Below are 45,195 nucleotides of genomic sequence, written 5' to 3' on the forward strand. Positions count from 1 at the left end.
CTTTATTTACGGATTAGTTCTAAGTAATCCCGAGGCACAGGCGTAAAAAAAGGGACAGCCTGTCCCTTTTTTAAAATTCAAAGCGCACACCAAGTGCGCACCGGGTACTCAGGCCGATTTGCGTGCGGCTGGTCGCTTGGCTGCCGCAGGCTTGGCTGCTGGGCTGGACGCTTTTTTGGCGGCAGGTTTTACCGTGGTTTTTGCTGCGGTTTTGGCAGCAGGAGCCTTGCCGTTCATTGTCTGCACGTTCTTGTTGAGTTCATCAACGCGCGCAACCAGGGCGTCCACATCTTTGGCAGAGGGCACGCCGAGTTTGTTCAGCGCCTTGGCAACGCGTTCTTCGAAGATGTTCTCCAGCTTATCCCACTGATAGCCCGCCCTGGACTGGATGTCGGTCGCCATGTGGCTCATTTTGCTGGTGGCTTCAGAGATCTTTTCTTCGGCAACCGATTGCGTCTTGCGCTGGATCGACAGACCTTCCTTTACCAGGGCTTCAAACACCTTGCCGCCTTCTTCCTGCGCCTTGGAGAAAGCGCCCAGGCCGGCCAGCCAAATTTGCTGGGCTGACTCTTTGACAGCGCCCGACAATTGCGAGCCCGTTTTTTTGTCGCCACTCATTTTGTGCAGTTTCTTGACCATGATGGACTCCAGACAGATTAAGGTTGTGAAAGCTGGGTGCAATGAGTATGCTGCACACACCCAAAAATATAAGCCCTCCATGTGCCGGTGTTTAGGGGCTGGCTTCTAGAAAGTTGGTAGTGACCTTCTATGGAAAAGCACGGCGCGGGTGGCCCAAGCGCGGGTTTTTGCTGAATTTAGCGTGCTGCGGTTTATGCAGGAAGCAGTTTTTAGTTTGGCAGTTCAGTGGAAAGACACCATGACAATGCACTACCTGGTCACGGGAGCCACAGGCTTCATTGCTAAACGCCTGGTTAAAAAACTCCTGGGGCGAAAAGGCGACAAAGCTGAGAAAGGCGCCAAACCGCAGCTATCGGCCGAGGCCATCGCAATGCATCAGGTGATGCAGGCGATTCATTTCTGAAATTGCAGGGCTGGGTACTTGCCAGACCCCGCAGTTGGCGGTCTTTAGATCAGGAAGTCCTGTTTGGTGCGACCTGCCGCCAATTGAGCAGCGAGCCAGGTAGGCGCCTTGCCGCGGCCAGTCCAGGTTTTTCCGCTAGCGGGATCCTGGTACTTGGGCGCGACAACGATGCGTTTGTCACTCGATACCGGTTTATTGGACTTTTTGCTGGAAAATCCCAACTCTGAGCCAGTTAGACCGTGGGTTTTGATTAACTCTCTGGCCGCGACGATGGCTTGCGTTCGCTCACCCTTTCGCTCCTCATCCAGTTTTTTGCGCAGTTCGTTTACTTTGGCTTCGGCTTCATTAAACTGTCGTTGTAATTCGCTAAGATTCGACATGAGTAAATTTTCCTTATAAAAATTGAGGTGCTATTCGTTTGTAAAAGTGGAACTAAATTAATGCGAAATTGAGAAATTCCGAAGTCAGTATATTTGATTTGGCATCATTACTCACTTGTTTCACATGTCCCTGATAAAACTGCTGCATTTTATAATGTCTTTTACCTGACTCGCCCCCGGGTATTGAGCACAATAACAAACATCGCTATATATCTAAAGGGAATGTCATGATTTTCGTCACCGGTGGCGCCGGTTGTATCAGCACCAACTTTGTTCTGAATTGGCTCGCGCAGCACAACGAGCTGATTCAGAACCTTGGCAGGCTCACTTATGCAGGCAAACGCGACAGTCTGTAATCTTTGTAACAAAACTACGGACATAGCGTCTGCAGCCATACACTGTTCGGGTCTCTTTACATGGCGCGCCTGTATTGCAAGGCTTGCCCATGCTGATTCACAAAGGCCGGGCCACGTAGAATACGCAGCTTTGGATCCCAAAGGTAAGTAGAAAAAATGGAAGCAATTCAAAGCCCACTTTCCTCCACGGTGGAACAGATCGGCTTGCTGGACCTGCTGGTCACTCTGGCAGAAAACGTCAAACTGCTCATCATCGGGCCGCTGGCCGTGGGGTTGTGCGCGCTGGGCATCAGTTTTATGGTGCCGCAAACCTTTGATAGCGTGGCCGTGCTCCAGGCAGAGCAGGCCACGGCCAGCCTGATAACCACCGCCGCTGTGCTGGACCCGGTGATTACGACCCTGGGGCTGACCAAGGAGGACACGGTTGAAGACGCCCGCCGCACGTTGCGCGAGCACATCAAGGTCGCGGTGGGGCGTAACGACAAGCTGCTCACACTCACCGTCTCTGCCCGCACGTCTCAGCAGGCACAAGCTACGGCCAATGCCGTGCTCCAGCAAACTTATCTGCAAAGCAGTCCCAAGGGTAGCGTACGTAAGCGGCTTGAAGTGCAACTGATCGAAGCGCAAGGCCGTCTCCAAAATGCCGAAAATGCTGCGGCCGGCTTGCTCAAACGCCTGGATTCTCCCGCAGCCAACACCGCCACCGGCACCGAACTGGCGCGCGGCTACGCAGACCTGCTAAGCGCGGCCGGCGCTGCCCAAAATCAGGTCAGCGCGCTGGAGACCCAACTGGAAGGTCTGAGCGAGGCCCTGCTGGTCCAAGCGCCCACCCTGCCGCAAAAAGCCAGCCAACCCAAAAAAGCCTTGCTGGCCATTGGTGCCACGCTGGCAACGGGGCTGCTGCTGCTGCTGTTTGTTTTCATGCGGCAAGCGCTGCGCAACACTGCGGCAGATGCGCAGACCGCTGGTAAATTGGCGCGTATTCGCCGCTCGCTGGGCCTGAAATAAAGTCTTTCAAGACACGCAGCTGCGGGCCGGGCGCGCGGGGCTTCATGTTCGGGCGTATCCGTAACCAAAGTAAGCAGGCGTTTTAACGCTGATTTATAGATAACCCTATGACCATTCTCGTCACCGGCGCCGCCGGCTTTATTGGTGCCAACTTCGTGCTTGACTGGCTGGCGCAATCCGATGAGCCTGTCATCAACATCGACAAGCTCACCTACGCGGGCAATCTTGAAACCCTGGCCAGCCTGCAGGGCGATGCGCGGCACATCTTTGTGCAGGGCGACATTGGCGATACCGAGCTGGTGGCCAGCCTGCTGGCAAAGCACCAGCCCCGGGCCGTCATCAACTTTGCCGCCGAAAGCCATGTGGACCGCTCCATCCACAGCCCAGAAGACTTCATCCAGACCAACATCGTCGGCACCTTCCGCCTGTTAGAGGCCGTGCGCCACTACTGGGGCAGCCTGCCCGAGGGCGCCAAGGCCGGTTTCCGCTTCCTGCATGTCTCCACCGACGAAGTCTATGGTTCGCTCAGCGCCACCGACCCCGCCTTTACCGAAACCCATCGCTACGAGCCCAACAGCCCCTACAGCGCCAGCAAAGCCGCCAGCGATCACCTGGTGCGCGCCTACCACCACACCTACGGCCTGCCGGTACTCACCACCAACTGCAGCAACAACTACGGGCCCTACCACTTCCCGGAAAAGCTCATCCCCCTGATGATCGTCAACGCCCTGGCCGGCAAAGCGCTGCCGGTGTATGGTGACGGCATGCAGGTGCGTGACTGGCTGTATGTGAAAGACCACTGCAGCGCCATCCGCCGCGTGCTCCAAGCCGGGAAACTGGGCGAGACCTACAACGTCGGTGGCTGGAACGAAAAGCCCAATATCGAGATCGTCAAGACCGTCTGCGCCTTGCTTGATGAACTGCGCCCCAAAGCAGACGGCAGCAGCTACAGCACCCAAATCAGCTACGTCAAGGACCGCCCCGGCCACGACCGCCGCTACGCCATCGACGCCAGCAAGTTAGAGCGCGAGCTGGGCTGGAAGCCGGCCGAAACCTTCGAGTCCGGCATCCGCAAGACCGTGCAGTGGTACCTGGCCAACCCGGAATGGGTGGCCCATGTGCAAAGCGGTGCCTACCGGGAGTGGGTGCAAACGCAGTACGAGGCAAAGCCAGCAGGCTGAATTCGATGTAATATGCCAATGTGTTATTACATCAGGAGATTTGTATGACTGTTACTGCCAAACTTTTCATGAGCGGCCGCAGCCAGGCCATCCGTCTGCCGGCGAAATTGCGTCTGGATGCCAAGGAAGTTCGTATCGAGCAAGTTGGCAATGCCCTTTGGGTACAGCCAGAGCCTTCGCCGGATCAGAGCATGGCTGATTGGCTAAGGAGCTTCTATGAGGCTACTGAAGCCTTGCCCGATACCTTTCTCGCCGATCGGAATGACAGCCCGCCGCAAACGCGCGACTGGTCTTGATATCCGTTATGCGCCGGACGCTGGACACCAATATTTGCAGCTACGTACTGCGTCGCCGCCCCGCTTCCATGGTCGAGCGGTTCACCGAGTTAGACCGTGGGCAGCTCTGGCTGTCTGCCATCGTGGCGGCAGAATTGCGCTTTGGCGCAGCAAAGCTCGCTTCCGTCCGCTTTTCTGCCGCGGTCGAAGCGTGGCTGGCCGGGTTTGACGTGCGCCCGTGGCCCGCAGAGGCCACCCAACACTACGCCAAGATCCGTGCTGCGCTGGAGCGGGCCGGGCAGACTATCGGCGGCATGGATCTGCTGATTGCCGCACATGCCATGGCCGAGGACTCGGTATTGGTGACCAACAACGCGCGTGAATTTTTGCGCGTTCCCGGCTTGGCCGTGGAAGAGTGGGATTTAAACGCATGAAAATCCTCCTGCTCGGCAAAAACGGCCAGGTCGGCTGGGAACTGCAACGCAGCTTGGCCCCACTGGGCGAAGTGATCGCGCTGGATCGCCACAGCCAGGATTTGTGTGGTGATCTGACCAATCTGCAAGGGCTGGCCGCTACCGTGCGAACGCTGCGCCCCGACCTCATCGTCAATGCCGCCGCCCACACAGCGGTGGACAAAGCCGAGAGCGAGCCAGAGCTGGCCCGTACCCTCAATGCACTGGCTCCCGGCGTATTGGCGCACGAGGCGCAAAAGCTCGGCGCCTGGCTGGTGCACTACTCCACCGACTACGTGTTTGATGGCAGCGGCACCAAGCCGTGGGCGGAGGCCGACATGCCAGCCCCGCTCAGCGTTTACGGCCAGACCAAGCTAGAAGGCGAGCAGCTGATAGCGGCACACTGCAAAAAACACCTTATTTTTCGCACCAGCTGGGTCTATGCCGCACGCGGCGGCAATTTTGCCAAAACCATGCTGCGGCTGGCGCAAGAGCGCGAGCGCCTCACAGTCATCGACGACCAGTGGGGCGCGCCCACCGGCGCCGAGTTGCTGGCCGATGTAAGCGCCCATGCCATCCGCCAAGTCATGGGTCCGGTACAGCAGCGCCCCCAGGATGCCGGCTTGTATCATCTGGCCGCCAGTGGCGAAACGACCTGGCATGGGTATGCAAAACACGTGCTAGCCCAAGTACAGTGGGCGCAACAAGCTATTAAAATAGTAGCAAATGAAGTGGCCCCCGTGCCCACCAGTGCCTTTCCCACGCCAGCTCGGCGCCCGCATAACTCGCGGCTGAACACCGCCAAGCTGCAAGCCACCTTTGGCCTGACGTTGCCGCCCTGGCAGCAGGGCGTGGACCGCATGCTGGAGGAAGTGCTGGAAAGAGGAAGTGCCGGAAAGAGGGAGTAGCCCGAACGGATTTTTTGTTCCGTTCGCAGCACCACAAGATACGCAATTTGCTATCGTATTAATAGCTGCTAGTGCCCGTCCTTATTTGTCTAGAGCACTATTTCATTGTAAATCCGCAAGAGTTCGCCCAACATGCCGCCACTTTCCACCAGTTTGGTCGGGTTAGCCAGCAGGACGTAGGCCGACATTCCCCTTGGCCTCTCTCCACTCAGGAGAGGGCAGCAACCCGACATTCCCCGCTTGGGCCCCTCTCCCCTTGGGAGAGGGCAGGGGCGAGGGCTCCCCCCATCAACACGTGTTAGTATTCGCGTTCACTAAATGAACACCTCCGAATTTCCATCCCTTCAAGAAGAAAACCACCTCAAGGTCTTACGCCTTTTGGAAGTCAACCCGCACCTGAGCCAGCGCGAGCTGGCCGATGCGCTGGGGGTGAGCTTGGGCAAAACGAACTATTGCCTGAAGGCCTTGCTGGGCAAGGGTTTTATCAAGATGCAGAGTTTCAAGAAGAGCCAGAACAAGCTGGCTTACGCCTACCTGCTCACGCCCACGGGCGTCACTGAAAAAGCCGGTCTCACGGTCCGCTTTCTGGCGCGCAAGGTGGCCGAATACAAAAGCCTGACGCTTGAGATTGAAGCGCTGAAATCTGAAATGAGCAAAGCCCAGGCCACCCGGTTGGAAATGTAGCCATGAAAGCCATGTCATTGCCCAAGCCCTTGGTCGCTGATGTACGTCAGTTGATCGACGCCGCCCGTCTTAAATCTCTGGAATAGAAATGACCCAACGCAAAGGCATCATCCTCGCCGGCGGCTCCGGTACCCGCCTGCACCCGGCCACACTGGCCATGAGCAAGCAGCTGCTGCCGGTGTACGACAAGCCCATGATTTATTACCCGCTCAGCACCCTGATGCTGGCGGGCATGCGCGATGTGCTCATCATCAGCACTCCGCAAGACACGCCACGCTTCACCCAGTTGCTGGGCGACGGCAGCCAGTGGGGCATGAACCTGCAATACGCCGTGCAGCCCAGCCCCGACGGTTTGGCGCAAGCCTTCATCATTGGCGAGCAGTTTGTAGGCAACGCCCCCAGTGCGCTGGTGTTGGGCGACAACATCTTTCATGGTCACGATTTTGTCCAACTGCTGGCCGGTGCCGACGCGCAAACCACAGGCGCCACTGTGTTTGCCTACCATGTGCAAGACCCCGAGCGCTACGGCGTAGTGGCGTTTGATGCAGCGGGCAAAGCCAGCAGCATCGAGGAGAAGCCGCTTAAGCCCAAGAGCAACTACGCCGTTACTGGCCTGTACTTCTACGACAACCAGGTCGTTGACATCGCCAAGGCCGTCAAGCCCAGCGCCCGAGGCGAGCTGGAAATCACTGCCGTCAACCAAGCCTACCTGGAACGCGGCCAGCTCAATGTGCAGATCATGAAGCGCGGTTATGCCTGGCTGGATACCGGCACGCATGACAGTCTGCTGGAAGCGGGCCAGTTCATCGCCACACTGGAGCACCGCCAGGGCCTGAAGATCGCATGCCTTGAAGAAATCGCGTGGCGCAACGGCTTTATTACATCCGCGCAGCTTGAAAAGCTGGCGCAACCGCTGGCCAAGAATGGCTATGGCCAATACCTGCTGCGTCTGCTGAGCGAAGGAGCCCAGCCATGAAAGTCACTCCCACCGCTATACCCGAAGTGTTGATCATCGAACCCAAGGTGTTCGGTGACGCGCGCGGCTTCTTCTATGAGAGCTTCAACCAGAAAGCCTTCAACGAAGCCACCGGCCTGGCCCTGAACTTTGTGCAAGACAACCATAGCCGCAGCGCCAAGGGCGTGCTGCGCGGATTGCATTACCAAATCCAGCAGCCGCAGGGCAAGCTGGTGCGGGTGGTGCGCGGCGCCGTGTTTGATGTGGCGGTGGACATTCGCAAGGCTTCACCCACGTTTGGGAAATGGGTGGGCGTGGAGCTGAGCGAAGACAATCACAAGCAGCTGTGGATACCGCTGGGGTTTGCGCACGGGTTTTTGGTGACCAGTGAGTCTGCGGATTTTTTGTACAAGACTTCCGACTATTACGCGCCGCACTATGAGCGCTGCATTGCGTGGGACGATCCATCCATCGGCGTCCAGTGGCCTCTGGATGCCGCGCCACAGCTCTCCGCCAAAGACATGCTGGGTCAGCCTCTTACAAGTGCTGAGGTGTTTGCATGAACCTGTACAGTCTTGCTTCATGATTTATCCCGTTATTCTCTGCGGCGGCAGCGGAACTCGCCTTTGGCCTTTGCCGCGCAAAGCCTTCCCCAAGCAGTTCATCCCTCTGGTGGGTGGAGAATCGTTGCTGCAACTCACGCTGAAGCGTGTAGCACCCTTGCTTCTACCAGGCAGGCTTGTCGGCTCAGCCTTCGGCACGGCCCACTTTACCCAGCAAGTCCACTCAGTTTTGAAAGCGCACTCGTGACATCACTATCCGACATCAAACTCGCCATCGTCGGTCTAGGCTACGTAGGCCTGCCCCTTGCAGTTGAGTTTGGCAAACAACGCCCAGTCGTCGGGTTTGACATCAATCAAAAGCGCATTGATGAACTCAAAGCAGGCCATGATTTCACCCTTGAAACCGAGCCGGATGAACTGCAGGCCGCCAAACACCTGAGCTTCAGCACCAATCTGGATGACCTGCGTGCCTGCAACTGCTTCATCGTCACCGTGCCAACGCCGATTGACGAGCACAAGCGCCCAGATCTGACGCCACTCATCAAGGCCAGTGAAATGGTGGGCAAAGTGCTTAAGGCGGGCGACATCGTCATTTACGAGTCCACCGTTTACCCCGGCTGCACTGAAGAAGATTGCGTTCCCATCCTCGAAAAGTTTTCCGGCCTGAAATTCAACCAAGACTTCTTTGCGGGCTATAGCCCTGAGCGGATCAATCCCGGCGATAAAGAGCACCGTGTCACCACCATCAAAAAAGTCACCTCTGGCTCCACGCCAGAGATTGCTGACATTGTGGACGCCTTGTACAACGAAATCATCACCGCCGGCACCCACAAAGCCGGCAGCATCAAGGTGGCCGAGGCCGCCAAAGTGATTGAAAACACTCAGCGCGACGTCAACATCGCCCTCATCAACGAACTGGCGCTCATTTTCAACAAGATGGGTATTGACACCGAAGCCGTGCTGCAGGCCGCCGGCACCAAGTGGAACTTTCTGCCCTTTCGCCCCGGCCTAGTGGGCGGCCACTGCATCGGCGTGGACCCGTATTACCTCACCCACAAGGCAGAGTCCATTGGCTACCACCCCGAAATTATTTTGGCTGGCCGTCGCCTGAATGACAGCATGGGTGCCTACGTGGTCACCCAACTCGTCAAAGCCATGACCCGGCGCCGCCTGCAGGTTGACGGCGCGCGCATTCTCGTCATGGGCCTCACCTTCAAAGAAAACTGTCCCGACCTGCGTAACACCCGCGTGGTGGACATCGTCAAAGAGCTGGCCGACTACAACGTGCAGGCCGACGTGTTTGACCCTTGGGCCAGCGTAGAAGAAGCCCAGCATGAATACGGCATCACCCCCATTCAGCAGCCTGCCATGGGGGACTATGACGCGATCATCATCGCCGTAGCCCACCGCCAGTTCAAAGCCATGGGCCTGGCCGCCATCCGCGCCTTGGGCAAACCCGAGCATGTGCTCTACGACCTTAAATACCTTCTGCCCGCTTCTGACAGCGACCTGCGCCTATGACCGCCTACACCCAACTCCAAACCCATCTGCAAGCTGAGCCGAAGACCTGGCTGGTTACGGGCGTGGCTGGCTTCATTGGCAGCAACTTGCTGGAGGCCTTGCTCAAACTCAACCAGCGCGTGGTTGGGCTTGACAACTTTGCCACTGGCCACCAGCGGAACCTCGACGAGGTGCAAAACCTGGTACCCCCCGCGCAGTGGGCCAACTTCAACTTCATCAAGGGCGACATTCGTACGCTTGAAGACTGCCGGCGTGCCATGGTTTTTTTCCCTCTCCCCCTGGGAGAGGGCGGGGGTGAGGGCTCCCCGAATTGCAGCATCCCTGTCGATTACGTACTCCACCAAGCCGCCTTGGGTAGCGTCCCGCGCAGCGTAGAAGACCCCATCACCACCAACGCCGCCAACATCACCGGCTTCCTGAACATGCTTGTCGCCGCCCGCGATGCCAAGGTAAAACGCTTCGTCTACGCCGCCAGCAGCTCCACCTATGGAGACCACTCCGGTCTACCCAAGGTGGAAGACACAATCGGCAAACCCCTCAGCCCCTACGCCGTCACCAAATACGTCAACGAGCTGTACGCCGACGTGTTTGCCCGCTGCTACGGCTTCAACACCATCGGCCTGCGCTATTTCAACGTGTTTGGCCCCCGGCAAGACCCCAATGGTGCCTACGCGGCGGTCATTCCCAAGTGGTTCGGCACGCTGCTTCAGGGGCAGCAGGTATATATAAATGGTGATGGCGACACGAGTCGGGATTTTTGTTTCGTCGAAAACGCCATACAGGCAAATATCCTTGCCGCCGTAGTCCAGAATGAAGGTGCTATTAATCAAGTTTACAACGTAGCGGTGGGTGATCGAACGCCCCTCACGCAGCTGTTTGATCATATTCAGAGACTCGTCGTTACGTTAGAACCGAACACATCGGTACTCGATCCGATTTATCGGGATTTTCGTTCCGGCGACGTAAGACATTCGCAAGCAGATATTACCAAGGCGAAGGAATTTTTAAAGTACCAGCCCACTCATGCAATTCTTGATGGACTAAAAATTGCCGCACCTTGGTATGTCGCCCGCTATTTTCAAGCAGCAGATACCTTGGACCAGGTAACCACTCTAGCCAATGGTCAGGGCTCTGTAACGTGAAACGTGCGTTAGGGTTAATGGGGTTAACCGGCCTTAACATTATCGCGGTATTTGCGTATCAATGGTATGTGCTTACCACGGTCGGCCCCGGAGAATCTACCGATGCGCTGTTTGCCGGAATGATTATTCCACAGCTGATTTTGAACGTCGTAAGCGGGTCTCTGGCTTTCGTCCTGGTGCCGATGCTGTCGATCAGTGAAGACTATACATTCCGCCAAAGCATTTCAAATTTCGTATCGGCGTTGACATTGATTTTCGGGTTAATGCTAGCAGCACTGTTGCTGACCGCTACCTGGTGGGTTCCGTTGACAGTCCCCGGCTTCTCTTCCGGGGCCAAAGCACTGACTATTGTATTGGCAAGGATCCAATTGGCGGGGATGTTCTTTACCGGTGTAGGCGCTGTCATGATTGCAGGGTATCAGGCGCGGCATCGTTTCCAGTATCCAGTGCTGACTGCGGTGATCGCGTCATCGCTGACGCTGGTGTGGATCGTTATCACTTTGCCGCGTGGCGGAATCGTTGCGGCTGCTTGGGGCTTGGCGATCCGTCCGATCCTACAGTTTCTACTGCAACTCCCAATCGTTTTTCCACTTATGCGCCCTGATTGGTCGACGCCACAATTCAAAGAATCGCTAACCAAGTTGCGCCCGCTGATCTTCGGCACCATCTATTACAAGACAGACCAACTGGTCGATCGACTTCTGGTCTCAATGGCGCCGGCTGGCGTATTGTCTCTGCTGCATCTTGCGCAGCAGATATATTCGGCGGGCTATCAGGTGGTGGTCGCGGCATTAGCGATTCCAGTAGTGCCGGTTCTCGCTAAGGAGGCTGCTGAGGGCGATTTCGTCGGTTTTAGAGCGCGCTTGCTGCGCACTCTTAAAATTTTGAGCCTGATCGGCACAGGTACCTTCGTGATATTGCTGTTTCCAGGGAGATATGGAATTGATCTTATGTTCGGCCATGGTAATTTTTCTGGGGCGGATATTCGTCAGCTATGGCTGATTATGGTGGCGCTGGGCGGCTTCTGGATCAGCGGACTGACCGGGCAAATTCTATCGACCGGCTTTTATGCACTGGGAGATACCAGCACACCGACACGCATCGGTGTGATCGGCTTCACCATCGGCATCGGATTGAAAATTTCCGGCTTCTATTTGTTTGGCGTCATCGGCGTGGCCATTGCTACCGGGATTTACATGACTTTGAATTCGCTGGCGATGTATGTGTATTTAAACCGCAGCCTGTCGGCAAGAATAGGCCATGTGGCCGAATTGAGCTTCAAGTGAGAGTTGCTGCCTTAACGAGTGGGAAGAATATCCCCTCTGCGCGGTTCCGGATTCGTCAATATATTCCCTATCTTCAGTCACAGGGAATTGTCATTACCGATTATTGTCCGGTAATCAGTCAGGCCGCGCGACTTCCCGGAGCCCTAGGACGGATCCGCACGCGGTACCTGCCGCCAGTCATGGCTGCGCAAGCGGCACTGAACCTGGCGGCCCGAATCCCAGGCATCGTCGGAAGTTATCGCGCCGACGTCACTTGGTTGGAACGCAATTTCATTCCGAACCTTGATGATTTAGCTGGGCTGCTGAAACATCCAATCGTGCTCGATATCGACGATGCAATATGGCTGTATAGCCCCTTCGGCGAAAGCATCATAAAGCGTCTTGTTCGCCGAGCGGACATGGTTTTTGCAGGTAATAGTTTTATCGCCGACTGGTGTTCCAATTACTGCAAAGCGGTACAGATCATTCCAACTGCAATCGACTGCGACCGTTTTAAGCCCCGCATGGAAGCTAGATCGAGGACAGCTCCCTTTGTCGTAGGTTGGACCGGAACGTCGGGTAATTTTCGTTTTTTGAAAATGATAGAGCCAGCACTTGCCAAATTTCTGGCGGCCAATTCAGACGCACGCCTGCTCGTCGTTGCCGATCAGAAGCCGTGTCTGGCGTCGCTGCCCCAAAGTCAGCTTGTGTTCAAACCGTGGCAAGCCGAGACCGAACACTTGGTATTGCATGAAATGGACGTCGGAGTAATGCCGATTGACGATAGCGACATTTCTCGCGGGAAATGCAGTTTTAAGATGCTTCAATATATGGCTGCAGGTTTGCCAGTCATTGTTTCGCCTTATGGAATGAATCAACAAGTTTTGGCTGAAGGGAAGATTGGATTTCGTGCCGTAACTATCGACGATTGGTTCGATGCTCTAAATCTCTGTTTAATTTGCAGAAAAGACTTGCCTATCATGGGATCGCGCGGGAGAAATGCGGTCATCGTAAAATATTCAGTCGAGGTTGTTGCTAAATCGATTGTTAATGGTTTTGGAAAGGTTTGCTAACCTAATATGGGATTATTGTTATTTATAATATTTTTTGCAATCTTTGTATTGATAAATGCAAGCTCCATCTGCTTTAAAGAAAAAAAGGTGCTGTTTTATTCACCTTTATACTTTTTCTCATTGGCATGGTGTTTAAGTCTGTTGATTTATCAGTTCGGTGATGATTTCCTACGTGGACGGACCATTATAAGTATGGCTGTATTCTATTTTTCATTCTGCATACCAGCATTTATTTTTCTCATGAAAGCCGGCACATCCCTGACAATTCGGCAACTAATTGAGCCATTAAAAATGGAGGGTTTTGAGTACCGCCGTCTAGTGCTCTTATTGATCGGTTTGCAATTATTGTCGGTTTGTATTGCATTGACTTACCTGTATTATGCAATTAGTTTTTCTGGTTTCAGTTTTTCGGATTTATTGGACCAACCTGGAAGTCTAGCTACTGTCCGAGGTATCTTGGCTAATGAAGATTATAACGTTCCGTTAATTTTGAAGTTAACTTCTCAGGTGAAGTACGTTAACTACTTTGCGCCGATAATCATAACTACTATTTCAGTTTATAGCCTATTATCAAGAAAATATATTGGTGTTTCAATCGCGTTGGCAATTCTCTATTCTATCTGCTTTCTCGAACGGAGTGGGATTATAAGAACGATCCTGGTCTTTGGCGTTTTTTATAGTTTGTATTTTGTCAACAATCGGAAAAAGCTTTTGCAATTAATCGCGAGTGGAATGATATTAGTGGTTATTGCGACTGTAACGGTTCCATATTTGAGAGGTCAAGCAGATGAGGGGGGTGGTAATCTCTATGATTATGTTGTCGGAGGGCTGGGTGGTTTAGATGCATTTATTTCCGGATACAATGGGGAGATATCCATCTTGGAGACCCAGCAAATTTACATAACCGAAGCAGGATTCCAGTTTGGCGATGCACCCGTCGGATTTGAGACAATGACGGAGCTATACCGAATATGTAACGCCCTATTCCAATGCGGCTTTGAAATTCCTAACAATAAAGAATATATTTATTCTCCTATAATGACGAATATTTATACTGCGATCCGTGCGTTTTACCAAGACTATGGGGCCTTTGGAGCTCCATTGATCATCGCCGTAATCGGTATATTTGTCAGTTGGAGATACCTTTTGAATATACAGAGAGGAGGTATTTGGACCGCCTATTTCAATTCGTATCTCGCTTACCTGGCCACGTTCTCAGTACTGACATATAACTTTTCACTAAGAGAAATTATATTGGTCTGGATGATAATGACTATCTTGTCTTTTATTTTCCGTTCTCGGCCGTTATTTTTTGGGTATGAACCCAGGAATATGTAACCGTGGTATCCGATGAAGTTAAAAATTATCTCTTATCTCAAACGTTTCCTGGTTGGGTAAGTAAAAATGCTTAATGTTGGAGTTATATGTGCGGTCTAGTTGGTGGTTTTACTTGGGGTGACTCCCCCCGGTTTGCAAGCGCAAACATGCATCGCGCTCTTGATACGATTGAATCGAGGGGGCCGGACGGCAGAGGTGTATGGCAAGATGAACACGTGCTTTTCGGTCATCTCAGATTGGCGGTCATCGACTTGAGCGATAAGGCGGCGCAACCGATGAGCTCGGGTGACGGTCGCTTTATTATTGTGTTCAACGGTGAGATCTACAACTTTGCGGAGGTCAAAGCGGAGATTGGGGCGGGCTATGCTTGGCGGAGCGAGTCCGATACCGAGGTTATTCTCGCAGCCTATCGCCAATGGGGACCGGATTGCCTGCAGAAATTTCATGGAATGTTTGCGATTGCGATCTGGGACCGTTTCGAAAAATCCCTGTTTATCGCGCGTGACCGCGTAGGTGTCAAGCCGCTCTATTATCATGCAGCTGACGGAGTATTCGCATTCGCGTCGCGACCACGAGCTCTGTACGAACTTATCCCCGGTCTGTCGCGTGAATTTGACCGCCAGGCATTACGTTATTATTTGGAGTCTGGCTATATACCGGCACCATATTCCTGTCATCAGGCGATAAGAAAATTGGAGCCAGGGCATTACATGCTGATAAATGCGTCCGGTATCGAGAAACATTGTTACTGGTCGCTTAATTCGATCACCACAGATAATACGCTTGTGCAAAAGAGTGAAGCTGAACTAATCGATGAACTCGATGTAATCATCGACAAATCAATTCAATTGCGCATGGTCAGTAATGTTCCGCTAGGCGCTTTTCTATCAGGAGGGATTGACAGCTCATTGGTCGCGGCGTACATGAAGAAACATGCTACCGGGCCGGTAAAGACTTTCACCATTGGTTTCGAGGATGGCGAATTTGATGAAAGCAGACATGCTCAAGCGGTTGCCAACCATCTGGGCACAGAACATATTTGCGAGCAATTGTCTCCAAATGACTTATTGGCGCTAATGCCAAAATATCTGGCCGAATATGATGAGCCATTTTTTGATTATTCGGCATTTCCGGTCATGGCGGTTTCCCGTTTAGCGCGCAAACACGTCACGGTCAGCCTTTCTGGCGACGGTGGTGATGAGGCATTCGGTGGGTATCACTACTATCGAATTGCCCAAGCGCTTAGCATGTTGCAGCGTTGGCCCAAGGCATTGCGCAAAGGGATATCTAAGCTCGCGGGCAGCCTGCCCGGTCATAAGTTCAGTCTGTTGGGCAGTGCGCTCAGTGCAAATAGCAATACTGAGACGTTTGCCTTCATGCGGAGCGTTATCAAGGACTTCACGTTTGTCATGACGTCTGAATTACGTGCAGAGACAAAATCATTGGCCTCATTATTCGAAGAGCAGAGGGCTGCAATGCCGAAAAACCTGACTGCGGCGGAGGCGGCAATGCGCTTGGATATAGCCTATACCTTGCCTGACGATTATCTACAGAAAGTCGATATCGGCAGCATGGCATTTTCACTTGAGGCACGTGAACCACTGCTCGATCATACAATTTTGGAATGGGCTGCGAAATTACCTATTAAATGGAAGATTCGTGGAGGCGTCAATAAATATTTGCTTCGTCAGCTAGCTTATCGTTACGTTCCGAAAGAGATTCTCGATCGCCCAAAAATGGGCTTTGGTGTGCCAATGGCGCGCTGGCTTCGTGGTGAATTGCGAATTTGGGCCGAAGATTTACTAGCCGATGAATCGTCTATGGCTATATTAGGTCTGGATCGAGTTGCGGTCCTCGACCTTTGGCAAAAACATCAGTCCGGCGAGCGTCAGGCACATAGTTGTCTTTGGGCAATTTTAGTGTTATTGCAGTTTTATCGTAATTTCGCGTCTAATAATGAAAATTGTCATTAACGCATTGTCCGCTCGGCTTGGCGGCGGGCAGACCTACTTGAAGAATCTGCTGACCCATCTGCCTGAGCAGCCTGAGCTTGAGATACTGGTCTACGCGCCGCCCTCGCTACGGTTGCCTGACGATAGGCGCATCCACCGCGCTACTACCAACTGGCCGACAGAAAACCCGGTGCTACGAAGCTTGTGGGAGCGGTTTGGGCTGCCACGTATTCTCTTCAGGGAAAAGGTTGATGTGTTGTTTTGCCCCGGGGGAGTAGTTCTGTCGCGTGTACCCAACGGCTGCAAGGTGGTGACGATGTTTCGTAATATGATCCCATTCGACCCCGAGGCGCTTGCACGCATCCCGATTGGTCTGCAGAAGGTTCGCAACTTTATTCTCAAGCGGGTCATGCTGCGCAGTATGGCGAACGCGGATCTGACCATCTTTATCTCAGACCATGCGCGGCGTGTCATCCAAGCGCTCACGCGGGTGCCCAATCCGGTCACGATCCCGCACGGCATCAGCGCCGCATTCCGCACGCATGCACAGACACTGCAACGGCCCGGTTGGCTGCCAACGGGTGACTATTTGCTGTACGTATCCCGCTTCGATATATACAAGCACCAGTTGGAGGTGGCATCGGCCTTTGCTGCCCTGCCATCAGATCTAGCCAGGCGTTACAAACTGCTTCTTATCGGTGAGCTGGATGACGCGTTGGTGCGTCGGGTCACTGAGCTGGCCCGAACAAAAGGACTTGAGAGTCAAATAGTGGTTGTTGGGCCTATCGCCTACGCTGATCTGCCTGCTGCGTACCACCATGCCACGGTGAATCTGTTTGCATCTTCGTGCGAGAACTGCCCCAACATATTACTTGAAGCATTAGGTGCCGGTCGACCCGTTCTGTCGTCAGATGTGATGCCGATGCCCGAGTTTGGAGTTGATGCCGTGGATTATTTCACCCCCACCGACCCGACCAGTATCTGCGACGCGTTGGCTCGGGTCCTTCAAAACGAGACTCGCAGAATCGAACTCGCTGCGGCAGCAGCCCGGCGCAGCGCTGACTTCGACTGGGCCAACACATCGCGGACGACTTGGCGGCACATCACCGGATTAGTCACGAAATGAAGGTTCTAGTCTTGAGTCAGTATTTCTGGCCAGAAACGTTTCGCATTACAGAGGTTGCTCAGTCACTGCGCGACCTTGGCCACGAAGTAACAATTCTGACTGGCCAGCCGAACTACCCGCGGGGCGAGGTATTTGATGGCTACCGCGCTGCTGGTTTCGGGGCGCAGCAACATGAAGGGGGTTACAGCATTTATCGTGTCCCGCTAGTGCCGCGGGGGCGGGGAGGCGCAATTGGCTTAGTGGCCAACTATCTTTCGTTTGTGCTAAGTGCATGTGTGCTGGGGCCGTGGTTGCTGCGTAAACAGCGTTTCGACGTAGTTTTTGTATATGCCCCTTCGCCGATTACTCAGGCCATACCTGCAGTGTGGCTTGCCTTCATGAAGCGTGCGAAGTTGGTAACCTGGGTGCAAGACCTTTGGCCGCAAAGCCTGGAGGCAACCGGTTTTGTGCGTAACCGGCGCTTGCTGGCTATGGTGGCTGTGCTGGTGCGCTGGATTTACCGGCGTTGTGATTTGCTGCTGGTGCAGTCGCAGGCTTTCATTCCCCCGGTGAAGGCTATGGCCGGCACAACCCCGGTGCAATACCACCCTAACCCTGGCGAGCTGGCATTCAGCCAAGCACAGCCACTGGGACCACCAGCTTTGGTGCTGGAACCTGGTTTCAACGTGGTGTTCGCCGGAAACTTAGGCACGGTGCAGGCATTGGGCACCGTACTGGATGCGGCTGAGCTGTTGAAGCCGCACGCTGATGTGCGCGTGGTGCTTGTGGGCAGCGGCAGCCGGAGTGAATGGTTGCAGCAAGAGGTGGCTCGCCGCCAGTTGGGTAATGTGCAACTGCCGGGGCGGTTTGCGCCCGAGGCCATGCCGGGCATTTTGGCGCAGGCTTCAGCCCTGCTGGTGAGTTTGGCACGTAGCCCCATCATGAGCCAGACGGTGCCCAGCAAAGTGCAAGCCTACCTGGCCGCAGGTAAACCGATCATTGTATCGCTGGATGGCGAGGGCGCCCGGGTGCTTGAAGAATCAGGCGCTGGCGTGTCTTGCCCCGCCGAAGACGCTGCTGCGCTGGCCGAGGCAGTGCTGCGGCTTAGAGCTATTCCGTCTGATGCGCTACAACGCATGGGCGAGGCAGGTCATATTTATTACAGGCAGCATTTCGACCCGGCCATGCTCGCTACAAAGCTGGTGCAATACTTTTCACAGGTCTTGGCAGGGCGCAAGCCATAGAAAGAAATAATGAAAAACAGGAACCTGATTCAATGACTACAAACCAAAAAACCAGAGTACTGGTGCTGGGCGTATCCGGCATGCTGGGCAACGCAGTGTTGCGCATTTTCGCGCAGAGCGAAGGCTATTCGGTGGTGGGCTCGGCCCGCTCGGCGGGTGTGCTGCGCCTGCTGCCGCCCGAGCTGCGCGAGCATGTGATCTGTGGGGTGGATGTAGAAAACGCAGACAGCCTCATGCGGCTATTCACGCTGGCCCGCCCCGACGTGGTGATTAACTGTGTTGGCCTGGTCAAGCAACTTGCTGAAGCCGACGACCCCTTGGCCGCCATTCCCATCAATGCGCTGCTGCCTCACAGGCTGGCCCGGCTTTGTGATGTGGCGGGTGCCCGCCTGATTCACATGAGCACTGACTGCGTGTTTGCCGGTACCCGGGGCATGTACCGTGAGCAAGACGTGTCGGATGCGCAAGATTTGTATGGCCGGAGCAAATACCTGGGTGAGGTGGACTATCCGCATGCAGTCACGCTGCGCACCTCGATCATTGGCCATGAACTTAGTAGTGCGCACGGCTTGGTTGGCTGGTTTCTGGCGCAACATGGGCCTGTAAAAGGCTTCAAACGCGCCATATTTTCAGGTCTGCCAACGGTAGAGCTGGCCCGTGTCATGCGCGACTTCGTGATCCCAAACGCCGATTTGCGGGGGCTCTATCATGTGTCTGCCGAGCCGATCAACAAGTTTGAGTTGCTGAAGCTGGTGGCACAGGCCTACGGCAAGTCCATAGACATCACGCCGGATGACAAGCTGGTGATTGACCGGTCGCTGGACTCCAGCCGCTTCCGCGAGATGACGGGTTACCAGCCGGCTGCCTGGCCAGAGTTGGTGCGCCGCATGCACGAATTTACTTGAATCAACATACAGAGAGGATGTCAGAGATGTTTAAAGACAAGGTACTGCTTATTACCGGCGGAACGGGCTCATTTGGCAACGCCGTGCTCAACCGTTTCTTGCATTCAGATTTTGCAGAAATTCGCATTTTCAGCCGCGACGAAAAAAAGCAGGAAGACATGCGTATCGCTCTGAAGAGCGACAAGCTCAAATTTTATATTGGTGATGTACGGGAGTACGACAGCGTGCATGATGCGCTGCGCGGTGTGGACTACGTGTTTCACGCGGCTGCGCTCAAGCAGGTGCCGTCGTGCGAGTTTTACCCAATGGAAGCAGTGCGTACCAATGTGCTCGGGGCTGAAAACGTGATGCGGGCGGCCATTGCCAACGAGGTGAAGCGCTGCGTGGTGCTCAGCACCGATAAGGCGGTGTATCCTATCAACGCCATGGGCATCTCCAAGGCCATGATGGAGAAGCTGATGGTGGCCAAGTCACGTTTGTGCGACCTGGGTAAAACGGTGCTGTCGGCAACGCGTTACGGCAATGTGATGGCCTCGCGCGGATCGGTGATTCCGCTATTTCTACAACAATTGCAGCAGGGCAAGCCACTCACCATTACCGACCCGAACATGACGCGGTTTTTGATGTCGCTTGAGGAGTCAGTGGACCTGGTTCTGTACGCGTTTGAACACGCACAGCCTGGTGATATCTTTGTACAGAAGGCCCCTGCATCCACAGTGGGTGACTTGGCGCAGGCTATGAAGGCGCTCCTGGGTAGCGCCAGCGACGTGAAAATCATCGGTACGCGGCATGGCGAAAAGTTGTACGAATCGCTGGTGTCGCGCGAAGAAATGGCCCGCGCAGATGACTTGGGGGGTTACTACCGGATTCCCGCCGATTCGCGCGACCTGAACTACGACAAGTATTTTGTCGAGGGGGAAACTGAAATTTCCAAAATTGACGACTACACCTCGCACAACACCCACCGTCTGAATGTCGAGCAGGTCAAGGCGGTGTTGATGAAGCTGGACATCATTCGCGAGGTCGTCCATGCGTAAGCTCAAGGTCATGACGATTGTGGGTACCCGGCCCGAGATCATCCGTCTGTCGCGCGTCATCGAAAAACTGGATCAGCATTGCGAGCATGTACTGGTGCATACCGGACAAAACTACGATTACGAGCTCAATGAGGTGTTTTTCAGCGATCTGGGTATTCGCAAGCCCGACGCTTTTCTGGAGGCTGCAGGCGCTACTGCCGCCGAAACTATAGGCCAAGTGATCATTGCGGCCGATAGGGTGATGCAAGAGCATGCGCCCGAGGCTTTGCTGCTGCTGGGCGACACCAACAGTTGCCTGGCCGCCATTTCAGCCAAGCGCCGCAAGATACCTATCTTCCACATGGAGGCAGGTAATCGCTGTTTTGATTTTCGGGTTCCAGAGGAAATAAACCGGCGCATTGTTGATCACACTTCAGATATCAACCTCACCTACAGCGATATTGCGCGGGAGTATCTGCTGCGTGAGGGGCTGCCACCCGATCAGATCATCAAGACGGGGAGCCCGATGCGCGAGGTGATTGAGTATTACCGTGCGGGAGCGGAGGCGTCTACCGTCCTGTCCCGCCTCGACTTGAGAGAGCACCAGTATTTTCTGGTCAGTTCTCACCGTGAAGAAAATGTGGACGCACCGGAAAACCTGCAGCGTTTGTTTAATGTGTTGAATGCCCTGGCGGAGCAGTTTGCCCTGCCAGTGATTGTTTCTACCCACCCACGCACCCGAAAGCGAATGGACGCCATGGGGCTCAGTGCCAACGCCTTGGTACAGTTCCACAAGCCTTTTGGTTTTCTTGATTACGTCCGGCTCCAAACGGGAGCTCGCGCGGTACTGTCAGACAGCGGCACGATCACGGAAGAATCTTCAATTCTTAACTTTCCGGCCCTGAATCTGCGCGAAGTGCAAGAGCGACCCGAAGGATTCGAAGAGGCTGCGGTCATGTTTGTGGGCATGGATGTTGACCGCGTGCTGCAGGGGCTGGACGTATTGGCGACCCAGCCACGCGGGGAACACCGCGCCTTGCGCATGGTGAATGACTATGCGCCAGACAACGTGTCAGACAAGATCGTGCGAATTATTCTGAGTTACACAGATTTTGTGAACAGAAAAGTCTGGCGCAAGGTGTAAATCCAGTCGGGGATATTTGGACATGATTCTCGTGACGGGGGCAACAGGCTTTGTCGGCGAAGCAGTGGTGCAGCGCTTGCTGGCTGAAGATCAGTCGCGGCGCGTGGTAGTTGCTGTGCGCCGGGATGGTCAGCAATGGCCAGCGCGCGCGCTGCCCCGAGTGACGGGTGACTTGGAACCCTCTACCGACTGGTCCGTTGCGCTTGGGGGCGTTTCTGCTGTTGTGCACTGTGCCGCGCGCGTGCATGTGATGGCTGATACGGCTGCAGACCCGCTGGATGAGTTTCGCCGCGTTAATGTGCAGGGCACCTTGAACCTGGCACGGCAGGCAGCCGCAGCCGGCGTGCGGCGTTTTGTGTTTGTCAGTTCCATCAAGGTCAATGGTGAGGCAACGCAGCCAGGATCTCCGTTCACGGCAGACGATGCGCCTGCGCCACTGGATGCCTATGGTGTGTCCAAGATGGAGGCCGAACAGGGCTTGCGCGAGATCGCCTTGCAAACAGGAATGGAAGTAGTCATCATCCGGCCGCCCTTGGTCTATGGCCCCGGAGTGAAGGCTAACTTTTCAGCCATGATGCGCTGGCTCAAACGCGGTGTGCCCTTGCCGCTGGGCGCCATTCATAACCAGCGAAGTCTGGTGGCGCTGGATAACCTGGTTGATTTGATCGTGACTTGCCTTACCCATCCCGCTGCAGCCAACCAGACCTTTCTGGTGTCCGATGGCGAAGATGTTTCCACCACGGAGCTATTGCGCCGCATGGGCCGGGCCATGGGCCGCCCGGCGCGTTTGATTCCTGTGCCGGCCAGCTGGCTGAAATTGGCGGCAGCCATGGTGGGCAAGCGGGATGTGGCCCAGCGCTTATGTGGGTCTTTGCAGGTGGATATTGAAAAAACCCGCCGGTTGTTGGGCTGGACTCCGCCGATTTCGATGGATGAGGGTTTGCGGCGGGCTGTAGCGGGCCTATGAGAATGGCTTTAATACGCGCTGTTTGGGGAGCCACCAGGGGCACGCAGCAGTGCATTTGCAAGATTCAGTTGTCAAGCTTTTTTAGGTCCCGGTAGAAATTTTCATGGGACCCGAAAGTGAGTAGTTTCAGGTAATCATCATCGAGAACGCGGTAGGCCAAAAGGCATAGCTGATTTGACAGCCAAAACTTGTAGATGCGTACCCTGAACAAATCACCGACCTTGGACTCCCCGATTTCCGGGTCTGTGCTGATAGCGAGCACGGCGCTATCCAGCTCGGCTTTCTGCGGCTTATGAAGTTTTTTCGTAGCCCTCACAAACGAGGCTGTGACGAGCAGCTTCATCAGCCGAACTGGTACTCGCCCATCACCTCTTCCTGATCAGCGATCAGGATCTCGCGAATCATGGCAAAAGGCAGATCTGGATTTTCTTCAGCGATTTTCCCGATTTGTGACCAATACTCGATCTGCTTTGGGATGGAGCGATGCTGCACGCCGCCGTAGCGGCGTGCTTGGTTAACCAGTGTTTCAGAAAGTTTGACGTTGATAGCCATGGCAGTCTTCAGATAAATATTGGATCATTCTAGTCCTAAAGGTTCCAAAAGGGGCCTTTTTGGTTAATTGGCGGGTCATATTCCAATTAATTTAAAGCTTTTGTGCCTATGGCCCTTGCTAGTAAAGCGTGAGTAGCTATTAAATTAATAGTAATTTCGCCCCATGGATTACCACGACCTGCGGTCTCACGATGACGGGAATGGGTTCGTAATGACGGCACTTTCGTCATTGCGAGGAGCGCAGCGACGCGGCAATCCACGGATTCATGGACTCTTTACAGCTTTGTCTATCGTGTGGTTAAATGTACGATTTGCAGTACTATTGCAAGGGGATCACGATGTCTCACATTAGCGCCAATGATTTGAAAACCAAAGGGGTGGCGGCCATAGAAGCCATGCTGTCCGAGCATTCCGAGGCGATTGTTTCGGTGCGGGGGAAGGATCGTTTCGTGGTGATGGATATTGCGCACTATCACCATCTGCGCGAATGCGAGCTGGATGCTGCGTTGGCACAAACCCGCGCTGATTTGGCGGCGGGGCGCTTTGTGCAGGAGTCTCCCGAGGCGCATTTGGCACGGCTTGATAAGCTGGCATGAGTTATAAGTTGGTTTTCACGGATGCCTACAACCGCCGCGCCGTGCGCTGGCTGAAACGGCATCCTTATTTGCGCCAGCAATACCTGAAAACCCTGCAACTACTGGAAGTAAACCCGTTTCATCCATCACTGCGCTTGCATGCGTTGAGTGGCAGACTGAAAGGGTTGCAGTCGATTTCGATCAACCTTAGCTACCGCATTACGCTGGAGCTGTTGATTCGCGATGAGCAGATCATTCCAATTAATGTCGGCGACCACGATGCGGTGTATTGAGCCATGGATTCGCAAACGGGCATGGATCGCCACGGCCTGCGGCGTCTCGATGACGAGGGAGCCTGCAACCTCGCTCAGGTTGGCATTGACACTGCTCGCGGGGTTTGATGCAAAATCGCCAACCGACATGATGACTGGAGCAAACATGAACAGGATTACCCTGGAGCCTGGGAAGCGGGGTGGCAGGCCATGCATACGTGGCCTGCGGATCACTGTGTATGACGTGCTGTCCATGTTGTCCAGCGGCACGCCGCAGCAGGAAATTCTGGAAGACTTTCCTGAGCTGGAACCAGAGGACATTTTGGCGGTGCTGGCCTTCGCGGCGGATCGTGAGCACAAGGTCTATTCGCTGGCTGTGCAATGAAGTTGTTGCTGGACGAAAACCTGTCCCGCCGGCTGATCCCGTTTCTCCAGCATGACTATCCCGGCAGTTCTCAGTGCTTCCCCAAGCGCCGGGGAAAACGCCTGACTTGCTCCTTGTCTGGCTTGCAAAAAGTCCTGGGGTCTCCATACCAGCCCTGGCGCAGGAACTTGGCAAGTCGGAAAGTGCCATCGATCGCACCATTCGGAAGCTTCGTGCCGATGGCAAGCTGGCTCGTATATCGGCCCTGCCAAGGGCGGTCACTGTAAAGTGCTTGAGGAATGAATGGGTTTTACGTGAAAAGATGGTTTGATCTGCTGCTGGCCTTGGCGGTGGCTGTAGTTTTGGCCGTGCCGGTGTTGTTGGTGGCGGTGCTGGTGCGGCTGACTTCTTCCGGGCCGGCTTTGTACTGGTCAGAGCGGGTTGGGCGCCAAAATAAAATTTTCAAAATGCCCAAGTTCCGTAGCATGCGGGTGGGTACGCCCGCTGTGGCCACGCATTTGCTGGCCGACCCCAAGGCGCACCTCACGCCGATTGGCAGCTTTTTGCGCAAGAGCAGTCTGGACGAGCTGCCTCAGCTGTGGAGCATTCTGGTGGGCGACATGAGTTTTGTGGGCCCCCGGCCTGCGCTTTTCAACCAGTATGATCTGATTGAACTGCGCACACAGCTTGGCGTGCATGAATTGGTGCCGGGGCTGACGGGCTGGGCGCAAATAAACGGGCGCGACGAGTTGCCCATACCCGACAAGGTGAAGCTGGATGTGGAGTACCAGCAGCGGCAGTCGCTGTGGTTTGACATTCGTATTCTCTGGCTCACTTTTGTAAAAGTGTTGCGTCGGGAGGGTGTTTCCCATTGACGCCGCTCGGTAGTAGAGAGGGTGCCGGCTTCCGGTGCAGCCATGGCGGGTTAGCGAGTAATAACAAGTAGAAGTAATACCGAGTAAATGATGAGGAAAGAAAACGCATGCTCATAAACCGGGCACTCTCGATCGCACATACACACGCACATTTAGATGCAGGTGAACATGCGTAGTCAAGTTCTCAACTGGCCGCGCGTGACCAAATTTCTGTTGGTCATGGCGCTTGATATTGTGATGGCCGTAACCGCCATGTGGATGGCGTTTTCCCTGCGGCTGGATATGCTGCACTGGCCTTCTGGCATGCAATGGGTGCCTTACGGGCTGGCGCCTGTGCTGGCCATCCCGGTGTTCATCAGATTCGGGCTCTACCGCGCCATCTTCCGGTACACCGGGCTGGCTGCTTTGGTGGCAACGGCGCAAGCAGTGGCGGTGTATGGGGTTTTGCTCTGCGTCCTGCTGCTATGGCACAAGTGGCCCGGCGTACCGCGCACCATCGGCTTGTTGCAGCCTCTTATTTTTCTGGTGCTGGTGGGCACCAGCCGCGCGCTGGCGCGTTTCTGGCTTTCTGACGCCGGCAGGTTGGCCCGGCAGGTGGAAGGGCGCTTGCTGATTTATGGCGCAGGTAGCGCAGGCGTGCAGACCGCCACGGCCATTGGCATTACCGGCCAGTACAAGCTGGTGGGTTTTATTGATGACGATGCGTCAAAAATCCGGCGCAGCATCAATGGTGCGCCGGTATTTGGCCCCGCCGAGATTCCGCAAATCGTGGCCAAGCATGAGGTCACTGACATATTGCTGGCCTTGCCCAGTGCCTCCAGGGAGCGCCGCAACAGCATTATTGAAAGTCTGCGCGGTCTGCCTGTGCATATCCGTACCTTGCCCGCCTGGGCCGACTTGGCCAGCGGCCGGGTCACGGTGCGTGATTTTCGCGATCTGGATGTGGAGGATTTGCTGGGCCGAATGCCCGTTCCGCCTGATGCTGATTTGCTGGCGCGTGACCTGATGGGTCGGGTGGTGCTGGTCACCGGGGCGGGAGGCAGCATCGGCAGCGAGTTGTGCCGCCAGATCGTGTTGCAGCAGCCTCGTCAGTTGTTGCTGGTTGAGCACAGTGAGTTTGCCCTTTACGCCATTCACCAGGAGCTTCAGACCCTGTGCGCTGCAGGGGAACTAAAAACCGAGTTGGTGCCGCTGCTGGGAAGCGTGCGTAACTATCCGCGCATGTCGGCCTTGTGCAAGCTATACAGCCCGGCCATTGTTTACCACGCGGCGGCTTACAAGCATGTGCCCATGGTAGAAGGCAATGCCGGTGAAGGCATTGCAAACAATGTGTATGGCACGCTTAATATTGCGCGGGCGGCGCTGGAGAACTCGGTGGCGCGCTTTGTTCTGATTTCCACCGACAAGGCGGTGCGGCCCACCAACATCATGGGCGCAAGCAAACGCATGGCCGAGCTGGTGCTGCAGGCGCTTGCGGGCGACCGTGCACCAGCCTTTATTGACGGGTTCACAGCGCCTGGTGGGCCTCAAGCCAACAGCACCTGCTTCACCATGGTCCGCTTCGGCAATGTGCTTGACTCCAGCGGCAGCGTGGTGCCACTGTTTCGCAGGCAGTTGGCCGAAGGTGGTCCGTTGACGGTGACCCACGCCGAAGTCACGCGTTATTTCATGACCATTCCCGAGGCGGCTCAACTGGTGTTGCAGGCCGGCGCCATGGCAGTGGGTGGGGACGTGTTTGTGCTCGACATGGGCGACCCGGTAAAGATACTGGATTTGGCCCGGCGCATGGTTGAACTGTCGGGCCTGACCGTACTCGAAGAGGGTGCGTCCATCGGCGATATCGCGATCCAGATCACCGGGTTGCGGCCGGGTGAAAAGCTCTATGAAGAGCTGCTGATTGGCGACAACCCCGAACCCACAGCGCACCCACGCATCATGAAAGCCCACGAGCCTTTCTTGCCCTGGGCTCAGCTGGCCCCCGAATTGCAGGCGCTTAGCGTGGCCGCGCAAGTCAACGATGTGCCAGCCATCAAGGCCATGCTCAAGCGCCACGTGCAGGGGTATCAGCCGAGTTGACGTTTCGAAGACCGCCTGGTTCGATACGCGCTGCGCGCCACTTGGGCCGACGGTTTCCCTCGACCGTTCACCCTGAGTAGGCCGATAGGCCGTATCGAAGGGGCGTTAGTCCGCGGTCAGCTTCCAATGCGCATGGGGCTCGCTAACCCGGAGGGAGTGGGAACTGCGCGGGGTCTGAGCATGACTCATGTTGTCGCTGGGCGAGTTGGTGTGTGCTGGCGTGCATGCGGCACAATTCACGGTTATTCATTCTTCATGTGCAAGGCGAGCCGCAATGACCAACCCTTCTTCCTCCCCCACCGATCCTGACCTCTCCCATGTCGGCCCGCGCGACAAGGCCGAAATTCTGGCGCAGGCGCTGCCCTACATTCGCAAGTTCCATGGCAAGACGCTGGTGATCAAGTACGGTGGCAACGCCATGACGGATCCGGCTTTGCAGGCCGATTTCGCCGAAGATGTGGTGCTGCTCAAGCTGGTGGGCATGAACCCCGTGGTGGTGCATGGCGGCGGCCCGCAGATTGAGGCGGCGCTGAACCGGCTGGGCAAGAAGGGGCAATTCATTCAGGGAATGCGCGTGACCGATGAAGAAACCATGGAAGTGGTGGAATGGGTGCTGGCGGGCCAGGTGCAGCAGGATATCGTGGGCCTGATCAACCAGGCCGGTGGCAAGGCGGTGGGCCTCACAGGACGTGACGGCGGCATGATCCGGGCGAAAAAGCTCAAAATGCTGGATAAAAACGATCCTTCCAAAGAGCACGACATCGGCTTTGTGGGCGATATCGTCAGCATAGACCCAGGCGTAGTCAAGGCGCTGCAAGACGATGCGTTTATTCCCGTCATCAGCCCGATTGGCTTTGGCGAAGAAAACGAAAGCTACAACATCAATGCTGACGTGGTGGCGGGCAAGCTGGCCATCGTGCTCAAGGCCGAAAAGCTGGTGCTGCTGACCAATACCCCCGGCGTGCTGAACAAGGCCGGCGAGCTGCTGATCGACCTGACGGCGCGCGAGATTGATGAGCTGTTTGCCGATGGCACGATTTCAGGCGGCATGCTGCCCAAAATCGAAGGTGCGCTGGATGCGGCCAAAAGCGGTGTCAACGCGGTCCACATCATCGACGGCCGGGTGCCCCATGCCATGCTGCTGGAGATTTTGACCGACCAGGCCTACGGGACCATGATCCGCTCGCATTAAGCTGGAGCAAGGCAGTCCGGGGTGTCAGCGACTGTTTGAGACCGCCCCTTGTTTTTTGGGTGTAGGTAGCTATTAAAAATATAGCAGTTGGTTTGGGCTTGGCCATCGCCGATGAAATTGCTCGTGTGCACCATTCGCAGCTAAAGTTGGACTATGCCAGCCCAAGAACAGGAACCTGCGGCCTGCGCGGTTTTCGGGTACGTCTCAGCTTATAGTTCAGTGGTGTGCAGCAAGTCATCCGGATCAGGATCACGACTTCTGCCACACGCTATGGGTGACAACCCGCACAACGCGCCTCCGGATTTGTCATTCGGCTGTGCGAGAATGATTTGCAACAAATCCAGGTTTTTTGAAACATTTTCATTCCTTGTCTATCGCCCTTATGTCCGAATTCGCGTCTGAACCCGAACTGAGTCCGCAGGCAGCGTCAGCTTCTGCCGAGCCCGTAGCGCGCAAGCGCCCCAAGCCGGGTGAGCGCCGGGTCCAGATTTTGCAGGCGCTGGCGGCCATGCTGGAGCAGCCGGGCGCAGAACGCATCACGACCTCGGCACTGGCGGCCAAACTTGACGTGAGCGAAGCGGCTCTTTATCGCCATTTCGCCAGCAAGGCGCAGATGTTCGAAGGGCTGATCGAGTTCATCGAGCAAAGCGTGTTCACGCTGGTCAACCAGATTGCCGAGCGTGAGACCGACCCCGCAGCGCGCACCCGCAAGCTGGTGGTCATGGTGCTGCAATTCGGCGAAAAGAACCCGGGCATGACGCGCGTGATGGTGGGCGATGCGCTGGTGTTTGAAAACGACCGGCTGCAAGAGCGCATGAACCAGTTCTTCGACAAGCTGGAGTCCAGCCTGAAACAAAGCCTGCGTGACGCTGCTGCCGCCGGGGCCGCCACTCCCACGGTGGACGCGCAGGTTCGCGCTTCAGTGATTGTGGCGTTCATGGTGGGCCGTTTGCAGCGCTTTGCCCGCTCGGGTTTCAAGCGCTTGCCGTCCGAGCACCTGGAAGCCAGCCTGGCCACCATTTTGGCTTGAGTCTGCCCTGATCCTGCCTGGGTCAAGGCGGTGGATGCTATAAAATTTGTAGTTGCCTGTGCCCGTCATTATTGGGTTACAGACATTTTTATTTGCATATTGAAAGTAAAAAAGGAAGCACCATGAAACTTGTTCGCTACGGCAACCCCGGAAAAGAAAAACCAGGCCTGATTGACGCTAACGGCAAGCTGCGTGATTTGAGCGCTGTCATCACCGACATCGGCCCCGACCAGCTCAGCGATACGGCGCTGGCCAAGCTGCGCAAACTCAAAGCCGACAAATTGCCGCTGGTCAGAGGCTCACCACGCCTGGGCAGCCCAATCACCGGCACCCGCAAGTTCATCGCCATCGGCCTGAACTATGCCGACCATGCGGCCGAGTCTGGCCTGCCCATTCCTGCCGAACCCGTCGTGTTCATGAAGGCCACGAGTTGTATCCAGGGCCCCAACGATCCGGTCATGCTGCCCAAAGGTTCCGTCAAGACCGACTGGGAGATCGAGCTCGGCGTGGTGATCGGTACGCGGGCCCGTTATGTCTCGCAAAAAGAGGCGCTCAACCATGTGGCCGGTTACTGCACCATCAACGACGTCAGTGAACGCGAGTTCCAGATCGAGCGTGGCGGCACTTGGGACAAGGGCAAGGGTTGCGATACCTTCGGCCCGCTCGGCCCCTGGCTGGTCACGCGCGACGACGTACCCAATCCGCAGAAACTCGGCATGTGGCTTGAAGTTAATGGCAAGCGCGTGCAAAACGGTTCTACCCGCACCATGATCTTCAGTGTGGCCAAGCTCATCAGCTATGTCAGCCAGTTCATGACGCTGGAGCCTGGCGATGTCATCACCACCGGCACGCCCCCAGGCGTGGGCATGGGCATGAAGCCGCCGGTGTACCTGAAAAAAGGCGACCAGATTGCACTCGGCATTGACGGCCTGGGTGAGCAACGGCAGGTGGTTGTGCCCTTCAAGCTCTGAGTCCCTGCGCCAGCCTCGGACTGGCGCCGCCACGGCGTCAGTCCAGCGTTACACCAGAGTCCCTGACCAGCTGGCCAAGGCGCACGGACTCCTTGTGCACCAGGTCGCCGAATTGCGCGGGCGTGCCGCCCACGACGGGCGTGCCCAGCGCTTCCCATTTCTTGCGGAACTCGGGTTCGCGAAAAATGAGATTGAGCGTTGTGTTGAGCTTGTCGATGATCGCAGCCGGCGTGCCTGCACGTACGGCGATGCCGTGCCAGCCCGTGAACTCGTAGCCGGGAATGCCGGCCTCAAGCATGGTCGGTACATCGGGCAGTAACGGGCTGCGTTTGGCCGACGTCACTGCGAGCGGCACCAGCTTGCCCGCCTGGATGTAGGGCAGCGAACTGCCCAGGATGTCGAACATCACGTTGACCTGGCCACCCAGCATGTCGTTGAGCGCAGGACCCGCGCCGCGGTAGGGAATGTGCGTCATTTTCACGTTCATCTGGCTGTTGAACAGCTCGCCCGCCAGATGCTGTGGCGTGCCGTTGCCCGCCGATGCAAAGCTCAGCGCTGACTTCGGCGCTTTGGCTGCGTCCACCAGTTCCCTGACGCTCTTGATGCCCAGCTTGGGACTCACCTCCAGCACCAGCGGGAACGACGAAATCTGGATCACCGGCGCCAAATCGGTGAGTGGATTGAAGGGCATGCTGTGGTACAGCGTGGCGTTTACCGCCATGGGCCCGCTGGCGGCCAGCAGCAGGCTGTAGCCGTCTGCGGGGGCTTGTCTGGCAACGTCGGCGCTTCCGAGGTTGCCGCCAGCGCCGCTCTTGTTTTCGATCACGATGGGCACGCCGAGTCGGGTATGCAGCTCGACCTGCAGCAGCCTGGCCATCAGATCGGTGGGGCCGCCAGGCGGGTAGGGCACGACAAAGCGGATCGGTTTGCCGGGATAGGCGTCTTGCGCCAGCGCAGGCAGTGCTGTAAACGTTGCCAGTGTGGTCAGTCCGAAGCTGATGGCGGCAAGGTTTTTTGCAAAGATGGATCGTTTCATCGGGTCTCCTTTTTTGGGGTCGTCAGTTGAATTTTTCTCAGTCGGCACAAAACTGTTCGCGGATCTGCTTCGCGCTGGCCAGTGGGTGTCCGAGGCAGGCTGCCGCCCTGGCCGCTTGTGCCACCAGCGCTGCGTTGTCTGGCGCGCGCTCGCCGTTGCTCAGGGTCATGTTGTTTTCGAAACCTACCCTCATGTGACCGCCTAGCGCCGCCGCCGCCATGACACAGGCGTTTTCGGTCGCGCCGAATGCGCACACGGCCCAGGGCTCGTCGCCGTCGTGTGCGTGCAGGAACGGCACGAGGTCGCGCGGGTCAGAGGTTTGCCGGGCGCTGTAACGTCCCAGCACGAACAACAGGGACCAGCGACCGTCGGGGATGACGCCCTTCGTGCGCAGCTGCTGCCAGCGCTGCAGATCTTTCACGTCGTACAGGATGACCTGTGTCATCACCCGCTCGCGCACCAGCCACGCGAAGAAATCGGCTAGGCCGGCTTCGCCGATGGCGGGTTGGTCAATCTCGCGCAGGCCTACTGAAACGGCCTCAGGCCGCAGGCTGCGCACCATGGCGATCTGCGCTGGCGCCTCATAGACGCGTGCTGCTTCGCTGGTGACCTGAAGCACCATGTCGTCGCCCACAGCGGCCCTGACGGCGGCCAGCGCTTCGCGGTAGCCCGCCACGTCGAGGCTGTGGCGCCCTGCGCTGTCGCGGATGTGCAGGTGCAGCATCGCGGCGCCCGCGTCAAGGCACTGGCGCGCTGTGGCGGCCAGGGTGGTTGGCGTGATCGGCAAGGCCGGATGGTCTGTGGGTTGTTTGTAGGCGCCATTGGGCGCCACGGTCAGGATTAGGGGAAGGGTGTTCATGGTGCAGTGCTGTCGTCGGTGTCAATGGGGGAAAGTTCGGCGGCCAGCAGCGTCAGGCCTGCGGCAAGGTAGCGAAAGCCGAAGCCGAATCGCACGGCTGCAGCCACATCTTCAGGTGTGGCAATGCCTTCGTCGATCATCGCAAAGGCTTCGCGAGCCAGCGCGTGCTGCAGGCGTTTGGCCAGAAAGCCCGGCTTGTTCTTACACACCAGCACCGGCACGCTGCCGCGATGCGGTCTGCGCGCCGCGCCAGTCCGAGGTGTCCTTTCAGCAACATTTGGCGGAGTTTAGGAGGTGGAGATTGCACCGTCAAACTGTTTTTTTACAGATAAACCGATTCGTTATGCGGATCAACTGGTCCATTCGCGAACTCGACGAGTTTTTGGTGTTGGCACGCACTCAGCTTTCGCCGCACCGCGGCGCAAGTGAACCTGTCGCAGTCGGCGGTCTCGGGTGTCATCACGCGTCTGGAGGCGTCGCTCGGGGTGCGTCGTCCTTTGGTCGAGCCTGACATTTCACGCCCCATAGGACTGGTGACCCGGCGCTATCGCAGCTTGTTGTTACCGGCCGCAGCCGCCTTGGTGGAATGCTGCGTGAAGAAATGGCACGGCTCGCACCACCACGCGGATCAGTGGCTAAGGGTACGCGCCGCACCTCGCCGTTTAGGTGTCGAGCCAGCACAAGCACAGGCCAGTGTTCTAGGGTAAACCCGCCAACCACTTAGAAGCTCTCCTCTAGAAATAAGTACGCTGCGTCACTCGATGGCCATCAATTTGCTGCAAAATAGCACGATCGTTCGTTTATTTTGTCTCAATGCCATGTCCGTTAGTGAACTTCCTGTCAAAACCGCTCGCCCCAAGTCCATGAGTGGGGCGGTGCCGAAAAGCCAGCACAAAGGCCAGCAGACCAAGGCGGCCATTGTGGACGCGGCTTTGGGGCTGGCCACGCAGATTGGCCTGGAAGGCCTGAGCATCGGTGCGCTGGCCGAGGTCATGCGCATGAGCAAGTCTGGCGTATTTGCCCATTTTGGTTCGCGCGAAGAGCTGCAGATTTCGGTGATCCGCGAATACCACGCCCGCTTCGAGGAAGAGGTGTTCTTTCCGGCCCTGCAACAGGCGCGGGGCTTGCCGCGGTTGCGCGCCATGTTTCACAACTGGATGATCCGCACCTCGGTCGAGATCGATTCGGGTTGCCTCTACATCAGCGGTGCTGTTGAATTCGACGACCGGCCCGGGCCGGTGCGTGACGCGCTGGCGGGCTCCGTGCGGACCTGGCTGGCCGCGATGTACCGCGCGGTGGTGCAGGCCAAGGAGGCCGGCCATTTGCGTGACGACGCCGACGAGCAGCAGATGGCCTTCGAGATTCATGGCCTCATTCTGGCGCTGCATTACGAGGCCCGCTTTCTGAAAAATCCCGGTTCCCTGGACCGGGCCAACACGGGTTTTGCCAACATCCTGGCGCGTTATGGCAGCAATGCCGCGCCTGCGCTGGCAGCGCCTGTCAGCTCTTCCACCCGTTCTCCCGCCAATTCTGCTTCGCCGAAGAAAGTCTCGGCGAAAGCAAACCCTTCCAAACCGGTTTAAAGCTAAAGGACCCTCCATGCCCCACTACAACCCACCGCTGCGCGACATGCAATTCGTCATGCACGAAGTGTTCAAGGTCACCGACGAGCTCAAGGCCTTGCCAGCGCACGCCGACATCGACGTTGAAACCATCAATGCGGTTCTTGAAGAAGGCGGAAAATTTGCGGTTGAAGTCATCTTTCCGCTCAATATCAGCGGCGACGAAGAGGGTTGCACGCTCGACAAGACCACCCATGAAGTCACCCCGCCCAAAGGTTTCAAGGAAGCCTATGCGCAATATGTGGAAGGCGGCTGGGCCGCGCTGAGTTGCGACCCTGAATACGGCGGCCAGGGCTTGCCCTTCCTGGTCAACCAGTGTTTTTACGAGATGATGAACTCGGCCAACCAGGCCTGGACCATGTACCCCGGCCTCTCGCACGGTGCCTATGAGGCGCTGCATGCCCATGGCACCGAAGAGCAGAAAAAGCTCTACCTGCCCAAGCTCACCAGCGGCGAATGGACCGGCACCATGTGCCTGACCGAGTCCCACTGCGGCACCGACCTGGGGCTGCTGCGCACCAAGGCCATTCCTTGTGACGCAAGCCAAGCCGACGGCAGCTACAAACTCACCGGCAACAAGATTTTCATCAGCGCTGGCGAGCATGACATGGCTGAAAACATCGTGCACCTGGTGCTGGCGCGCCTACCCGATGCACCGCAAGGCAGCAAAGGCATCAGCCTGTTTGCCGTGCCCAAATTCAACATCAACAAGGACGGCTCGCTGGGCGCGCGCAATGGCATTTACTGTGGCGGCCTGGAGCACAAAATGGGCATCCATGGCAACGCCACCTGCCAGATCGTGCTTGAAGACGCCGTCGGCACGATGGTGGGCGCGCCCAACAAGGGCCTGGCCGCGATGTTTGTGATGATGAACGCCGCGCGCCTGGGCGTGGGCAACCAGTCGCTGGGCCTGACCGAGGTGGCTTTCCAGAACGCGCTGGCCTATGCCAAGGACCGTATCCAGATGCGTTCGCTGACGGGCGTGAAAGCCAAGGACAAGCCCGCCGACCCGATCATCGTGCATCCCGACGTGCGCAAGATGCTGCTGACCGCCAAGGCCTACGCCGAAGGCGGCCGCGCGCTGGCGATTTATTGCACGCTGCTGCTGGACAAGGAGCTTCACCACCCGGACGAAAAAGTGCGCCAGGACTCGGCCGAAATCGTGGCGCTGCTCACGCCCATCGTCAAGGCCTTCACCACCGACAACGGGCACCTTGCCACCAACGCCTGCATGCAGGTCTTCGGCGGCCACGGCTACATCAAGGAATGGGGCATGGAACAGTTTGTGCGCGACAACCGCATCAACATGATTTATGAAGGCACCAACACCATACAGTCGCTCGACCTGCTGGGCCGCAAGATTCTGGGCAACAACGGCGCCACGCTGAAAAAATTCGGCAAGCTGATTGGTGCGCTGATTGCGGAAGAAGGCGTAAACGAAAAAATGGCCGAGTTCATCAACCCGCTGGCTACCCTGGCCGACCAGATGACCAAATTCACGACTGAGCTCGGCTTCAAGGGTTTGCAGAATCCCGACGAGGTGGGCGCCGCCGCGGTGGACTACCTGCGGGTGGCCGGCCACTTGGTGTTTGGCTACTTCTGGGCGTGCATGGCGCAAGTCGCGCTGCGCGAGGTGGCTGCTGGAAATCCCGACAAGTTCTATGTCGCCAAGTTGCAGACGGCGCGCTTTTACTTCGCCAAGCTGTTCCCGGAAACCGCGATGCTCATGCGCACGGCACGTAGCGGCAGCCGGTGCTTGATGGAAACCGATCAGGCGCTGGCCTGATATTTAAAGCCTTTTAGTATGGGAGACCATATGAGACGTGCGCTGACAGCTATTATTTTAGGAGCGATTGCGCTGCCTGCTCTGGCCCAGAGTACGCCGGTGGGTTTGTGGCGCAACTCCGACGACAAAACGGGCGAGGCCAAAGCCGAGATTCGCATCGTGGAGACGGCGGGTGGGCTGAGCGGAAAAATTGAAAAACGTCTGCTCAAAACCGCCAAGCCGGATGACCTTTGCACCGAGTGCAGCGATGACCGAAAGGACAAGCCGATGCTTGGCCTCGAAATTATCCGCGGCGCAAAAAAGGCGCAAGACCGTGAGGTGTGGGAGGGCGGCAAGATTCTGGACCCGGAAAACGGCCGCAACTACACCTTGAGAATAACGCCCATTGAGGACGGAAAAAAACTTGAAGTCAGGGGCTCCTTCGGGCCTTTCGGACGGACCCAGACCTGGGTTCGCCTTCAGTAATTCAGACCTTCGAAGAAAGAAATCCATGTCGCGTTTTCAAGTAAAAAAAGTCGCCGTGCTCGGCGCTGGCGTGATGGGCGCGCAAATCGCCGCCCATCTGGTGAATTGCAGGGTGCCGGTGGTGCTGTTTGATCTGCCTGCAAAAGAGGGCCCAAAAAATGGCATCGTCATCAAGGCGATTGAAGGCCTGAAAAAGCTCAAGCCTGCGCCGCTGGGCGTGGTGGACGACGCGGGCCTGATCCAGCAGGCCAACTACGAAGAGGATATGGAGCAGCTCCTGGAGTGCGACCTGATCATCGAGGCCATTGCCGAACGCATGGACTGGAAGACCGACCTGTACCACAAGATCGCCCCCTTCATTGCTGAAGGCGCCATCGTTGCCAGCAACACTTCTGGCCTGTCGATCACCACACTGAGTCAGGCGCTGCCCGGGTCCATCAAGCCGCGTTTCTGCGGCATCCATTTCTTCAACCCGCCGCGCTACATGGCGCTGGTCGAGCTGATCAACACGCCGACCACCGAGCCCAGGGTGCTGGACGACCTGGAAGCCTTTGTGACCAGCGCGCTGGGCAAGGGCGTGATCCGCGCACACGACACGCCCAACTTCATCGCCAATCGTGTCGGCATCGCCGGCATGCTGGCCACCATCAAGGAGGCCGAAACCTTTGGCCTGAGCTATGACGTGGTCGATGACCTGACGGGCAAGAAGCTGGGCCGTGCCAGCTCGGGTACCTTTCGCACCGCCGACGTGGTCGGTCTGGACACGATGGCGCACGTCATCAAAACGCTGCAGGACAACCTGGGGCCCGACAAAGTGCCCGATCCGTTTTCGGACATGTATGGCACACCGCCCGTGCTCGCCAGGCTGCTCGAAGCCAAGAGCCTGGGCCAGAAGACGGGTGCCGGTTTCTACAAAAAGCAGGGCCACGACATACTGCGTCTGGACCCTGAAAGCATGGAGTACGTGGCCGGCGGCGCCAAGGCCGACGACGTGGTCGGCCGTATGCTGAAAAAGCCAGCCGGTGAGCGCCTCAAGCTGCTGCGTGAAGCGCAAGGCGCTGAAGCCCGCTTCCTGTGGGCCGTTTTGCGCGACCAGTTTCACTATGCCGCCGTACACCTGGAAAGTATTGCCGAAACCGCCCGCGACATCGACTTTGCCATGCGCTGGGGCTTTGGTGCCAGGCAGGGCCCGTTCGAGTTGTGGCAACAGGCCGGCTGGCTGCAGGTGGCGACCTGGATCAAGGAAGACATTGACGCGGGCAAGGCCTTGGCCAAAGCCCCGCTGCCGGACTGGGTGCTCAAGGGCCCAGTGGCGGAGGCTGGCGGCGTGCATACCGCGGAGGGCTCGTGGAGTGCCTCGGCAAAAAAATTCATTCCCCGTCGCAGCCTGCCGGTCTATGCGCGCCAGCTTTTTCCTGAAAACGTGCTGGGCGCCCAAGCGCCAGCCTTTGAAACGGCGGGAACGACCCTGCACGAAGATGATTCCATTCGCCTGTGGACGCTTGATGGCGACCAAAATGATGTGCTGATCGCCAGCATCAAGACCAAAATGCACGCCATCAACCCCGATGTGACGGAGGGCCTGGCCTTGGGCGTGGAGCTGGCCGAGAAAAGCTACAAGGGCATGGTGATCTGGTCCAACGACGAAATGTTCTCGGCTGGTGCCGACCTGCAAGCCATGTTGCCCGCCTTCATGATGGGCGGCGCCAAGGCGATTGAAGGCGCCGAGGCCGAGTTGCAGAATGTGATGCTCAAGCTGCGTTATGCCGCCGTACCGGTGGTGTCGGCCATTCGTGGGCTGGCGCTGGGCGGTGGCTGCGAAATGGCGGTGTATTCGGCCAGGCGCGTTGCCGCCATGGAAAGCTACATCGGTCTGGTCGAGGTGGGTGTCGGCCTGGTGCCCGGCGGCGGCGGCCTGGCCTACATCGCGCGCCGTGCCGCTGAAAACGCTGCCACTTCAACCGGCAAGGACCTGTTGCCTTTCCTGACGGAAGGCTTTAGCGCAGCTGCCATGGCCAAGGTCGGGACCGGCGCCCTTGACAGCCGCAAGATCGGCTACCTGCTCGACAGCGATGTGATCGTGCCGAACAAGGACGAACTGCTGTTCGTGGCGCTCAATGAAGCGCGCTCAATGTTCAATTCCGGCTACCGCGCGCCGCACAAGCGGCCCTTCCCGGTGGTGGGGCGCAACGGGCTGGCTACCATCAAGGGGCAGCTGGTCAACATGCGTGACGGCGGTTTTATCAGCGCATACGACTATCACATTGCCAGCCTGATCGCCAACGTGGTCTGCGGTGGCGACGTGGATGCCGGCACGCTGGTGACGGAAGAGTATGTGATGACGCTGGAACGCCAGGCCTTCGGCTCGCTGCTTGAGCACCCGAAGACGCAGGAACGCATCATGGGCATGATGAGCACCGGCAAACCCGTACGCAACTAAATGGCCGATCAATACGACAGGACTGTGCCATGAGCCTTGACCACTCACCCAACCGGCTCGAGCGCCAACTGGCCCGGCTATCCGAAGTGCCGGCATTTGTGCGCCCCTGGTTTCGCAGTGTGGTGTTGCGCCGCGCCGTGGTATAAGAGACAGCGGCAGGCCTTAGCTTCCTGCAGATGACCGCCGACAGCGTGGAAATCGGTATCAGGAACGAGAAGAAAGTCCAGAACCACATCGGTGGCGTGCATGCGTCGGCCATGAACCTGCTGGCAGAAACCGCCACCGGCATGGTGGTGGGCATGAATGTGCGCGATGACTGCATTCCGCTGGTCAAGGAACTGAAGATGGCGTTCAGGAAGCGTGCGACCGGCTCACTGCGGGCCGTGGCCACCTTGAGTGCTGAGCAGCGCGCGGCCATGCAGGTCAGCGACAAGGGCGAGGTCAATGTGTCGGTCACGGTAACCGATGAGGCCGGCGTGAACCCGGTCAAGTGTGAATTTGTCTGGGCATGGATACCCTCCGGCTCCCGAAAATTGACCAGCTAAAGAGCTAAAGAATTAAAGGAATTTCATCATGGCCAAACAAGTCCAGGAAGCCTATATCGTTGCCGCCACGCGCACGCCCATCGGGCGCTCGCACAGGGGTTTTTTCCGCAATACCCGTCCTGACGATCTGCTGGTCAAAGTCTTGCAGGCCGCGCTGGCACAAGTGCCTACGCTGGACCCCAAAGCCATTGAGGACATCATTTGCGGCTGCGCGATTCCCGAAGGCCCGCAGGGCTTGAACGTTGCCCGTATCGGCGCCGTGCTGGCCGGCTTGCCCACCAGTGTGGGCGGCATCACTGTCAACCGTTTTTGCGCGTCGGGGCTGTCCGCCGTGCAAATGGCCGCGGACCGTATCCGGGTTGGTGAAGCCGATGTGATGATCGCGGCCGGTACCGAAAGCATGAGCATGGTGCCGATGTCGGGCAACTCCCCGTCGCTGTCACCCGCCATGTTTGCCAACGACGAGAACGTCGGCATCGCCTACGGCATGGGCCTGACCGCCGAAAAGGTGGCGCAGCAATGGAAGGTCTCGCGTGAGGCGCAGGACCAGTTTGCCTACGAGTCCCACATGAAGGCGCTCAGGGCGCAACAGACGGGCGAGTTCAAGGATGAAATCACCCCGGTGGAAGTGACCGATCGCAGCGCCAATCTGGAAACCGGTGAAGTCATTGCCAAAACCCGTACCGTGAGCCTTGACGAAGGCGCGCGCCCCGACACCACGGTGGAAGGTCTTGCCAGACTCAAGACCCCGTTCGCGGCGCGCGGCTCGGTGACGGCGGGCAACAGCTCGCAAACCTCCGACGGCGCCGGTGCGTTGATTCTGGCCAGCGAAAAAGCCGTCAAGGAATTCGGATTGACCCCGCTCGCGCGTTTTGTCAGTTTTGCCGCCAAAGGCGTGCCGCCCCACCTCATGGGCATCGGCCCCATCGAAGCCATTCCCGCGGCGTTGCGTCATGCCGGTCTGAAACTTGATGACATCGACTGGTTCGAGCTGAACGAAGCGTTTGCTGCGCAGTCACTGGCGGTGATCAACACGCTGGACTTGAACGCGGCCAAGGTCAACCCCATGGGCGGCGCGATTGCGCTGGGCCATCCGCTGGGTGCCACCGGTGCGATTCGCGCGGCCACCGTGATCCATGCGCTGCATCGTCATCAATTGAAGTACGGCATGGTGACGATGTGTATCGGGATGGGCCAGGGCGCTGCCGGTATCTTTGAGCGGGTCTGAGGGGCGCGCGCCAGGTTTTGATGAAAGGTTGAGCCACGAAGAGGTATCCTTTATCCTTATGACTACAACCCTCCAGACCCCTTTAGAAATTCTCACCCACGCTGACGCTGGCGTGATGACCCTCACGCTGAACCGCGTGGGCAAGAAGAACTCCATCACCTCCGCCATGTACGGTGCCATGGCAGAGGCGCTGGAGTCGGCCAATCACGACCCTGCCGTGCGCGTGGTGGTGATCCAGGGCCATGAAAGCATTTTTTCAGCGGGTAACGACATCGGTGATTTTTTGAACAATCCGCCGTCCACGCCGGATGCGCCGGTGTTCTGCTTTCTGCGCGGCATCAGCACCTTTCCCAAGCCCATTGTTGCTGCGGTGTGCGGCCCGGCTGTCGGCATAGGCACCACGATGCTGCTGCACTGCGACCTGGTGTATGCGGGTGACAACGCGGCGTTTTCCATGCCGTTTGTCAACCTGGGCCTGTGCCCAGAAGCGGCATCGAGTTTTCTGGTGCCGCAGCTGATGGGCTACCCTCGTGCCGCAGAAGCCCTGCTGCTGGGCGAGCCCTTCATGGCCGAAACCGCGCTGGATATGGGCCTTATCAACCGCATCGTGCCGCCCGCCGAGGCCAACGCGCTGGCCCAAAGGCAGGCGCTCAAGCTGGCGGCCAAACCGCTCAGTGCCCTGATTGAAACCAAACGCCTCATGAAAAAGGGCACCACCGGTATCGTGGCTGAACGCATGGCCGAAGAGGGCGCCAGCTTCGGCCGTATGCTGCAGGAGCCCGCCGCGCGCGAAGCGTTCACGGCGTTCATGGAAAGGCGCAAGCCTGAGTTCTCCCGAGTTTGAGGGGTAAATTGGCGTTTAGCCCATATGTGACGGGCGTAAGAAGCTATTAATTTGATAGTATTCTGGAGGCATCATGGATGCATCCGGTTTCAAGGGAAGCCCCCTGTCCATCACCGGAGCCTCGCGTGACATCGGCCGCAGCGGCCAGGGCCATGCAAACCTTCGCCTGATCACCGGGCTGGCCGAGTCCCATCGGCCAGCAGCAGTTCATTCGGTCCTTCCCAACCGGCTGGCGACTGAAATGCGCGGAGCCGGTCCTCCATCTCGGCCCACGCGGCCTCTTGCGCTTCCGGATCGAGGTTGCCCAGAATCTGCATGATCGGTGAGGCAGAAGTGCGTACAAAGGCCAAGTACTCCTTGACTGACGGCAGCCGGAACGGCGCGGAGATTCGGGTTGTGGTGATGTCTGTGAATTCCGCCTTGCGGTACAACTCGTCTAGCAGTCCCGGCTTTCCCAGGCTCAGCAAGTTGCCTGGCTGAAACGGATCGCGCGGCGGCAGGCCAGCATGCCGGAGTGCCGTTGCCATCAGGATGCCAATGCACGGGTTGTATTGCGGCTCGGAGAATACCAGTACGGTGACATGCGCGCCCGGTTTCACTGCGCGCTGAGCCTGCCGCAGCGCCCACAACGGGTCAGGGAAGAAACTGAGGCCGAGCCGACACACGGCGGCGTCGAAGCTTGCCTCCTCAACGTTCAGCTCCTCGGCATCGCAGACCCGGGTCTCAACATGGGTCAGCCCGGCACGAAGCGCATGGTCTTTCGCGAACTGCAAGATACATTCTGAAATGTCAGTGGCCAGCACATAGCCGGCGGGGCCAACCCGCCGAGCGATGTCAAGCGTCTGGTCACCCGCACCGGCGGCGATGTCGAGCACCCGCATGCCCACGGTGATGCGCGCCGCATCCAGCATGGCCGCCGTTGCCTCCGCGAGCCAGGCATGAATATTCTGGGTTTGACTGTTCCACCCACTGGCTGACTTCTCCCACGCCAGCCGGGTGGCCGCCTTGAGCTGTTCGGGGCTGAATGTGGTCATGAAACCTCCAGTGGGAAAATTGGAAACCTATCACTCTGATGCCAAACGGATGGCCGCGCAAGCGCCCCACCTGCTCTGGGTTGACCAAGGACAACCCGGATGCGAAACCGGGCTCAACGCCCGACCCTGCGACATGCGCCCCCGTCACCTTTGCTACGGAGCCTGTCGTCGAAGCAAGCGCGCAAGCCTGCTGAAGTCCAGCGCACCAGGCACTTATGATGCGCTCATGCTGCAGTACCTGATTACGCTTGTCGGACGTCTCGGACAATGGGGTTACCTCGTCATCTTTCTTGGTGCGATGCTGGAATCAGCCGCGTTTCTTGGCCTGCTTATTCCTGGTGAAAGTCTTGTGCTCATGGCTGGCTTTTTTGCTGCCCAGGGATCGTTCTCCCTCGACGTGCTGATTCTTGTCGTTGCCATTGGGGCCGCGGTGGGAGACAGCATCGGTTATGAAATGGGCCGCTGGATGGGTCGTCCTGCACTAATGCAATACGGCAGTCGATTGGGTCTGACTGAGGCGCGCGTGGGCAAGGCGGATGCTTTCTTTGCGCGGCATGGCAGCAAAACCGTGTTTCTGGGACGCTTCGTCGGCTTTGCCCGAGCCTTGGTGCCATTCCTGGCTGGTTCGTCCCAAATGCCTTATCGGAAGTTCTTGCCCTATAACGTTGCCGGCGCTGTCCTTTGGGCGTCTGCCGTCACGCTGCTGGGGTACTTCCTCGGCGCTGGCTGGCAAAAAGCCGAGCGGTGGATTGGCCGGGCCAGCGCCCTGCTTGGCGGCATATTGGTAGTCGCGCTGTTGCTGGTCTGGCTAGGGCGCTGGGCGGTACATCATGAGACGGCAATCAAGCGAGCCTGGAATCGTTTTCTTCAGCGACCACGCGTCCATGCGCTACGCGTTCGCTTTGCGCCTCAGATTGCTTTCATGCAAGCCAGGCTTTCCCCGCGCAGTTATCTTGGGCTTCAGCTCACGACAGGTGCAGGGGTACTGATTGGCGCCAGCTGGTTATTTGGCGGGATTGCCCAAGACGTTGTCAGCGGTGATCCGCTGACCGTCGTCGACGGGCAGGTGGCGCAATGGTTCCACGCACACGCCGCACCGCTTGTGACCCAGGCAATGCTGGCAATTACGCACCTCCACGACCCCATCGCCGTCACCGCAGCCGCCGTGCTGATGGCCGTCTATCTGGCCTGGAGGAGGAGCTGGTATTGGTTGATCTGTCTGGGCGTCACCGTACCGTCCGGGATGCTGCTCAATGTCTTGATGAAGTATGCCTTTCACCGCACCCGCCCGAACTTCGATAACCCGCTCCTGGTGCTGCAGTCGTACAGCTTCCCCAGCGGTCATGCGGCTGGCGCCACCTTGTTTTATGGCGTAGTGGCTGCGATGCTGGTATCGAGGACCAACGCCTGGCGCTGGCGCGTGACGATAGGGCTTGCTGCGATCACGATGGTGGCGCTGGTGGCGCTTACCCGCGTATATCTTGGCGTTCACTACCTGAGCGATGTGCTTGCCGGTTTTGCCGAAGGCCTCGCATGGCTGACGCTGTGTCTTACGGGCATACATACCTATTGGGCGCATCGCCTTTGGGCGCGCAGCCACAAATGAAGGAACAGGCGTGTTGGCTGATTCGCCGAGGCTGAAAAAGGTGAGCAGGGTAGAAAAGCAGCTATCAACAATGTGTACTTTCAGCGGCTTTATTTTTACAAAGCAACCGCTTGCTAAAAATATCGTCTTTTGCTATGGTCTGTCCCCATGGACCAAGCTGCTGCGCGCACCCACTCCGCCTCTCACGCGCCCGCCATCGCTGCAAAGCGGCCGCGTGGCCGTCCCCGCAAAACGGCTGACGAGCGTGACGACGGTAACCGGCGGGTGGAACTGGTCAACGCTGCCGCCAGGCTGTTTCGCAAGAAGGGTTTTGACGCCACCAGCACGCGCGATATTGCAGCCGCCGTGGGCATGCACAGCGGCTCGCCTTTTTATCACTTCAAAAGCAAGGGGGCGCTGCTTTACGCCGTGATGGACGAAGGCATGCGTTCGGCCATAGCCCGGCAGAGCGCGGCCCTGCAGGCCGCCGCACCCTCCGCGCCCGGCGCAGCGGCCTTGCTGCGCGTGCTGATCCGCAATCATTTCGATGTGCTGCTGGGTCCTGGCAGCGATTTCATTCCCGTGATGCTTTATGAGTCGCGGTCCATCACGGCCAGGCAGCGTGCGTCGCTGGCCAAGCTGCAGGGCGACTACGAAGCCGTCTGGGAGCCCGTGCTCAAGGCCTTGAGCCAGGCAGGCCAGATCAAAGGCCCTGTCAAACTGGCGCGCCTGCTGATCTTTGGTGCGCTCAACTGGTCGGTGCAATGGTTTGACGCCAGGAAGGATGCGTCTCTGGACGATCTGGCTGATGCGGCCATGGCGCTTTTTGTGCAGGCTCCGTCACCGGCACGACAATGACAACCATGACCCAAGCTTTGACCCCACGCCCACAGACATCCCCAGCCCTTGAATTTGAAGAAGAGTTCGTCGCCGGCCTGAAAAGTATTTTTGAAGAGAAAATTGTTTTCAACCAGTTGCTGGGCCTGAAGATCACATCGCTTAAGGCCGAGCGGGTCACGGCGCGCATCGACATGCGGCACGAACTCGTGGGCCACTATGCCTACAACCGCATTCACGGCGGCGTCATCAGTGCCGGGCTGGACGCCATGGGCGGGCTCGCGGTGATGGCGGCCATTGGCGCACGCCACATGGACGAAGCGCCCTTGCAACGGTTGCAGCGCTTTATCAAGCTCGGCACGATTGACCTGCGGGTCGACTATCTGCGCCCGGGCATCAGTGAGTACTTTGAACTGCGGGCCGAAGTGCTTCGATTGGGCTCGCGGGTGGCGAGCACGCGCATGGAGTTTTTGGGCGCTGACGGCAAGCTTTTTTCCACCGCTGCCGCCGCTTACATCGTTTCGTAGTTGG

46 protein-coding genes and 5 pseudogenes are annotated in these 45,195 nt (G+C 57.3%); 43 read left to right on the plus strand and 8 right to left on the minus strand.

Annotation, left to right across the window (positions count from 1 at the left end):
- Positions 1–108: 108 nt before the first annotated feature.
- Positions 109–639 (minus strand): phasin family protein, encoded by a 531-nt coding sequence (locus tag B3F77_RS01510; RefSeq protein WP_293603245.1) that lies wholly within the window; start codon positions 637–639, stop codon positions 109–111.
- A 244-nt stretch (positions 640–883) separates the two neighbouring features.
- Between B3F77_RS01510 and B3F77_RS20865 the strand changes: the two are divergent.
- Positions 884–958, plus strand: a pseudogene (locus tag B3F77_RS20865) (SDR family oxidoreductase); the annotation flags it as partial.
- Positions 959–1,086: 128 nt separating this feature from the next.
- On the opposite strand, the gene B3F77_RS01520 reads toward B3F77_RS20865, so the two are convergent.
- A complete protein-coding gene (locus tag B3F77_RS01520; RefSeq protein ID WP_293603247.1) occupies positions 1,087–1,422 on the minus strand; it encodes an H-NS histone family protein in 336 nt (111 codons plus the stop codon).
- A 227-nt stretch (positions 1,423–1,649) separates the two neighbouring features.
- Between B3F77_RS01520 and B3F77_RS01525 the strand changes: the two are divergent.
- From B3F77_RS01525 to B3F77_RS01630, 22 genes and pseudogenes are all read left to right on the plus strand, one after another.
- Positions 1,650–1,775 (plus strand): annotated as a pseudogene (locus B3F77_RS01525) (dTDP-glucose 4,6-dehydratase); the annotation flags it as partial.
- A gap of 159 nt (positions 1,776–1,934) precedes the next feature.
- Positions 1,935–2,786, plus strand: coding sequence for a Wzz/FepE/Etk N-terminal domain-containing protein (locus B3F77_RS01530; RefSeq protein ID WP_293603249.1), 852 nt, complete (start codon positions 1,935–1,937; stop codon positions 2,784–2,786).
- Positions 2,787–2,893: 107 nt separating this feature from the next.
- On the plus strand, positions 2,894–3,967 hold the full coding sequence (rfbB, locus tag B3F77_RS01535; RefSeq protein WP_293603250.1) for a dTDP-glucose 4,6-dehydratase: 1,074 nt from the start codon (positions 2,894–2,896) through the stop codon (positions 3,965–3,967).
- Between the two features lie 44 nt (positions 3,968–4,011).
- Positions 4,012–4,263: an antitoxin gene (locus B3F77_RS01540; protein WP_293603251.1), complete on the plus strand. Its 252-nt coding sequence runs from the start codon at positions 4,012–4,014 to the stop codon at positions 4,261–4,263.
- A gap of 8 nt (positions 4,264–4,271) precedes the next feature.
- On the plus strand, positions 4,272–4,676 hold the full coding sequence (locus B3F77_RS01545; protein ID WP_293603252.1) for a PIN domain-containing protein: 405 nt from the start codon (positions 4,272–4,274) through the stop codon (positions 4,674–4,676).
- Positions 4,673–5,602: a dTDP-4-dehydrorhamnose reductase gene (rfbD, locus tag B3F77_RS01550; RefSeq protein WP_293603253.1), complete on the plus strand. Its 930-nt coding sequence runs from the start codon at positions 4,673–4,675 to the stop codon at positions 5,600–5,602. The genes B3F77_RS01545 and rfbD overlap by 4 nt, the downstream gene beginning before the upstream one ends.
- 318 nt (positions 5,603–5,920) lie before the next feature.
- Entirely contained in the window at positions 5,921–6,286 is a 366-nt protein-coding gene (locus B3F77_RS01555; protein ID WP_293603254.1) for a MarR family EPS-associated transcriptional regulator, read from the plus strand.
- A gap of 88 nt (positions 6,287–6,374) precedes the next feature.
- The gene (rfbA, locus tag B3F77_RS01560; protein ID WP_293603255.1) at positions 6,375–7,262 is read left to right on the plus strand and encodes a glucose-1-phosphate thymidylyltransferase RfbA; all 888 of its coding nucleotides are present in this window, start codon (positions 6,375–6,377) and stop codon (positions 7,260–7,262) included.
- Complete coding sequence (gene rfbC, locus B3F77_RS01565; protein WP_293603256.1) at positions 7,259–7,804, plus strand: dTDP-4-dehydrorhamnose 3,5-epimerase; 546 nt, start codon at positions 7,259–7,261, stop codon at positions 7,802–7,804. Before rfbA ends, rfbC begins: the two co-directional genes overlap by 4 nt.
- Positions 7,805–7,823: 19 nt before the next feature.
- Positions 7,824–7,964, plus strand: a pseudogene (locus B3F77_RS01570) (sugar phosphate nucleotidyltransferase); the annotation flags it as partial.
- A gap of 83 nt (positions 7,965–8,047) precedes the next feature.
- A complete protein-coding gene (gene tviB, locus B3F77_RS01575) occupies positions 8,048–9,325 on the plus strand; it encodes a Vi polysaccharide biosynthesis UDP-N-acetylglucosamine C-6 dehydrogenase TviB (protein WP_293603257.1) in 1,278 nt (425 codons plus the stop codon).
- The gene (locus B3F77_RS01580; protein WP_293603258.1) at positions 9,322–10,467 is read left to right on the plus strand and encodes an NAD-dependent epimerase/dehydratase family protein; all 1,146 of its coding nucleotides are present in this window, start codon (positions 9,322–9,324) and stop codon (positions 10,465–10,467) included. The genes tviB and B3F77_RS01580 overlap by 4 nt, the downstream gene beginning before the upstream one ends.
- The gene (locus B3F77_RS01585; RefSeq protein ID WP_293603259.1) at positions 10,464–11,753 is read left to right on the plus strand and encodes a lipid II flippase MurJ; all 1,290 of its coding nucleotides are present in this window, start codon (positions 10,464–10,466) and stop codon (positions 11,751–11,753) included. The genes B3F77_RS01580 and B3F77_RS01585 overlap by 4 nt, the downstream gene beginning before the upstream one ends.
- Positions 11,750–12,805, plus strand: a complete 1,056-nt coding sequence (locus B3F77_RS01590) for a glycosyltransferase family 4 protein (RefSeq protein ID WP_293603260.1) — start codon at positions 11,750–11,752, stop codon at positions 12,803–12,805. The genes B3F77_RS01585 and B3F77_RS01590 overlap by 4 nt, the downstream gene beginning before the upstream one ends.
- Before the next feature lie 6 nt (positions 12,806–12,811).
- Entirely contained in the window at positions 12,812–14,143 is a 1,332-nt protein-coding gene (locus B3F77_RS01595) for an O-antigen polymerase (RefSeq protein WP_293603261.1), read from the plus strand.
- An 86-nt stretch (positions 14,144–14,229) separates the two neighbouring features.
- A complete protein-coding gene (gene asnB / locus B3F77_RS01600; RefSeq protein WP_293603262.1) occupies positions 14,230–16,116 on the plus strand; it encodes an asparagine synthase (glutamine-hydrolyzing) in 1,887 nt (628 codons plus the stop codon).
- Positions 16,100–17,221 carry a glycosyltransferase family 4 protein gene (locus tag B3F77_RS01605; protein WP_293603263.1) on the plus strand — a complete coding sequence of 374 codons (1,122 nt, stop codon included), beginning with the start codon at positions 16,100–16,102 and terminating at the stop codon, positions 17,219–17,221. The genes asnB and B3F77_RS01605 overlap by 17 nt, the downstream gene beginning before the upstream one ends.
- Positions 17,218–18,444, plus strand: coding sequence for a glycosyltransferase family 4 protein (locus tag B3F77_RS01610; protein WP_293603264.1), 1,227 nt, complete (start codon positions 17,218–17,220; stop codon positions 18,442–18,444). The genes B3F77_RS01605 and B3F77_RS01610 overlap by 4 nt, the downstream gene beginning before the upstream one ends.
- Positions 18,445–18,476: 32 nt before the next feature.
- Complete coding sequence (locus B3F77_RS01615) at positions 18,477–19,349, plus strand: dTDP-4-dehydrorhamnose reductase family protein (RefSeq protein WP_293603265.1); 873 nt, start codon at positions 18,477–18,479, stop codon at positions 19,347–19,349.
- A gap of 26 nt (positions 19,350–19,375) precedes the next feature.
- A complete protein-coding gene (locus B3F77_RS01620) occupies positions 19,376–20,386 on the plus strand; it encodes a polysaccharide biosynthesis protein (protein ID WP_293603266.1) in 1,011 nt (336 codons plus the stop codon).
- Positions 20,379–21,509 (plus strand): non-hydrolyzing UDP-N-acetylglucosamine 2-epimerase, encoded by a 1,131-nt coding sequence (gene wecB / locus B3F77_RS01625; RefSeq protein ID WP_293603267.1) that lies wholly within the window; start codon positions 20,379–20,381, stop codon positions 21,507–21,509. Before B3F77_RS01620 ends, wecB begins: the two co-directional genes overlap by 8 nt.
- Positions 21,510–21,531: 22 nt before the next feature.
- Entirely contained in the window at positions 21,532–22,476 is a 945-nt protein-coding gene (locus B3F77_RS01630; RefSeq protein ID WP_293603268.1) for a UDP-glucose 4-epimerase family protein, read from the plus strand.
- 64 nt (positions 22,477–22,540) lie between these two features.
- On the opposite strand, the gene B3F77_RS01635 is transcribed toward B3F77_RS01630, so the two are convergent.
- Positions 22,541–22,819: a type II toxin-antitoxin system RelE/ParE family toxin gene (locus B3F77_RS01635; RefSeq protein WP_293603269.1), complete on the minus strand. Its 279-nt coding sequence runs from the start codon at positions 22,817–22,819 to the stop codon at positions 22,541–22,543.
- Positions 22,819–23,028 (minus strand): TA system antitoxin ParD family protein, encoded by a 210-nt coding sequence (locus tag B3F77_RS01640; protein WP_293603270.1) that lies wholly within the window; start codon positions 23,026–23,028, stop codon positions 22,819–22,821. Before B3F77_RS01640 ends, B3F77_RS01635 begins: the two co-directional genes overlap by 1 nt.
- A 302-nt stretch (positions 23,029–23,330) precedes the next feature.
- Here B3F77_RS01640 and B3F77_RS01645 point away from each other — a divergent pair, with 302 nt between their 5' ends.
- The 9 genes from B3F77_RS01645 (at position 23,331) to B3F77_RS01685 (ending at position 30,383) form a co-directional block, all read left to right on the plus strand.
- Positions 23,331–23,624 carry a hypothetical protein gene (locus B3F77_RS01645; protein WP_293603271.1) on the plus strand — a complete coding sequence of 98 codons (294 nt, stop codon included), beginning with the start codon at positions 23,331–23,333 and terminating at the stop codon, positions 23,622–23,624.
- On the plus strand, positions 23,621–23,896 hold the full coding sequence (locus B3F77_RS01650) for a type II toxin-antitoxin system YafQ family toxin (RefSeq protein ID WP_293603272.1): 276 nt from the start codon (positions 23,621–23,623) through the stop codon (positions 23,894–23,896). The genes B3F77_RS01645 and B3F77_RS01650 overlap by 4 nt, the downstream gene beginning before the upstream one ends.
- Before the next feature lie 145 nt (positions 23,897–24,041).
- Positions 24,042–24,260, plus strand: coding sequence for a DUF433 domain-containing protein (locus tag B3F77_RS01655; RefSeq protein WP_293603273.1), 219 nt, complete (start codon positions 24,042–24,044; stop codon positions 24,258–24,260).
- A 73-nt stretch (positions 24,261–24,333) separates the two neighbouring features.
- On the plus strand, positions 24,334–24,570 hold the full coding sequence (locus tag B3F77_RS01660) for an HTH domain-containing protein (protein WP_293603274.1): 237 nt from the start codon (positions 24,334–24,336) through the stop codon (positions 24,568–24,570).
- Positions 24,554–25,114 (plus strand): sugar transferase, encoded by a 561-nt coding sequence (locus B3F77_RS01665; RefSeq protein WP_293603275.1) that lies wholly within the window; start codon positions 24,554–24,556, stop codon positions 25,112–25,114. Before B3F77_RS01660 ends, B3F77_RS01665 begins: the two co-directional genes overlap by 17 nt.
- A gap of 168 nt (positions 25,115–25,282) precedes the next feature.
- Positions 25,283–27,190: a polysaccharide biosynthesis protein gene (locus B3F77_RS01670; RefSeq protein ID WP_293603276.1), complete on the plus strand. Its 1,908-nt coding sequence runs from the start codon at positions 25,283–25,285 to the stop codon at positions 27,188–27,190.
- Between the two features lie 274 nt (positions 27,191–27,464).
- Positions 27,465–28,382: an acetylglutamate kinase gene (argB, locus tag B3F77_RS01675; protein ID WP_293603277.1), complete on the plus strand. Its 918-nt coding sequence runs from the start codon at positions 27,465–27,467 to the stop codon at positions 28,380–28,382.
- Between the two features lie 382 nt (positions 28,383–28,764).
- Complete coding sequence (slmA, locus tag B3F77_RS01680) at positions 28,765–29,412, plus strand: nucleoid occlusion factor SlmA (protein WP_293603302.1); 648 nt, start codon at positions 28,765–28,767, stop codon at positions 29,410–29,412.
- 122 nt (positions 29,413–29,534) lie between these two features.
- Positions 29,535–30,383: a fumarylacetoacetate hydrolase family protein gene (locus B3F77_RS01685; RefSeq protein ID WP_293603278.1), complete on the plus strand. Its 849-nt coding sequence runs from the start codon at positions 29,535–29,537 to the stop codon at positions 30,381–30,383.
- 37 nt (positions 30,384–30,420) lie between these two features.
- Here the strand turns inward: B3F77_RS01685 and B3F77_RS01690 are convergent, their stop codons facing one another.
- The 3 genes and pseudogenes from B3F77_RS01690 to B3F77_RS01700 form a co-directional block, all read right to left on the minus strand.
- Positions 30,421–31,419 (minus strand): Bug family tripartite tricarboxylate transporter substrate binding protein, encoded by a 999-nt coding sequence (locus B3F77_RS01690; RefSeq protein ID WP_293603279.1) that lies wholly within the window; start codon positions 31,417–31,419, stop codon positions 30,421–30,423.
- A gap of 37 nt (positions 31,420–31,456) precedes the next feature.
- A complete protein-coding gene (locus B3F77_RS01695; protein ID WP_293603280.1) occupies positions 31,457–32,278 on the minus strand; it encodes a 3-keto-5-aminohexanoate cleavage protein in 822 nt (273 codons plus the stop codon).
- A gap of 47 nt (positions 32,279–32,325) precedes the next feature.
- Positions 32,326–32,505, minus strand: a pseudogene (locus tag B3F77_RS01700) (3-hydroxyacyl-CoA dehydrogenase family protein); the annotation flags it as partial.
- A 198-nt stretch (positions 32,506–32,703) separates the two neighbouring features.
- Here B3F77_RS01700 and B3F77_RS20870 point away from each other — a divergent pair.
- The 8 genes and pseudogenes from B3F77_RS20870 (at position 32,704) to B3F77_RS01740 (ending at position 41,208) form a co-directional block, all read left to right on the plus strand.
- On the plus strand, positions 32,704–32,985 hold the full coding sequence (locus B3F77_RS20870) for a helix-turn-helix domain-containing protein (protein ID WP_414702940.1): 282 nt from the start codon (positions 32,704–32,706) through the stop codon (positions 32,983–32,985).
- Between the two features lie 111 nt (positions 32,986–33,096).
- Positions 33,097–33,861: a TetR/AcrR family transcriptional regulator gene (locus tag B3F77_RS01710; protein WP_293603281.1), complete on the plus strand. Its 765-nt coding sequence runs from the start codon at positions 33,097–33,099 to the stop codon at positions 33,859–33,861.
- A gap of 16 nt (positions 33,862–33,877) precedes the next feature.
- Complete coding sequence (locus tag B3F77_RS01715; protein WP_293603282.1) at positions 33,878–35,686, plus strand: acyl-CoA dehydrogenase C-terminal domain-containing protein; 1,809 nt, start codon at positions 33,878–33,880, stop codon at positions 35,684–35,686.
- A gap of 30 nt (positions 35,687–35,716) precedes the next feature.
- Positions 35,717–36,151: a DUF2147 domain-containing protein gene (locus tag B3F77_RS01720; RefSeq protein WP_293603283.1), complete on the plus strand. Its 435-nt coding sequence runs from the start codon at positions 35,717–35,719 to the stop codon at positions 36,149–36,151.
- Between the two features lie 25 nt (positions 36,152–36,176).
- Positions 36,177–38,591 carry a 3-hydroxyacyl-CoA dehydrogenase/enoyl-CoA hydratase family protein gene (locus tag B3F77_RS01725; protein ID WP_293603284.1) on the plus strand — a complete coding sequence of 805 codons (2,415 nt, stop codon included), beginning with the start codon at positions 36,177–36,179 and terminating at the stop codon, positions 38,589–38,591.
- A 29-nt stretch (positions 38,592–38,620) separates the two neighbouring features.
- Positions 38,621–39,136, plus strand: a pseudogene (locus B3F77_RS01730) (DUF4442 domain-containing protein).
- A 28-nt stretch (positions 39,137–39,164) separates the two neighbouring features.
- Positions 39,165–40,364 (plus strand): acetyl-CoA C-acyltransferase, encoded by a 1,200-nt coding sequence (locus tag B3F77_RS01735; RefSeq protein ID WP_293603285.1) that lies wholly within the window; start codon positions 39,165–39,167, stop codon positions 40,362–40,364.
- 58 nt (positions 40,365–40,422) lie between these two features.
- A complete protein-coding gene (locus B3F77_RS01740) occupies positions 40,423–41,208 on the plus strand; it encodes an enoyl-CoA hydratase (RefSeq protein ID WP_293603286.1) in 786 nt (261 codons plus the stop codon).
- Positions 41,209–41,378: 170 nt separating this feature from the next.
- Here the strand turns inward: B3F77_RS01740 and B3F77_RS01745 are convergent, their stop codons facing one another.
- A complete protein-coding gene (locus B3F77_RS01745) occupies positions 41,379–42,242 on the minus strand; it encodes a class I SAM-dependent methyltransferase (protein WP_293603287.1) in 864 nt (287 codons plus the stop codon).
- A 226-nt stretch (positions 42,243–42,468) separates the two neighbouring features.
- On the opposite strand from B3F77_RS01745, the gene B3F77_RS01750 reads away from it, so the two are divergent.
- The 3 genes from B3F77_RS01750 to B3F77_RS01760 all read left to right on the plus strand — a co-directional run bounded on the left by B3F77_RS01750 (position 42,469) and on the right by B3F77_RS01760 (position 45,191).
- Positions 42,469–43,848 (plus strand): bifunctional DedA family/phosphatase PAP2 family protein, encoded by a 1,380-nt coding sequence (locus tag B3F77_RS01750; RefSeq protein WP_293603288.1) that lies wholly within the window; start codon positions 42,469–42,471, stop codon positions 43,846–43,848.
- A 147-nt stretch (positions 43,849–43,995) separates the two neighbouring features.
- A complete protein-coding gene (locus B3F77_RS01755) occupies positions 43,996–44,685 on the plus strand; it encodes a TetR/AcrR family transcriptional regulator (protein ID WP_293603289.1) in 690 nt (229 codons plus the stop codon).
- A gap of 5 nt (positions 44,686–44,690) precedes the next feature.
- Positions 44,691–45,191 (plus strand): thioesterase family protein, encoded by a 501-nt coding sequence (locus B3F77_RS01760; RefSeq protein WP_293603290.1) that lies wholly within the window; start codon positions 44,691–44,693, stop codon positions 45,189–45,191.
- The last annotated feature ends 4 nt before the right edge of the window (positions 45,192–45,195 follow it).

The organism is Polaromonas sp. UBA4122 (assembly GCA_002381615.1).
Lineage (GTDB): Bacteria > Pseudomonadota > Gammaproteobacteria > Burkholderiales > Burkholderiaceae_C > Polaromonas.

Bases quoted from the DNA above. Each gene is read 5' to 3' on its own strand.
- B3F77_RS01645 (WP_293603271.1), top strand. From the start codon at position 23,331: ATGTACGATTTGCAGTACTATTGCAAGGGGATCACGATGTCTCACATT.
- rfbC (WP_293603256.1), top strand. From the start codon at position 7,259: ATGAAAGTCACTCCCACCGCTATACCCGAAGTGTTGATCATCGAACCC.
- B3F77_RS01640 (WP_293603270.1), bottom strand. From the start codon at position 23,028: ATGGCTATCAACGTCAAACTTTCTGAAACACTGGTTAACCAAGCACGC.
- B3F77_RS01685 (WP_293603278.1), top strand. From the start codon at position 29,535: ATGAAACTTGTTCGCTACGGCAACCCCGGAAAAGAAAAACCAGGCCTG.
- asnB (WP_293603262.1), top strand. From the start codon at position 14,230: ATGTGCGGTCTAGTTGGTGGTTTTACTTGGGGTGACTCCCCCCGGTTT.
- B3F77_RS01545 (WP_293603252.1), top strand. From the start codon at position 4,272: ATGCGCCGGACGCTGGACACCAATATTTGCAGCTACGTACTGCGTCGC.
- B3F77_RS01715 (WP_293603282.1), top strand. From the start codon at position 33,878: ATGCCCCACTACAACCCACCGCTGCGCGACATGCAATTCGTCATGCAC.
- B3F77_RS01605 (WP_293603263.1), top strand. From the start codon at position 16,100: ATGAAAATTGTCATTAACGCATTGTCCGCTCGGCTTGGCGGCGGGCAG.
- B3F77_RS01510 (WP_293603245.1), bottom strand. From the start codon at position 639: ATGGTCAAGAAACTGCACAAAATGAGTGGCGACAAAAAAACGGGCTCG.
- slmA (WP_293603302.1), top strand. From the start codon at position 28,765: ATGTCCGAATTCGCGTCTGAACCCGAACTGAGTCCGCAGGCAGCGTCA.
- B3F77_RS01745 (WP_293603287.1), bottom strand. From the start codon at position 42,242: ATGACCACATTCAGCCCCGAACAGCTCAAGGCGGCCACCCGGCTGGCG.
- B3F77_RS01755 (WP_293603289.1), top strand. From the start codon at position 43,996: ATGGACCAAGCTGCTGCGCGCACCCACTCCGCCTCTCACGCGCCCGCC.
- B3F77_RS01540 (WP_293603251.1), top strand. From the start codon at position 4,012: ATGACTGTTACTGCCAAACTTTTCATGAGCGGCCGCAGCCAGGCCATC.
- B3F77_RS01740 (WP_293603286.1), top strand. From the start codon at position 40,423: ATGACTACAACCCTCCAGACCCCTTTAGAAATTCTCACCCACGCTGAC.
- wecB (WP_293603267.1), top strand. From the start codon at position 20,379: ATGCGTAAGCTCAAGGTCATGACGATTGTGGGTACCCGGCCCGAGATC.
- rfbA (WP_293603255.1), top strand. From the start codon at position 6,375: ATGACCCAACGCAAAGGCATCATCCTCGCCGGCGGCTCCGGTACCCGC.
- B3F77_RS01530 (WP_293603249.1), top strand. From the start codon at position 1,935: ATGGAAGCAATTCAAAGCCCACTTTCCTCCACGGTGGAACAGATCGGC.
- B3F77_RS01630 (WP_293603268.1), top strand. From the start codon at position 21,532: ATGATTCTCGTGACGGGGGCAACAGGCTTTGTCGGCGAAGCAGTGGTG.
- B3F77_RS01725 (WP_293603284.1), top strand. From the start codon at position 36,177: ATGTCGCGTTTTCAAGTAAAAAAAGTCGCCGTGCTCGGCGCTGGCGTG.
- rfbD (WP_293603253.1), top strand. From the start codon at position 4,673: ATGAAAATCCTCCTGCTCGGCAAAAACGGCCAGGTCGGCTGGGAACTG.
- B3F77_RS01520 (WP_293603247.1), bottom strand. From the start codon at position 1,422: ATGTCGAATCTTAGCGAATTACAACGACAGTTTAATGAAGCCGAAGCC.
- B3F77_RS01655 (WP_293603273.1), top strand. From the start codon at position 24,042: ATGAACAGGATTACCCTGGAGCCTGGGAAGCGGGGTGGCAGGCCATGC.
- B3F77_RS01610 (WP_293603264.1), top strand. From the start codon at position 17,218: ATGAAGGTTCTAGTCTTGAGTCAGTATTTCTGGCCAGAAACGTTTCGC.
- B3F77_RS01670 (WP_293603276.1), top strand. From the start codon at position 25,283: ATGCGTAGTCAAGTTCTCAACTGGCCGCGCGTGACCAAATTTCTGTTG.
- B3F77_RS01735 (WP_293603285.1), top strand. From the start codon at position 39,165: ATGGCCAAACAAGTCCAGGAAGCCTATATCGTTGCCGCCACGCGCACG.
- B3F77_RS01720 (WP_293603283.1), top strand. From the start codon at position 35,717: ATGAGACGTGCGCTGACAGCTATTATTTTAGGAGCGATTGCGCTGCCT.
- B3F77_RS01595 (WP_293603261.1), top strand. From the start codon at position 12,812: ATGGGATTATTGTTATTTATAATATTTTTTGCAATCTTTGTATTGATA.
- B3F77_RS01760 (WP_293603290.1), top strand. From the start codon at position 44,691: ATGACCCAAGCTTTGACCCCACGCCCACAGACATCCCCAGCCCTTGAA.
- B3F77_RS01690 (WP_293603279.1), bottom strand. From the start codon at position 31,419: ATGAAACGATCCATCTTTGCAAAAAACCTTGCCGCCATCAGCTTCGGA.
- B3F77_RS01580 (WP_293603258.1), top strand. From the start codon at position 9,322: ATGACCGCCTACACCCAACTCCAAACCCATCTGCAAGCTGAGCCGAAG.
- B3F77_RS01695 (WP_293603280.1), bottom strand. From the start codon at position 32,278: ATGAACACCCTTCCCCTAATCCTGACCGTGGCGCCCAATGGCGCCTAC.
- rfbB (WP_293603250.1), top strand. From the start codon at position 2,894: ATGACCATTCTCGTCACCGGCGCCGCCGGCTTTATTGGTGCCAACTTC.
- B3F77_RS01555 (WP_293603254.1), top strand. From the start codon at position 5,921: ATGAACACCTCCGAATTTCCATCCCTTCAAGAAGAAAACCACCTCAAG.
- B3F77_RS01710 (WP_293603281.1), top strand. From the start codon at position 33,097: ATGTCCGTTAGTGAACTTCCTGTCAAAACCGCTCGCCCCAAGTCCATG.
- B3F77_RS01750 (WP_293603288.1), top strand. From the start codon at position 42,469: ATGCTGCAGTACCTGATTACGCTTGTCGGACGTCTCGGACAATGGGGT.
- B3F77_RS01620 (WP_293603266.1), top strand. From the start codon at position 19,376: ATGTTTAAAGACAAGGTACTGCTTATTACCGGCGGAACGGGCTCATTT.
- B3F77_RS01635 (WP_293603269.1), bottom strand. From the start codon at position 22,819: ATGAAGCTGCTCGTCACAGCCTCGTTTGTGAGGGCTACGAAAAAACTT.
- B3F77_RS01650 (WP_293603272.1), top strand. From the start codon at position 23,621: ATGAGTTATAAGTTGGTTTTCACGGATGCCTACAACCGCCGCGCCGTG.
- argB (WP_293603277.1), top strand. From the start codon at position 27,465: ATGACCAACCCTTCTTCCTCCCCCACCGATCCTGACCTCTCCCATGTC.
- B3F77_RS01615 (WP_293603265.1), top strand. From the start codon at position 18,477: ATGACTACAAACCAAAAAACCAGAGTACTGGTGCTGGGCGTATCCGGC.